The organism is Fictibacillus arsenicus, from assembly GCF_001999465.1.
Lineage (GTDB): Bacteria > Bacillota > Bacilli > Bacillales > Fictibacillaceae > Fictibacillus > Fictibacillus arsenicus.
This window is the reverse complement of record NZ_MQMF01000001.1, coordinates 749,727-807,397: the sequence shown is the minus strand read 5'-3', so window position 1 is coordinate 807,397 and position 57,671 is coordinate 749,727. Positions and strand designations below refer to the sequence as shown.

The window sequence follows — 57,671 nt, the reverse complement described above, 5'->3', positions numbered from 1 at the left end:
GTTACACTTTTAGGTTTTCTTGTTCTAGCCATTGCAGCTGCCGGTCACTTTTATAATCTGCCGCTATTGATTGCCATTGCGATTGCAGCCGGTCTTGCCGGCCGTGAGCTTATTACGCTCATTACCAGTCAGCGAGATGACACAAGACCTTCTCTTTTTGTTCAAAGGGATAATGGGGTTATCATACTTGCTGTCGTGCCTGGAACTCCCGCCGCTAAAATGGGATTAAAGGTCGGAGAAATAATCGTAAAAGTAAACGGCGTAACACTGACACATGAAACCAGCTTGTACAAAGCACTTCAAATTAACGCAGCCTATTGTAAACTTGAAGTACTTGACCTAAATGGAGAAATCCGTTTCGTTCAAGGCTCACTATATCAAAACGAACATCACCAGTTAGGTGTACTTCTTGTTCATGATGTAGTGAAACGAAATGTTGCAGTAGGTAACTAAGTGTAATTTTCATGATTAACCGGAATCTGGTCAAAATTCCCTGAATGATTTTCATAATTTCCCGGAATGAATTACACAAGTTTATTTTGAATTCATCCTTAACTTATATAATTAGGGTTTGCCAAATAGGTAAACTCTTTTTTTGTTATTCAACAAACGGGTCAGATTGTGGAGTAACTCTTAAATTGCGTAATAGACTTCATACTACGCAGCAATTTGGTTAATTGATAAATCTATATTTAATTATTCGCAAGTATGATAAATGTTGACAAAAATCTTCAAGAAAAACGTCGTATAATAAAAATATAAGTCGACAATTCGACATTTATGGTTTATATATTAAAGGTTAATATTGGTTATTATAACAAAAAATCACTATAACATAGGAGGTATTAGCCGTATATGGAAGTGGAGAAGGGGAGGGCTGTAAATAACCAGAAACAGGTATTTCAAAGATATTTGTTCCTTATTACAATTATTTCATCAATGCTAATTTCAGGTTTAATCGGATATACAGCTAGTCAAATAGTTGTCAACAATAGTGTTGGTGACCCAAAAGAGAGCAATTCTACAACAGAATATTCTGGTATGAAAAACCAAGTAAATGAGGCTAGAAATAATTCGTTAAAAGTAATAGATACAGAACTACCTAAAATAATTAGCGATCTTGAAAAATACAATCAGGATATAAATTTATTAGTTGAAAATGTTGATTGGCTAAAGGATAATTTAGCTCTTATAAGGGATTCTATTGGTAAAATTGACTCAGCATTTACCGTCGTTAAAGGAGTCAACACTTTTGTTGATCTTCCTATTGTAGGTAACATAGGTGATAACTTAAGTATTAAAATAAGTACTAATTTAGCTATAACAAAGATTCAACTTGATGAAATTAATAGTATATTACTTGATTTGGAGAACTTAACAGTTATAAAAAAAGAAATGAGTGACTCTCATAAAAAGTTAAATATTTTATATAAAAAATATCAAAAAGAAAAAAACATTGAACAGTTATTTCAAATTGAACAAGAGCTTAACTCTAACTTAATTTATCAGATTGATGAATTAAGGAATTCTACTATAGAGGCTCGTAAAGTTTTTGAACTATCTTCAAGTGTTTTAATTACAGTAGATAAAACTGGATCACTTTTTAATTCCATACAGGAAATGGGGGAAAATACGTTAGATGCAATTCAGTTTTGGAAAGAAAATGAAATTCAAGCAGATACAAACAAAAGTTTAGAAAAAGATTTAGTTGCTACCATGGAAAAGATTCAAGAGTTACCTAATGAATTGGCTACACGATCCAAGAGTAGCATTTCGTCAATAAGCACTTTTCAAAGAGAGCTACAGACTATAAAGATAGCACAAATGATCATTACTGAGTGAAAGGGGGAAACCCCTTTTTTTCGTATATAGACAGGTTACGGTTAACCATATTCATGTAAGGTAATAGAAGTTTCACGCAATCGAGTGTTACTCTGATAAAGTTATTAATTGTTGCGCAGTACAACCATACTGTTCAGTAGGATGTGAAAAAGAACGATAGCCACAAATTGACTATCATCCTTCTTCAACTATAGGGTGCTTTAATTGAACAAGAGCTCTTAAATGTTCATTACAAATACCACTAATAAACTAAAAGATTTATCTGTTTTTTCACCGATCACAATGCAATACTACAAAACATTTCAGCTTAGTTGGTATTATGATGAAAGAGAACCTTAAGCAAGCTTCCAATTAGGAGGCTTACGATAAGGTTCATTATCCGAATAGTTTACTGAGGATGTAAATAATAGTCGTCATTATTATTACTTGAACAACGATAGTATATGTTCTCTTAAGGAAGTTACCCTTGTATTTTTCCCATTCAAAAACAACCAGGAAAAAAAGGATAGCCAATGCTGTAAAAAAACTATTCAGTATAGACATGATTTCACCACTTTATGATTTTTAGTTTACCCACCTTTTTTTTATCGTGATGCTTTTGTCAGGAGAAATTGTGAAACTAACTCTTCTGTGCCAAGTATAATCTTTACCCGTTTTACTAATGTAAACTATTACTTGCTTTGTTCCACTTGAAGGTATATGCGCACTCATGTGACAGTTCAACATACCAAGGTCTTTCTTACGTAATTTATTGTGTCCTGAGGAATGGAAATACAAGGATTAAAATCATTGAAGGTAACTTAACTCTACTCAAAAGATTCGGTATTCTAACTACTATTATCATAGATTCTAAGGCGTTAATTTTTGGGATAAGAATGTATAAGAACTTTTATTTTTTCTACATAACAAAACTCACTGGCATTTTTCCATATAAATTCTTACATATTAAATTTTACCACGAACGGACAGATTGAGTTGTTTGCACATCCAGTTTCAGAGGTAATCTCTCTTACCCATGAAAGGCCATATTAAAAGGTCTTAATACTAATGGAAATGAGCATTTACAAAAAATTTACCCATGATCAATGAGAAGTTCACAATTAACTGTTACTTTTGTTAATGTGTTTAAACATGATTCAAAATATAATTAAAGCGAGGGAGACAACTATGAATAAATATAAGAAAAAGCTGGGAATAGCGCTTACTGCTGTTCTGACTGCAACTACAATATCGACCGCATATGTAACGACAGGATCTTCAGCTGCACCTTCAGAAGATGTAAACGTAATAAAAAATGATGAACCCACGGCAGATCGGATTGATCAATTGAAAGACATCGCCATGCATTTTTACTGGCATGGAGGAGATGTTCAAAAAGCGGAAAAAGAAATATTCAAGGGTATAACACTCAAAGGAAAATTCGATGTTGTCGAGAACGCATTTAAAGAAGCTGCAACTATCGATCCTCTGGATAATAATCTAAAGATTTCACTCGCATCTACACAGGTTATCCAGAAAAAAATTCCAGCTGCTCTTCAAACCTATAAACAAATATTAAACATAGACCCGGACCACTTTGATGCAAACTTGCTCTATGGGACTTATTCAAAAGTTAACGGAGATGAAAAATCCTATAAAACATCTTTAGCTAAAATGATGCAGATCGATCCAGAAAGAACAAAAGAATATATCCAAAAGTTTGAGAAAACTGAAGATATTATGGATACCACTTTTAATACGGAAATTCCAGAGGGAATACCTCAAAAAGACCATGCTATCATAATCCTAGGCTACGCTCTTGCAGAGGATGGTACCATGAAAGAAACTCTTATCGAGCGTTTAAATGCAGGTCTAAAGATTGCAAAAAAATACCCGAATTCAAAAATAATTGTATCAGGCGGAGTACCAAAACAAGGGATAACTGAAGCGGATGCAATGAGTGAATGGTTAATTGAACAGGGAATCGAAAAAGAAAGAATCATCCTTGAAAGTAAGTCCACAGACACTGTAGAAAACGGACTGTTCTCAACGAATATCCTTGAAAAAGAAGGATTAAAGGATGTAACCCTTGTAACAAGTGCAAGCCACATGAGAAGAGCGTTAACTGTATTTAGCGAAGCGAGCGATCTGCAAGATAAAATTAACGGGAAGAACACCGAGAGAGACTTTACAAATATGGTATATCTAGATTACCCATCAATCGAGGAAGCACAGGAAGTCACAAAAGATGAGAGAATGGTTATCTACCGTGATCTTCTTAGAACTTCAGGAATCTGGCAATATCCTGAAATGCAGAGATAACTTTTTGTCTCAAAGCTTACCTTTCTTTGAAAACACGTTTTTAAAGGATTAGTTGAAAAGCATCCTTTTAACCGGAATACTGGATAACCAAGTAAGGAGTAAGCTAAGAAACTTATAAGGGGTACTCTTTTGGCGTACAAAACAGCAAAAAGTAATGCAAATCGCTAGCTAATTCACATATGAATTAGCTAGCTTATTGTTATAGTTTAGCATTTTTATAATAATAGTAATCTCAAGTTACACGATCGGATGCATATCTTTAAGAAGGAAATATGCATCATTTATAAAAAAATAGAACAGGAAAGTTAAGAACATATAATTATATAGTAACTGAGAAACAAAGGAACACAAATCCGATTAGAAGCAACCATGACCGGATAGCCTGAAAGAACATCCATAGAGTCCTTATCTCCTTCCAATCAGTTGGTGGATTATCTGATTTCCAGCGTTTGATTTTCTTGTTGATAGGAACATTAAATATGATAGTAATTATCGTTGCTAATACAAACATTCCAGCACAAGAAACACGAAAGATTAATTCGATACTATCAAGATCATGATTTAATACAACATATAACACAGTAAGTATGACGCAAGCAGGCATTAGTACGGGCATAATAATTCCATAGGTTCTTAGTGAACCTTGTTCAAAGCTAATATGATGTTTTGGGGGTAATTGACGAATAACTGGATGTACCAAGGCGTATGAAGCAAACTCAGCACAAGCAGTAAATCCAGCAATAATCAACGTTAAAAAACCTATAATATCTAAGCTGTAACATCCCCTAAATTAAAATTTTTAACGCATTCTTTATAATAAAAGTATATCCTATAATGCACCACATTTTTTTAGTATTATTGGTAGTTATAAAGATTAATATTTGTACATACTTCTATCTTCAACAATCGGGTGCATTTCTGTAATAAGTTATGTACCCTTCTTTGGAAATCTAGTGCAATTGGCTGGATTAGAGTTAAAAGACCTAGTCAGTAACAAACAATACTTAGTATAAACCTCATATTTTAAAAATTTTCTAGTCAAGAAGAATGAAGATAGGAATGTCTCTTTATGTAGAAAGATTAGGAAATATAGTTCATATAAAAATGACAGAATATTCATTATTATTTATATAATATATCTACCATCTAAAGTCTTTTTAAAAACGTTTAGTCGAGGCAGTATGTTCGTACATAATTGGTTGTTTTAATTATTTGATAGGGGTGAAAAAAATGAAAAGTGAAATTTTAGTAAAAACTGCATTGGTAGGTGCATTAGTATTTTCGGCAGGAGGAACTTCTGTTTTAGCCCATGATGAGATTGGGGGAGGAGAGGAGAAAGGCGATAACCTTGCCGGTGTCGAATTAACTGTTCCATTGCTTGAGGGTAGTAAGAATACTGGCAATCTTAAGGAAGTGGCTGCTGTTCCATTGAAAGAAATCCGAGACGGTGTAAAAAACTCAACAGGAGATGTTTATGCCCATAAAGGGTTTGCCTATTTAGGAACACACCGAGCGAATGGCGGAGGGGGAGGTGTCAGAGTTTTTGATATGAAAGATCCTTCCAACCCAGTTGAAGTTTCAGTATTTGCTCCTATTCAAGGTACCTGGCAAGAAAAGGTAATCGTCAAAACGGTGAACACTAAACATTTTAAAGGTGACCTAGCGGCAGTAAGTGTCCAAAAGATGGATCAGAAAGATCCAAATTCACAGGGTGGTTTTGTATTATATGATGTTACGAATCCTCGTGAACCTAAAAAGCTCGGTTTCTGGGAATCCTCTTCTTCTGGAGCAAGGGGTACACATGAGCTGTATTTGACCGTACAAGGAGATAATGTTTATGTTCTGACTGCGGATTGCTATGCTGACTATTACTCGCATGGCAAAAAAATGGATGTTTCCATTGTGGATGTATCCAACCCTACGAATCCGAACACCATTTATGAGTTTAATCCTCGTGCCTACATACCTGAAGTCAGCGATGAAAATTATGATGGTTACAATTGGATAGATGAGGAAGGCATACAGCGTGCTGCGTTTGCTCATAGTGTAAAAACAGATGGAACAGGAAAAACGGCTTTCCTTTCTTACTGGGATTTAGGGACCATCATGTTAGATATAAGTGATGCGAAAAATCCTGTATATCTCGGAAGAACAGACTTTGCTTCAGATGTCCAAGGAGCGGCACATTCCATGGATCTTGCAAAAGGCGGAACTGTACTGGTTGAGACAAGAGAAGTATTCGGCCCAACAAGAGAGGGATTCGAATCTGCTTATGGCTATACGATGATCTATGATATTAAAGATAAAACTAATCCTGAGCTACTAAGTACATTTAGGACTGAATTTACCGAAACGATCCCTAATGGGGCTACTGTCCATGATCCAAAGGTGCACGGGAATACATTATACCTTTCACATTATTCTGGCGGAGTCAGAACGGTCGATATCACCGACCCATCTTCACCACAACAGACAGGTATGTATATCCCAAGCAAAGCAAACATATGGGGAGTTTTTGTGGACCGGAACTATATCTTGGCATCTGATATCGGATCTGGCTTAAAGGTTTTACAAAAAACCGGTGGTCCCAACATGAACAGAATGGGTGGAGTATAAAAAAATACCAAAATAAGAGTATCGAGCACATTCCTATCATGGAATGTGCTTTTTCTTAAGAAGATGATCATTTAATCAATGGAATGTCTACATTGATGCTGGCTGGTATATAGAGATGACACATGGGGAAGATCAACAGCATATTGAAAAATTAAAAGCCATCAAAAACTAAAGATTCTCTTTCATGAGTCAGTAACGGAGAATAAATGAATAGTTCTTTTTCAGCAATCAGGAGTTTTAGTAGGACAAATAATTTAATTAAAGGGGTAAGGAATGGATAAATTGTATGACGATAAATATCATCTGCATTTAGGTTATTATGAAAATAACTGTGATTATGAGTCTATTGCTTACAAGAGACTATCAGAGGATGTATGGGATATCTTCTTTGATTTTAAACATTATGGGATCAAAAATACTACCCTAGAAAATGAATTAACATTAGTGGGAAATGAAACAAGAATTTTTTCAATCAACGACAAGGAACTTAATTATGATATCGGAGTTAAACCATTTAAGAAGTGGCTAACCTTACATAAAATAATCTAATATCGATTGAACTCCTTATTAAGCAATCGGGTGCGATTCTTGAATAAGAAGGATCACCTTTTATTATTGAGCTAAAGGGCAGTTTACTTAAATAAGAGATATGAAGCCAGGTGGAATTATGAACTTTTTAATGCAATAAAGCATTGATTTCATCAGGAGTGAGTTTTAACTTTTGTCCTGCTGCAATAATAGAAGATGTTATTATTGAAACATCGTTATCGACTGTTTTGTTATAACGTTGAAATTCAAATTGTAAAGACATATCCTTTGGGTTTTCTATGCTTTTTATCGTTGATTCCATTGCTAATCCTCTCATGAGATAAACATCTCTAGCACTAGCTAACGCATTTTCTAAATCCTTTTTCACATCTTTTGGTAAATTGGAAGGTATTTGTAGATCCCATATCAATGAATTTGCTTCACTTGCAGCAGCTCTAGCATAACTCTCTTGGTCATATAGATCTTTACTGTTCCCAGCCCCATCTTTAACTAACTGAACTTGACGTTCAAATTCTTTTACTTCGTTCGTTACATCTTTCTCAAGCGAAGTAATACTTTTCACAAATGATTTAAATGATTCTTGACTCGCTAATTGTTCATCTTTAACCTTTTCTTTTAACCATAACCCAAATACTACACTAATAATTAACAAAATAGCTGCTGTTATCATGTAGCTTTTAACTTTTTCATTTTTCATCAACATTTTCTATCACCTCGTTTTCAATATTATTTAACTGAATATAGTAGCAGATATATATACAATTATATTCGAAGTAAACCAATTAACGTTTTTTTCAATTAAAGGGTGCATATCTCTTATGAAGGAGAAGTGCCTTTTTTATTGAATTTCTTAATGAACCAATGAAAAACCAGATAGTAAGAAAAGGGTGGAAGAATGACTACCTTAGGACTAATTCGTCACGGATTAACTGAATGGAACTCCTTAGGTAAGGCTCAAGGAGTAAGTGATATTCCTTTAAATGAAATTGGCAGAAAACAAGCTACCAACATTGGAGATAGGCTATCTCTTGAAGAACAGTGGGAACTGATTATTACGAGCGACTTATTTAGGGCAATTGAAACTGCGAAAATTATTGGAAGTAAAATAGGTTTGCCCATTAGTCATATTGATGAAAGGATAAGAGAAATAAATTGCGGGGAGATTGAAGGCACTACGGAAGAACTCAGAGTCAGGCATTGGGGTAGTGAATGGCGTAATTTAGATCTTGGTATGGAAAACTTTGAAGAGGTATCTAATAGAGGAATAGGCTTTTTAAAAGATATAGTTTGTACATATAAAGGTAAACGCAATTTAAAATTGGAAGGTGAATTTAATTATGAAAAGATTAGATATTCATGAATGGGATGAGATTTTTTATAATATGGAACACAAGGAAGGTTATTCTAAATGGGATTGGATTAAAGTTGTATGGGTAGATAATTCAAATAAATGGTGTATATGTTATCGTGATGAAATACTTGAAAATGGATACGAAACAGAAATGCAAGCACTTGATAGATGTGAATATTTGGAGAGTATATTATAACTTAGAAGACTATGAATAAAAAGTGTAACTTATGTAAAAGAAGAACAACTAAAACACTGTCCTTTGCTGCGCAGTACAAATAAACTGTTCAATAAATAATATGCAACAATCGGGTGCATTTCTTCAAGAAGGAGAAGTACACTTTTTATTGAATTAAAGATTCGAATCTCTTAGATTAGGAGGAATAATAACCTTGGATATATTTATTCCTCTAAAAAGTATGATTAATTAATTTTATTAATTTCTAATGTATTTACTAATATATGCAAATTTAACAGTACACTAATAAAGTAATAAGGTTTACTTCAGTAAAATAAGGTATATTATACTTGTTGAATAGATTCTCTTTAAAGATAGAAAAGTAGGTGAACAAAGTGGGGAAATATCAATTGGATTACAAAGGTCAGGTAGCTGTGGCAAAGTTTCATGAAAAACAGACGCCTGCCAAATTTGATAAAAAGAAGCATCTTGAAAAAATACGTGCGGATTATTTAAAAAAGAAGCAAAAACAAACAGATAAATAATTTGAATGAAAAACATAGGAAGATAAAATTCTCCCTATGTTTTTCTTATTCAATGTTTTTTAAAATATCTTCGCAATCGGGTGCGTTTACTGAACAAGCGGCCGCCCTTTGTTCAAGTAAAGTAGCAGGATTGTAAAAATTTCAAGTATAAAGGTGAAGCCCTATGAACAAAATCGTCATTCTAGCAGAGAAACCGTCACAAGCTAAGGCTTATTCAGATGCCTTTTCAATAAAAAAGAAAGACAAAACGTTTATTGAGTTAAACCCATGCAGCATCTTTCCAAATGGCGCAATACTTACATGGGGAATCGGTCATTTGGTAGAGCTGAAGCAACCGAAAGAATATAAACCAGAGTGGGGAACCTGGCGTTTAACTTCTTTACCAATCCTGCCTGAACGATATGAATTTAAAGTAGCGTCAGGAAAATATGAACAGTTTAATGCGGTAAAACGGTTGTTTAAGGAAGCTGACATCATCATTAACGGCTGCGATGTTGATCGTGAGGGTTCGAACATCTTTTATTCGATCTACCATATGACAGGTGTAAGGGGCAAGACCATTAAACGACTTTGGATTAATTCTCTAGAAGTGGATGAGGTCCGAAAAGGGTTTTCAACCCTTCATGATAATGAGAAAGATCTATTGCTTTATGCAGAAGCGAAAACACGTCAGATCTCTGATTGGCTCGTTGGAATGAACGGAAGTCGCCTGTATACCTTGCTTTTACAACAAAAAGGTCTTAAAGATAGCTTGAGTATTGGCAGGGTGCAGTCGCCAACAACATACTTGATCTACCAAAGACACCTCGAGATCGAGAATTTTGTGGCTAAACCTTTTTATGAAATAGAAGGGAACTTTACAGCTGCCAACGGAAAATATAAAGGCAAAGCAAAAATAAAAAGTGATAACAAAGAAGAAGTTCAACAGCTGTTAAATCAGCACAGCATAACAGGAAATGATACGGGCATCATAAAATCTGTCTCAAAAAAGGAAATGTGTATTAAATCACCTAAACTGCATGCGCTCTCTACCCTGCAATCAACAGCAAATAAAAGGTGGAAATACAGTCCGAAGAAGGTTCTAGATACGGTTCAAAAATTGTACGATAAGAAAATTCTATCCTACCCAAGAACTGACACGCAATACATAACGGAAAATGAGTTTGCCTATCTATCTGCTAATCTTGAAAGCTATCAAGATCTCATTGAGAACCGTTTTAGTCCAGCTTCTAAAAGGCCAAGTAAAAGATATGTGGATGGATCAAAGGTACAAGAACACTATGCGATTGTTCCTACAAAGATGGTTCCAACGCGTGCAAAAATTCAAGGTTTATCAACAGAAGAGAGAAACATTTACTTTGAAGTATTAAACACAACCTTAGGTATGTTTCATCATGATTGTGTGTATGAAGAAACAAAAGTAACAACGGATGTGAACGGTTTAGCCTTTGAGACGGTAGGAAAAACAGAAATCAGTAAAGGCTGGAGAGAACTGTTTAACTACAGTTCAAATGATAATAAAGGCAAGAAAGATGACCACGCTGCACAACCTCTTCCTAAACTTGAAAAAGGGGAAAACGTGAAGAGCTTGGTCAAAATGAAAGAAGGTATGACCGCTCCACCTAAGCCATACACGGAAGGTCAACTGATTTCCATGATGAAAACGTGCGGAAAATCGGTTGAAAATGAAGAAGAAATGGAAATTTTAAAAGAAGTTGAAGGGTTAGGAACGGAAGCGACACGAAGTGGAATTATCGAAACCATAAAAAAACATCAATACATCGAGATAAAAAAGAACCTTGTATATATTACCGAAAAAGGGAAGATCCTATGTCAATCGATAGAAGGTAACTTGCTTTCCAGTCCTTCCATGACGGCCAAATGGGAAGCCTATCTAAAGAAAATCGGAAACGGAAACGGTACACCTCAAGCGTTTTTGGGAAGTATCGCAAAGTTTCTCAACAAATTGATCGAAGAAGTACCTGGACAATTGAATGCAGATTCTATTCAGCAGAGTATTGATGGTGTTAAGAATTTGAATCAGGTCCCAATCGCTCTGTGTCCCCGATGCAAAAAAGGAAACATCAGCGTGAATCGTTCATACTATAGCTGCTCAGAAAATGCGAATGGTTGCAAACAAACCTTTCCAGGAAAATTACTTAGTAAAAATATTACTGAGAAACAGGTGAAGGATTTGTGCACCAAAGGCAAAACAAATGTCATTAAAGGATTCAAGCCAAAAGCGAAAGAGAAGAGAAAGTTCGATGCTATGCTCATATTAAAGGATGATTTAACGATAGGTTTTGAGTTTCCTAAAAAGCAATTTGCAAAGAAATGAATTGAGTAGGTGGCATTCCGTATTATGGTAATAAATTTTTTATTCTATAAAAGTATCAGAATTGTGGAAGAAAGGGTATTCGAAACTTGGATATTTTGAAAGGTAAGATACAAAGGTGAGGTACGTATTTATTCTAATAACTATTAATATGCTTTTGTTTGGTTGCTCAAGTACAACATCTTTTGAGGGGAAACTTTTGGAGAACAAAAAAGTTCATCTTGTAGTGGATTGTTCTGACGAAGTTAATAAAGGGGAAAATAACGCTAAAGATATAGGATATGGTTGTAAAGTAGTTGTTACTGATAAGACAGCTGTTTTCAACGAAAACGGTGAGAAAATTAATTCAGAACAGCTTCAAAAAGGAGTAAAACTAAAAATAGTTCTTTTCGGTCCCAGTAAAATTAGTAAGGATGTAGAGTCCAGGGAAATTGAAGCCAAGGAAATTCATATGCTTATTGACTAAGTATACTTTCGATGAAGACAATCATTTTTAAACAATCGGGTGCGTTGATCCAAGAAGGATTAACGCTCTTTTTATGGAAGTCATTGAACAAACGAGCAGATTGGTTGAAGAAAGATATTTTCCTGTTAGAGGCGAATTCGAATTTCTAACTAACCATACGTGAATACAAGTATTGAAAATAACAGGAGGTATGAGATATGAAGATAAATAGAATAGATCATGTGAGCATTAACGTAAACGATCTTTCAATGGCTAAAGAGTTTTTTCTTGATTTAGGACTTGAAGTGAAAGCCGAATGGGAAATGGAAGGAGGTCAGTTGGACAGAATAGTTGGGCTTGAAAATGTTAAAACAGCATGTGTAGGATTGGGGATGCCAGAGGGTTCAGCATGGATAGAACTAGTCAAATATTATACGCCGTCAGAGGAGATAGATATTCAGCAACCTTATGCAAACACGCTGGGTATCCGGCATATTTGCTTTGCTGTTGAAGATATTGAAGCTATTATTGCAAAGTTGAAAAAGAAGGGCACGGAAATCTTTAGTGAGATACAGCAATATGAAGAAAGTTATAAGTTATGCTACGTTCGTGGTCCAGAGGGAATTATTTTAGAACTGGCGGAGAAACTCAGATAAATATTGAATGGGACTTTAAATGATTTAGAACTCCAACTTTAAAGATTTCTCATAAACTATTTTCTCATAAACTATCTTATGCATTTCTTTAAGAAGGAGAAATGCTCTTACTGCTTTTCATTATTAATTTAAAATAATCAAGAAAGGGAAAATCAAATGAACCCTTTGTTATTAGATATTCCTTTACAATTAGAAACCAAAAGGCTAATTCTTCGAGCACCACTTCAATGTGGAGACGGAGAAATTGTGAACCAAGCAATTAAAGATTCCTATCATGAATTAAAAGCGTGGTTGTCACTTTTTCAAGAAATTCCTACTGTTGAAGAAACAGAGATCCTGTTAAGGAATGCTCATATAGATTTTTTAAAAAGAGAAAGTTTTCGTTTTCTTATCTTTGATAAAAGTGGCGGCAAGGACTTAATTGGAACGGCAAGCCTTCATAGGATTGACTGGAACATTCCAAAAGGTGAAATGGGATACTGGATTAATACAAAATATAGCGGTAATGGATATATGACGGAAGCAGTAAAGGAGTTAGCTAACTTTGGATTAAATCACCTCGAATTTAAGAGAATTGAAATAAGATGTGATTCAAGAAACTTAAAAAGTCGTTTCATACCGGAAAAACTTGGTTTTACATATGAAGGTACTTTAAGGAATGAGGATCTATCCGCAGATGGCAGCAAGCTGACTGATACTTGTATTTATTCTAAAATAAATTAACAACGCTTAAATTAGGCAGCTAAAAACGAATTATCTCCATGCAAGTCTTCAAGAAAAGGGTGCATTTCTTCGAGAAGGAGAGCAGCACTTTTTTTATGGAGCATTTCTGCTGCAACTAAAAAAATTATCATATTTCAAATGAATTCTAAATTTTCAGAGTGGCTTAACTTAGAGGGTTTGTTATAATGGTCAGCATATTCTACTAAAAGCGAGTGATTGATTTGAATTCTACAGAACGCGAACTATTGCAACTGATTGAAAAAAACGGACGTCTTGAAACAGCAACTATCGCAAGGTTAATGGGTATTACAGTGGATGAATCAAAGCAAATCCTAGAAAAGCTCGAAAAAGAAAAAGTTATACTAGGCTATTCTGCCATAATCGACTGGACGAAAGGAACCGAAGAAGGGGCTGTAACAGCAATGATTGATGTAAAAGTCACACCAAAGCGAGGTGTCGGCTTTGATAAAGTTGCCGAACGGATCTACCGTTTCCCTGAGGTTAAAGCGGTATATCTTATGTCCGGTGTTTACGATTTGTCTGTATCGATAGAAGGAAAAACGATGGCAGAAGTCGGACGTTTTGTATCTGAAAAACTCTCAACAATAGATTCTGTCATATCGACAACTACTCATTTCATTTTAAAAAAATACAAGCATGACGGCCTTGTTTTTAGTGATAATGATGAGGATAAACGAATTGTGGTGTCGCCATGATTACAGAGCCAACTTCAAAATATTTATCAAATACCGTGCAATCCATTCAACCATCTGGTATCCGTCGTTTTTTTGATCTTGCTTCCTCTATGGAAAACGTCATTTCCCTGGGCGTTGGTGAACCGGATTTCGTTACACCTTGGAACGTGATAGAAGCAAGTTATCACTCGTTGGAACAGGGCTATACTGCTTATACAGCCAACGCCGGACTGTTCGAGCTGAGGAAAGAGATTTCTCGATATATGAAAAGGCGATTTGGAGTTACGTACAGTGCGCAAGAAGAAATGGTGGTTACAGTCGGTGCTTCACAGGCGATTGATCTTGCTTTGCGTGCGGTTGTGAACCCCGGAGAAGAAGTCATTGTCGTTGAGCCAAGCTTTGTGTCTTACGCACCAACAGTAACGCTCGCAGGCGGAGTCCCTGTTCCAGTAAATACGTATAGCCGTGATGATTTCAAGCTTCAACCTGAACAAATTGAAGCTGCAGTAACGGAAAAGACAAAAGTTATTATGTTATGCAGTCCGAATAATCCAACAGGTACTGTGTTGTCAAAAGGAGATTTGGAAAGGATTGCGGAGGTAGTGGAGAAGCATGATTTGCTCGTGATTTCAGATGAAATTTACGCGGAACTAACGTACGATGAACCGTATACAAGTTTTCCTGCTGTGAAAAATATGCGGGACCGAACGATCTTAATTTCTGGATTTTCAAAAGCATTTGCCATGACCGGTTGGCGATTAGGCTTTGCCTGCGGTCCTAAAGCTATTTTGCAAGCCATGCTAAAAATACATCAGTATACGATGATGTGCGCTCCTACCATGGCTCAACATGCAGCTTTTGAAGCGCTCGTTAATGGACAGAAGGATGTAGTGAAAATGAAAGAAAGCTATCGGCAGCGCCGCAGTTTGGTCATTCATGCTTTAGAAGAGATGGGTTTATCGTGTCATGTCCCAGGTGGTGCTTTTTATGTATTTCCCTCGATTGAAAAGACTGGACTGTCATCTGAAGAGTTTGCAGAACAGCTCCTGATGAAAGAGCAGGTTGCTGTTGTACCTGGTAGTGTTTTTGGTGAGAGCGGAGAGGGGCATGTCCGCTGTTCCTATGCGACCTCCGTTCAAAAGCTTGAAGAAGCCATGCGCCGAATTGACCGGTTTATAAAAACGTTATAAGGATCTGTTTGAAAAAGATTGCAATTGTTACACCAAGTCGAAAAAAGAGAAAGAGTAATTCACAAACGGTGCATTTCTGGAACAAGGAATGCATCTTTTTTAATGGAATTATTTAAGGAGGTTATTAAGGATGTCTCAAACTAACAAGGATTCTATTTTATTTTAGATGAAAATATCGTGAAGTAAAGACGTTGCTACATTGGCATTGACCTTTCCTTATGATTCCACAAAAAGGATGAGTAATATGAAGCGTGCGAAGTCATAATTAAGGGTATTTATCCTGTATAAAGAGAATGTAAGGATAGGAGAGTGTTAATTTGATAAAAGCTGTATTGTTTGATTTGGATGGAACGCTTTTGGACCGCGACACATCGGTTAAGAAGTTTGTAGAGGATCAGCATACCCGGCTGTCGTCCGTCCTGTCCCATATTCCTAAAAAAATTTTTGCGGAAAAATTTATCGAGCTTGAGCAGAACGGATATGTGTGGAAGGACAAAGTGTACCAAAAGCTATCTGATGAGCTCGCTGTCAGGAGAATGCCCCCAAGCGAACTACTCGATGATTATCTAACACAGTTCAAACACCATTGCACACCGTTTCCGAACCTTGTAAGCATGCTGGATGAACTCAAGAAAAAAGGCCTGCGCCTCGGTTTGGTAACGAACGGATACGGTGTGTTTCAAAATGACACCATTAAAGCACTAGAAATTAAGGAGTACTTTGACGCAATTCTTATATCTGAGATGGAGGGACTGAGGAAGCCCGATCCACTCTTGTTCGAGAGAGCTGCAGAGCGATTGAACGTTAAGACGACAGAGTGCATGTTCGTGGGCGACCACCCGAAAAATGACGTAGAAGCCGCGAAGAACACAGGAATGTTGGCCGTCTGGAAAACAAGCCCCCACTGGGACGAAGCCGAAGCAGCCGATTATACAATTACTGATCTGGCGGAGTTGAAGCTGATTATAGAAAGTAAGGAAAAGGCTGTACAAACTTCTATATAATGAAAAGAGAACAGCCGAATGAACTTTAAAGTTTAATCTAGAGCTGACCACAAAGGTTAGCTCTATTTTTTTTTCGAAATACTAGCCATATGATTGAACAGAGAAGGAATTTCCTATTAAAACGTGAATTTAAAAAGGGTTGTTATTTGGGCTTGAGGACCTTGATTTATTTAATAGATTATAGAAATGGTAAGAATCAGATTAACTTATATTCTGAAAGGGTGTGTGTAAGATATTATCAACTAATGTATTTTCTTTTAAATCTAAAAATTGAAAAACAGTAACTATTAGAGAAGCTAAAGAACAGGATGCAGAAAGAATGCTAAATTCTGCTTCAAACGCTTTAATAAACGCTCCATACATGCTAAGTACAGTTGAGGATGTAAAAAGGATGAATGTTGATGCTATCCAAAAAACGTTAAAAGCTTATCATGAAAATCCAAATTATGTACAGTTTATTGCTGAAGTTGATGGTAAGTTAGTTGGTAAAATAGATTTTAAGAACGGAGATAATGAAAAAATTAGTCATCAAGGAGCTTTTGCAATGATCATACTACCTGAATATCGAAATTATGGTATTGGCAGAGCTCTTCTAGAAACGTTAATCAATTGGGCTAAAAATAACAGTAAGATTGAAAAAGTTTGTCTTGAGGTAATGGAAGATAATTTAGGTGCAATCAAGTTATATAAAAAACTAGGCTTTTTTGAAGAAGGCAGAAAAGCAAAAGGTGTAAAATTAGAAGGCGGCTATCAAGATTTAATATTAATGGCATTATTCGTTTGAAATTGAAAAGTTTTCAACAGAACTAGCTAATAGAAGCTCATGTATTGTTTTGAAGAAGGTGCATTTCTGTAGTAAGAAATGTACTCAAGCTATAAGTAGTTGGTATTCTTTATTATGGTTTAGAACAAAACCCTATCACCAAAATGATAAAAACCCAAACAGACTAATTCATTTTTAATGGGTTAGTCTGTTTGAGTTTATATGAACATCTTTAACGCACAGAGAGCAGATGGTTTGAAGAGTTCCTGCTGCAGTAGCTAAAAATGGAGGCTTCCAATTTAGATGAGTCATATAAAGCGTTCAACATGCTACTTTCGACTTTTTTAGACGATTTATTAATTGAGATAGAAAATGACGGTGGTGCCACAGCGGTTTTCCCGAATAAAAACGATACAATTATTCAAAAGCGTGAAGAAGTAAAAGAAATGATACGTAAATTATAATTAGTTGAATTGTTTTGTTGGAGATGACCGTACTTTTGAGGTTGGATATTAAAGATTACTTAGGGTGATTTTTGACAAACGCTTTCTTTATGAAAGAATCAAGACAGCCAATTGTATCTAACCTCGTAAACAATGAGAACTGCTATTCGCCTAAGAGATACCCCTACTGAAGTTGATCAGGATTTGAACTCGAATGACCATTGATAATTTCATTAAAGATACTCGGTTTTTCAGATTCTTGTACGGGAAACGTGTAACCGTAAGCCTGCATCATTTTCTTGAAATCACCTATGGTTAAAGGTTTAGCATCTTCCGTAAATTCGTAGCCAAGCTGGCCATTCGTTTCGATGGTACCCGTTTTTAGGTCTGTAATGTTTGAGATCCCTGCTTGTCTTAATCGTTTTTCAAGCTGGTCAACGGTTAATCTGAGACGCTTTAGGTTCTTCATATTAAGTTCACCGTTTTCTACTACTACTATTGATTTTCCAGTTAATAAATTCTCAAAAAGGTTAAATTTCAGTTGAACATATTCAAGCGCGATGAGAACACTTACAAAAATGGAAGCAGCAATAATTGTACGAACTACACTCGTTTCGATGATCGGCTGTACAATGATCGTTCCGATAGATATCATGACAACCGTTGTAGCAAGTGTCATTTGAGAGATAGATTTTCTACCTGAGATGCGCAGTAACAAAATACCAACAAAGATTAATAAAAAAGATTGCCATATGAAATCCACTATTTTCACCACCTATTTCTCATTTATTCTCTATGCCTCTATTTTCTTTTGAAAAGCAAAGCTGAAAAGAAAGATTTTAAACCCCACTAAGCTTCCCCTGTATTAACGGGGGATGCGATTATAACTTTGTACTTTTTATATTGTGCCTTCTCAACAACAATATATGTATAAAAACCTTCCTATTGGTGTAGCTTAGTTACTCACTTTTTACCGGCTGAAAATATAACTTATTTTATAAAACACCATCTGACTAATCAATCATTTGGTTTTACTTTTTAGATGCCTTATCAAAGCAGCTTTTTTTTTTGAGGGGGACTATCTCCTTATTTTTATTTACGCTTTTTTAAAGATTCTAATTATTTTCCTTTACATCCACTCTGTATACTTTTTTTGTATTGTATTACTATTTTAAGAGTTTGGGGATGAGGAAATGATCAGAAAAAAAGTGATGTCTTCAACTATAGCTGCACTCATGATGAGTTCAATTATAGTATCTGGACAGGAGGCAACTGCAGCTGAAAAGTCTTTTGGTCCAAAAGGATTCGATCTTCAAGCACACCGAGGAGGCATGGGGCTCATGGTTGAATCTTCTATCGCATCCTTTTCACATGCGCTGGAACTTGGGGTGAGTACACTAGAGCTTGATGTACAGATCACAGAGGACGATCAAGCAGTGGTTACCCATGATCGAAAGATATCAAACGCAGTCTGTAAGGATACAGCCCCTGCCTTTGAAAATGACCCAGAGTATCCTTACGTGGGGAAATACATAAAGGACCTGACCCTTGAGCAGATCCGCACGATGGACTGTGGTTCGTTGAGCAAACCTCAATACCCAGGACAGGTAACTAGTCCTGGAGCAAAAATGCTTTTATTGACTGAAGTTTTTGATCTTGTAAAACAGTATGATGCGAAAAAGGTTTGGATGAACATTGAAACAAAAGTTGAAGCAGGTGCTCCGCATGAGACAGCTCCGCGTGAAGATTTTGTTAACATTGTAGCCCATGAGGTTCGAAAGGCTGGGATGCTCGACCGGGTTTCGATTCAAAGTTTTGACTGGGGATCGCTTATGATGATGCGAGAAGTTGAGCCAAGGCTCCCGATCGTGGCACTTACAAACGGTCCTCAATTCCTGCAGCCAGGACAGCCTGGAGCGTCACCTTGGCTTGGAGGGATCGATATCGATGATTTTGGAGGAAATCTTGTTTCGGCTGCTCAATCGTTCGGAGCTGACGCGATCTCACCAGTACACGGTTTTCCCCAGAACGGAAAGATTACGGATGAGAACTATGAACCTTATGTAACAGCAAAGATGGTAGGAGATGCACATCAAGCTGGTATGAAAGTCATTCCATGGACAGTAGACGATAAAGCTACAATGAATAAACTCGTCGATGATGGTGTAGACGGTATCATCACCGATTATCCAGATCGCCTCAGGGAAGTTATGGCAGACTATGGTTTTAAACTGCCGAAGAAGTATAAGGCTTCAAAGTAATTAGTAGGTACGAAGAATTTAGCAATTATTTGCGATTAAGACTTTCTATTAGAGAAAGTCTTTTTTGTTGCAGGTTATTAAAAGTCTAGCAGCAGAACACAACATCGCTTCAAAGTTTATTTTGTGATTTAACACCCCAATGAGTTATATAGAAGAGAACGAGGGAGATTGCACTCAAGATTTTAATTTTTGCTATAATGACCACAATACAGCATGAATTCAGCATAAATTCTTGATTAATTGGGATGTGTAATAGAATATGGAAAATAACGTATTTGAAGAGATGGCAAAAAGATATGATACAGAAGAAAGAATTGAATTAGCTAAAGTAATTACTAAGGAAGTACGAGCAGAATTAGGGAAGAGTAAATCAAAATCTTTAATTGACTATGGGAGCGGAACTGGTCTAATCAGTTTAGAATTAACAGATTTAGTAGATTCTGTTTTGTTGGTTGATTCATCAAAACGAATGTTGGAGGTTGCGGAGACTAAAATTGCTCGCAAAGGCATTATCAACTCAAAAGTACTGTATTCGGATTTTACACAAGAAACTCCTGAACTTAAAGCAGACATCGTTCTAATGTCACTAGTTCTACTTCATATTCCGGATACTAACAAAATTTTAAAAGAATTGTTCAACATATTAAATAATAATGGGAAACTAATTATTGTTGATTTTGACAAAAACGAAAAAATAAATCATCCGAAAGTACATAACGGATTTTCGCATGTAGAACTGAAACAGCAATTATCCGAAGCTGGATTTAAATCAATTGAGATTCAGACATTCTATCATGGAAATTCTATTTTTATGAATCAAGATGCTTCAATGTTTATCTCCAGCAGTATAAAGTGATCTAACTAAACAAAAAGCGTTGCCAATAGAGACTTTTTAACATCAAATTGGAGAGAAGAGGGATACTTTTTCTCAGAAGAACCTTTTCATGATGTTACTGAGCTGCTGCAGCCGGCACTTTTATCCTTGGTAAACAAGATCATATTTGTGGATATAAAGATTATGATTTTCTCCTCAATACGATTCCACATTCCACATTTGTTATAGTAGATAAAGCAGGACACATGCTTCAAATTGAGAAACGAAAAATCGTACAACAACTAGTAGAAGATTGGTTAGCATGAATAGTCCCGACTGATGTTTGCGTGACACCAATAGAAAGGAGACTGTCTATGTCCTCTTTTTTAGATAACCCGGATGGGATTTTTCCTTCAGTATGTTCACTAGACTGCCCGGATCAATGCGGGCTGCTTCTTCATAAAAAGAACGGAAAAATTATTAAAGTTGAGGGTGACCCCGATCATCCAGTTACGAAGGGGTTTATTTGTAACAAGGTTCGAAATATGACAGAACGAATCTATGATAAAAAACGGCTAAAATATCCCATGAAGCGAATTGGTGCAAAAGGAGAAGGAGAATTTGTCCGAATTAGCTGGGAGGAAGCTATAAATACGATCACCACCCGCTGGAAGGAACTGCTGCAAAGCGACACTCCAGAAAGCATTCTTCCCTACAGCTTTTACGGAAATATGGGAAACCTCAGTGCTGAAGGTATGGACCGCCGTTTTTTCAATCGATTGGGAGCCTCACAGCTTGATAGGAGTATCTGCAACTCTGCTGGTGCAGAAGGTTACAAATATACGATGGGCGGCAGTTATGGAACCGATCCTGAGGAAACCATCCACACGAAGCTGTTTATTTTTTGGGGAGTTAATGCTGTTAGTACGAACATGCATCAAGCCACTCTTGCACAACAAGCACGTAAACAAAATGGCGCTAAGATCGTTGTGATTGATGTCCATAAAAACAAAACGGCTAGATTAGCAGACTGGTTTATTCCCATTTTACCAGGTACAGATACGGCTCTCGCTTTAGGACTGATGCATATTTTGTTTGCTGAAAATATGGTGGATTCCTCATTTTTGGAGCAATTCACAGTCGGTCATGAAGAGTTACGTGAACATGTTTTGCAGTATGATCCTGTTACCGTATCAGGCATTACCGGCATACCAGTAGAAGATATTATAAAACTTGCAAGAAAGTATGGCAAAACTTCGCCTGCTTTTATCCGGATTGGAAACGGTCCGCAGCATCACGACAATGGCGGCATGTTTGTGAGAACGGTCTCCTGCCTTCCTGCTTTAACGGGACAGTGGCTGGTGAAAGGTGGAGGGGCTATCAAAGGGAATTCCGCTTATCTTGCCCACAATACGGCTAAATTGCAGCGGCCTGATTTGTTAAAGAATAAAAAGACGCGAGTAATTAATATGAACTTACTGGGAGAAGCCTTGCTTTCTTTAGATCCCCCAGTAAAATCGCTCTATGTATATGGCACTAATCCTGCCGTCGTTGCACCAGCTGCCAATAAAATTCGGCGGGGATTGGAACGGGAAGATCTGTTTACTGTCGTCCATGATTTATTTTTAACAGAAACGGCAAAATACGCAGACATTGTGTTACCGGCTACATCTTCCTTTGAAAACACAGATTTTTATACTTCGTATTGGCATCACTACATTCAGCTTCAGCAACCTGTAATCGAACCATACGAGGAATCAAAATCAAACACGGACGTGTTCAGGCTTCTGGCTAAAGTGATAGGATTCACCGAAAAGGCTTTTGATGAGACGGACGCAGAATTAATTGAGCAATCACTAGAAAATCCCATGAATTCCTATACGGAAGAGATAAATTACGAAGCCTTAACGAAACATCATTACATTAAGGCAAAGGCGAAATTTCCTGACAGCCTTCCCACGCCAAGCGGAAAAATAGAACTATATTCCGAAAGGATGAAACAGGACGGTTATCCTCCATTACCAACATATGTGCCTTTAATTAAGGATTCTGATCATCCTTTTCAATTTATTGCGGCGCCCAACCATAATTTTTTGAATTCAACTTTTGCGAACCAGACAAAACATGTTGAGCTTGAAAAAGAACCTATAGTGGTTTTGAATCGTGAAGATGCTGAAAAGTTGAACGTAGATGATGGAGAGCAGGTCCGAGTTTGGAACGAGCGAGGAGAATGTATTTTAAAAGCGAGTGTTGGTGACAGCGTTCTTCCCGGTGTGGCTGTTACTCAAGGCCTCTGGGGTTCAGTAGAAGGAACAAAACATCTGGTAAACGCGCTTACGCCTGATCGCATTGCAGACATGGGCGGCGGAGCTACCTTTTTTTCAGGAAGAGTATCTATCGAAAAGTTAAGTTGATAACAGAAAAGAAAAAAGCGTGCATTTCTTCAAGAAGGAAAATTGACTTTTTTCTTGAAGTAAACGGTAGGTAAATTAGGAAGAGAGGAGGATAAATCATAAAGCAAACTGAATAATTAACTTAATAGACACCAAGGAGCATTAGACCGTTATTCTATAGCAATCTAGTAAAAATAATCATATTATTGAGAGGTGGACATTCACATGGAAACAAGTAATAAAGTAACCATAACCGTAGAAACCACAGTTCAAAAACCAGTTGCTGAAGTATGGAAATATTGGACAGAACCGCAGCATATTACAAATTGGAGTTTTGCTTCTGATGATTGGCATGCGCCAAATGCAGAGAATGATTTAAGGGCTGGCGGAAGATTTCTTACTAGAATGGAAGCTAAGGATGGCAGTTTTGGGTTTGACTTTGGTGGCGCGTATGATGAAGTAAAACCAAACGAGTTTATTGCTTACACGCTTGATGATAGCAGAAAAGTGACGATAACATTTAATAGCCAAGATAACGAAACAAAAATCATTGAGACTTTCGAAGCGGAAGCTACCAATCCTGTTGAAATGCAAGAAGCAGGATGGCAGGCCTTTCTGGACAATTTTAAAAAATACAGCGAAAGCCTCTAAATCTATTTAATTCAATCTAGCATTCATGTGCATTTCTTCAAGTAGGAGAAATGCATTTTTTTTCATGAATCTTATAGGGACTAATGAACAGAAGAAGGAAGTGGTGCAAGGTGAATTTACAAATGGTTATGCAAGAGCTTGAAGCTCTCGGCAAAGAACGCACCAAGAAAATGTACATATCAAATGGTGCACACGAGCCGCTTTTTGGTGTGGCTACAGGGCAGATGAAGCCAATCGCTAAGAAAATTAAAAAAGATCAATCTCTGGCTGAGGAACTTTATGCTACAGGCAATTACGACGCCATGTACTTTGCAGGGATAATTGCGGATCCGCTAGTTATGACTGAGTCAGATTTTGATCGTTGGATAGACGCAGCTTATTTTTATATGTTATCCGATTATGTGGTTGCAGTAACTTTAGCTGAAACAGATATTGCACAGACAGTTGCGGATAAATGGATCGCAAGCGGCGAAGAGCTGAGAATGTCAGCAGGCTGGAGCTGCTACTGCTGGCTTTTGGGTAATCGATCGGATGCTGAATTTGACGGAAGCAAGCTTGCTAGTATGCTTGATCAGGTGAAAAATACGATTCACGATTCACCTGAGCGCACAAAATCTGCTATGAACAATTTTATTTACACAGTAGGAGTTTCATTTTTGCCGCTCCACGATAAAGCTGTCGAGACTGCTAAAGCAGTTGGTACTGTAGAAGTTAAACGGAACGAGATCAAAAGCAGTTTTCTTATTGCATCTGAAAGTATTCAAAAGGAAATAGATAGAGGGAAAATAGGTTTCAAACGCAAATATGTAAGATGTTAAAACCTCTGAATATTTTTGAAATACTCATCATCTTCACGATCTTTTATGCTATCAGATATTTTATGGAGCAGGAGTATAAGAAACGGAAAAAGAAATGGATAATCATTGATATCATTTTAACCACAATATTAGCTTTTATAGTTGAATATATCGTTAATTTTTTCTTTAACTAACAGGTGCGTCACGGGACGTGCCTTTACTTATTTATAGACCTAAAATGCCAGCAATAATTATGAACGACAAACTTCCACAACCTTTAGATATAAATACCTTGAATTTAGTTTTTATATACAAGGAAATCCCTATATTTTGTCGAAAATCAAAAAGACAGGTAAAACGAGGAAGTAGGGAACAGTATGTGGGAGTCAATTCAAGGCATGTGCTTGCACGTGGTCTTCATTCTTTTTACAATCCTTATCTATCAAGTCTTTTTTAACGAAAGAGAAGAGAAGCGGAAAAAGATTCGTTCCAAATTCTTTCTATTCATGCTGATTATACTCACCTTTACAATGAGCCAGCCTGTCTATCATTTCGAAATCTATAAGTATGATTTTAAAGCAGTCGTAATCATCTTATCTTTTTTATACGGAGGCAAAAGGGCAGGGTTTGCAGCCTTTTTAGCCCTGCTTATAATCGGTTCTTTTACAGATCAGAAACTCTTGATCCTATTAGGCAATTATACAGTGTTTAGTTTATTGTTACTCCCTGTATCCAATTGGTTTCACAGGTATCGAATAAAAGGCAAAGTCATCCTGATCAGTTTGTTTTATATGACGATCCCGATTACAAGAGCGATTTTTCTTCAGTTAAAGGGAGACAACCGGGAAACCTTTTTTGAATTAAGCTCTTCTCTTATCATTTTGGCAACTCTGATTGCTATCATTTATTTAATTGAAAACATGAATGAGCAAATTAAAATGAAACAAGAGCTGATCCGAACAGAAAAAATGAATGTCGTCAGCCAGCTCGCTGCATCGGTTGCACACGAAATCCGCAATCCGATGACATCTGTCCGAGGATTTATGCAGTTGATGCAAAAAGAAGATCTTACGAAGGAACAGCAATTGTACATCAGCATCTCGATTGAGGAATTAGACCGGGCACAGGAAATCATCAATCAATATTTGGCACTGGCGAAGCCGCAAACGGATCAATATGAAACCATTGATTTGACCTCGGTTATTCAACAATCGATCGACGTCATGCATTCGTACGCTATTCTGAACAGTATACATATTACACAGGAAGTTGAACCATCTCTCAAAATCGAGGGACTTAAATTAGAAATTCAGCAGGTTTTGATCAATATTATAAAAAATGCAATCGAAGCCATTAGGAGCGAAGGGAAGATCTGGATATCCGCTGCAAAGAATTCAAATGGTTTCATAACCATTCAAATTAAAGATAACGGTGTGGGATTAACCGAAGAACAAATAAGAAAACTAGGCAGCCCCTATTACTCAACAAAGGAAAAAGGGACTGGTCTGGGGTTAACCGTATGCCATCAAATCGTGAAGCAGATGGGCGGAACTATTATGATCAAGAGCGAGTTAGAAAAAGGAACATGCTTTACAATCAATTTGCCATCTAAAAAGTAAGTGAGAAGATGGAATTAGTAAAGCTTAAATGATTCAGACGAGATATATAGAAAAGGGTACAAAATCGCAGAAGAGTTCGCTGCGATTTTTCTTTTGTAAGTAGATTAATGTCCATTTCGAATCTATTAGGTAATTCATAACCTGATAGTGACAGGAGGGGATAAATTTATGAAGATGAATGAAGAATTAATTTGTGAAGAGTTTGCAAGAATTATGGACAAGCCGGATTCGCTGGTGGAAAATGTGTGGCAACGATAACTCGAGATGAGATAAAAGCTACGATCATGGGAAAGCGTTTTAGAGTCACCACTTCTTTCTCATACGAATCAAAAGATAAATGTGGACAAGCTTTGTGTTTAGGAAGGGTAGCACTTCTGCAAAAAGAAGTGAGTGGATTTGTTGCTGCGATTCTTAATCAAGGTATAGAAGTTTCGTCAATTCACAATGAGTGGCTGTTCGATGATCCGAAATTGATTTATGTTAATATTCAAGATGTTGATGATCCACTGGATTTTGCAAGGAAAGTCAGAAGAGCGTTAAGGTGTGTTTAGTCGGATAACTGAAAGATGAAGCTAAAGAAGGTGCTGGTAAATCAGCGTCTTTTTTGTTTGTTTTTTTACAGCAAATCGTTCAAACTGTGCCTAGATTTACTATATAGATCAGTAGAGTTTATTATTGTGCAGGTGTATAGACAATAAAGGGTCTGTAAAAGGATACAAATCTCATGTAAAAATCGATACAGTTATGACAGGGGAGGATAATTCGATGCTGTTAGATGAACGAAGTACAATTCTTTTAAAATTACTACAAAGATCATCCCATCTTAAAATGAACGAACTAATAGCACAGACTGGTCTGACACGAAGACAGCTGCAATATGGGATAGGAAAAACAAACGATTGGCTTGAATCTCAAGGCTACCTCCCAATCGGCTATGATCAAAATGCCGGTTATTACTTGCCAGATAAAGTTCGAGTTGAGTCCTTAGACATAAAGCTCACGAAACGGACTTATGTTTTTTCAGAAGAAGACAGGCAGACCGTTTTTTATCTTATCCTTCTACTCAGTCAGGAGCTCTTATCCGTCTATCACTTTCAATCCATTTCAGGTGTTTCTCGTAACACTGTCTTAAAAGATCTGCAGCGCCTTAAGGAAGTGGCTCAAAAGAGTCGGTTAAAAATCAAATACTCTAAGCAAAATGGTTATTTGATAGAAGGAGACAGCAATCAAAAAAGGTATGTCGTTGAGCAGCTTATTCGCGATGTATTGAATAGTGGAAATGTTCCTCTTATCACACAGTGTGTATGGGGTGAGCATGAGGAAAGGATACAGCAAATTCACAAGCAGCTGATAGCGTTAGAGAGTAAATTAGGAATCACATTCAGCGATGAGCGATTACAGGAACTTGTCTATTTGTTTTTATCCACGGACCAGCTAATCGATAAAGGAGAAGCCATTCATTCCATAAATCATTGGGAACAGCTAGCTTCTACGAAAGAATACCGATTTGTGGAAGAAATGACTCAATCTAATACGTTTAGATCGGTATGGAGTCAATGGGAGAAGTTATACGCTACTGTACATTTAATGAGTATGAATCGAACAAAAGATGCATCTCCTTTGCAAGAAAATAATGAAAACCTTCAAGATCTACTCCAAAAGATAGTTCAAGAATTTGAAAGGTTAGCATTTGTGCACTTGCATGACAAAGAACAATTATACGATCAATTATTGGTACATTTTAAACCTGCTTATTATCGGATGCAGTATCGTGTAACCCTTATTAATACGATGACAAAGCGGATTCAAAGAGTTTATCCAGAACTGTATCATGTTACAAAAAAGTCGTTAGCACCGATCGAAAATGTGATAGGCTACCCGATTCCTGAAGATGAAATCGCCTATTTTACGATTCATTTCGGTGGATGGCTTCGCAAACAAGGGACAACACTTGATGAAAGAAAGCGGGCTATCGTTGTATGTCCAAATGGGATTGGGATAAGTAATATCTTGGTATATACCTTGAGAGAATTGTTCCCAGACCTGCTGTTTTTAGATGTCTTGTCTGTCAGGGATGCAGCAGATTATCCATTGTCCTATGATCTAGTATTTTCGACGGTACACTTGAGGACGGAAGCACTTCTTTTTGTTGTACCTCCGATTCTAGAGGTGCAGGACAAGCATAAACTGCGTCAACAAGTGATGCAGAGGCTGTATGGATATACCCTGCAGAACTTGGATGTGGATTCCTTGATAAATATAATTGCTCAATATACAACGATCCATCATCAAAGTGATTTAGAAAAAGCTCTACAAACACATATGTATACGTACGCACAGAAAAATAAGAAACTTCAGTTTGGGGAGGAAGAGAAACCGGTGCTAGAGGAGTTACTAACAACACAAACGATACAACTAACAGCGAAGGTTACCGATTGGAAAGAAGGAATCCGTACTGCCTCAAAACCATTATTAGAATTAGGAACGATTGAAGAAGGTTATGTCGAGGCAATGATTGAATCGATCGAAGTAAACGGACCATATGTAGTTATTACACCAGGAGTTGCTATTCCACATGCACGACCAGAGGAAGGTGTTCGTTCCTTATCCATGAGTTTATTAAAACTAGATGAAGCGGTAGATTTTGCACCGGATAAGCCAGTCCGGCTCATTATTGTTTTAGCTGCCGCCGATAGTGAGTCTCACCTGCGTGCACTTGTTCAGTTAACGACACTTTTGGGTGAGCCTGCGAACATTGAAGATATTTTACAAAGTACAGATAAATCCGTTCTATTAAATTACGTTCAAAAGTACTCGAAGGAGGAAACAAAATGAAGATTATGGTTGTTTGCGGTAATGGATTAGGGAGCAGTTTCATCATGGAGCTGAATGTGAAGAAAGCCTTAACGGAAATGGGGAAAACAGCAGAGGTAGAACATACGGATCTCGCTTCAGCAAAAACAGTGCCAGCAGATATTTATATAGGAGCAGCCGATATTGTTGGGCAGCTTGACGATGGAAATCGAACAATCGTTACATTAGAAAATATGATGAACATTTCAGAAATTAAGTCAAAGTTAGAAAAACATATTTAAAGATGACGTAGTGAAGGGAGCAGGAAAAGATGCTGGATTTAATCATGAAAGATATTTTAGGTACACCCTCAATTCTAGTTGGGCTCTTTGCTCTCCTTGGATTACTGTTGCAGCGTAAATCCGCTGCAGATGTGGTATCGGGTACCTTGAAAACAGTGATGGGCTTCATCATTATCGGTGCAGGAGCTACAGTGTTAATCGAAGCGCTCAATGTATTTAGCCAGATGTTTGATCATGCCTTCCATGTACAAGGGGTGATTCCGAATAATGAGGCTATAGTAGCTGCAGCACAAAGTAAATTTGGTACTTCAACTGCTTTAATCATGGTTTTTGGTATGATTGTTAATATCATACTCGCTCGTTTTACTCCATTGAAATACATCTTTTTAACAGGGCATCATACATTGTTCATGGCATGCTTGATAGCCGTTTCTCTCTCTGTAGGAGGAATGAATGGTATTCCGCTCGTTGTTATTGGCTCCATTATATTAGGATTTTGTATGGTTGTTTTTCCAGCCTTACTTCAGCCATATGTAAGAAAAATAACGGGAAGCGATGATTTCGCAATCGGTCATTTCGGAACAGTTGGATATTATATTTCTGCAAAAGTTGGAGGATGGTTTGGTAATAAAGAGAAAACGACTGAAGAGATAAAAGTTCCTAAATCACTTGGCTTTTTACGTGACACATCTGTAGCAGTCTCACTTACAATGACAATATTCTTCGTTGTTGTAGCCTTATTTGCGGGGCAGAGCTTTATTGAAACGAAATTATCCGGTGGTTCTAATTTTATTGTATTTTCCTTCATGCAAGCCATTACTTTTGCGGCCGGGGTATATATTATTTTAACCGGAGTACGCATGCTGATCGCGGAAATAGTGCCAGCCTTTAAGGGTATTGCTGACAAAGTAGCTCCGAATACAAAACCAGCTCTTGATTGCCCAACAGTGTTTCCTTTCGCGCCAAACGCAGTAATCATCGGTTTTCTCTTTAGTTTTATCGCCGGGATGATCTCAATGTTTGTTCTTCCGCTTGTTGGATTGAAAGTAATTGTCCCAGGGCTAGTACCACATTTCTTTACTGGTGCAGCTGCTGGTGTTTTCGGTAACGCCACAGGCGGTATAAGAGGTGCGATGTTAGGATCATTTGCTAATGGCCTAATCATCAGTTTCTTGCCTGCTATTCTTTTGGTGTTACTAGGGGATGTCGGTTTTGAAGGAACGACATTTGGTGATTCAGATTTCGGCATAATTGGGGTATTGATTTTAAGTATTATGAAACTATTAGGATTAGCCTAAAACACTAGTTAAACAATTAATATTATTAAAAAAAGCAGCCGTTTTAATCAAACGGATGCTTTTTCCTCTTATTTAGATTTTATGAACTGCGCTTTACAAATGGAATCTATGTGATTTTACTGCAACTCTTGCAGCTCCCTCCATAGAACAGCATCAGCTTGTTAATCTTTATCTTTTTTATATTCTTTGTATTTATATTCGTGATCCGTATAAGCAACCCCGCAAGAACAGCGGCAATCGCCAAACAATAAATGATAGCCAGCCGGGAACTCCTGATTGACTCGCTGTACTTCTCTTGCAAATTCTTTGCTATCAGCAGGTACCTTTGAGAGAGCATCTGCTTTTTTTTGAGAATCGATGTAAGCGCCAGGGGGGATGAACCGATTCTTAGCAACATGAACCCCATTGGTGACGACGGCATTGTACGAAATAAATGATCCGCTCCCTATAATAGCGTCATAAACAATCGCTTTGAATCCAACAAATACTTTTTTGCCTATATAACAAGGTCCATGAACAAGAGCTCCATGTGCGATGGAGACTTCTTTGTTTATGAAAATCGAATAATCCTTTCCGTCTACACTAATGAATTTATCTTTCAAACCATGCAAGATTACCCCATCCTGAATGTTTGTGTTGGATCCTAAGTAAAAAGGAGTACCTTCATCCGCTCGTATGCTCACAAGAGGAGCTACGTACACATTTTTTCTTATGGTGACATCACCGATCACACTGGTAAAAGGACTAATAAACGCACTTTTGTCAATTGTTGGACAGACCTGAACAGGGTTAAATGAAGTTATGGGATTAGGACTGATAAACGGCTGGAAACAAGCATCGGAATCAATGCTTCTCATACGAACCACCTCTGATAAATTTATCTAATCATGATATGCAGTGGTGTAGTAGAGGTAACTAATTAATCGGTACAATAAAATGAAACGTTTACGGTTCTTATGAATGAAGTTTGAGGGTGAAATGTATTCTGGCAGGGGGTTAACTTAGCTTTCTATTTAACAGAGCTAATTATAACATCTGCATTAACGGTATGTTACGATAAATGAAGTAAAAATTGAAGTGAAAAAGGAAGAAGGTTTATACATGTTAGAACTGCTGAGTATCGTCTTGCCGGTTTTTGCTATATTTTCTATCGGGTTTATCGGGCAAAAGGTAATTGGCTTTGATACACAATCGCTTTCCACCATGGCGCTCTATCTTATGTCTCCCTTTCTTGTTTTCCGTACCTTCTATGAAACTACATTGACGAAGACATATGGGTACATGCTCATTTATACGCTGGTACTTTGTTTTACGCTTATTGCGTTCGTGTACGCGGTCAGTTTTATAAAAAAATACAACATGCGTGAAACGTGCGGAATAATCCTCGCGTCAGCTTTTATGAATAATGGAAACTATGGAACACCTGTCGCTCTTTTTGCTTTTGGTGCTGCAGGACTTGATTATGCGGTTGTTCTAATGGTCATCCAGCAACTGGTAATGTGCACGGTGGGCATATATTACGCCGCAAAGGGAAGTCCTGAAAACGATGGGATCTCTTCTGCGCTAAGAGCCGTAGTGAGAATGCCGATCCTATATGGTGCGATAGCTGGTGTTCTTTTTCAACAGCTGGATATCAAAATAGGAGGTTCCATTGCAGAAGCTCTCGATCTAGTCGCAGACTCTGCTATACCGACCATCATGATTATTTTGGGTATGCAGCTAGCGAAAATTTCATTGCGAAATGTTCAAGTCGAAAAGTTGACATACTCGCTATTATTAAAATTATTCGTTTCACCAGCGATCGCGTATGGCATCACTCTCTTTTTGCCGATAGACCCAATGCTTAAAGCAATCATGGTCTTAATGGCGGCCATGCCATCGGCGGCGAACACAACCATGTACGCCCTTCAATTTGGGACAGAACCAGATTTTGTATCCAGCGCTACTTTAGTCAGCACTCTTCTTTCATTGATTACATTGCCTGTTTTGCTAGCCATCCTATTATAAATATGTAAATGAAAGAGCTAACCATCAGGTCAGCTCTTTATTATTGGGGTTAGCCAATTCTTTTTTTGTTTTTCTTGCTCTTAGCTCTTTTCTTATTATTTAAGAAATTATCTAGAATTCTGATTAGACTCAAAATAGACACCCCCCTATTTTGAAACTTGGAAAGAGAATATACGAATACATCCTCCTTCTGCTATATCTTACGCAGGCTTGTCTAAATTGATTGGACAAATAAATGATTATTTACGTGGAATTTTTTAAGATGCCACTTTATGTAAATGAGTATCTTTAAAGTGACTAGGGTATTTGAGGCCATATCCAATTGATCGATCCATGGCTTTTTTCATTAAGTTCAGCAATACTGAAAGACTATTAAAAAACATTAAATTTACATAATTTGGGGTAAGTTCTATTCTTATATTATAAACAGAAAATGGAATAAACTAGTGTGCTAGAAAGGGATTGCTTTAATGGATTACGAGATGCAATTATTATTGCAAGAAATCAAAAGATGCCGTCAAAAAATGTATGACCTGAGACCAAGCTCAAATGATTTTTCGAACCATGACCTTGTAAAACAAAGTCAAGTGCTGGATAAGTTAATCTTGTATTATCAAAAGAGCATGTTAAAAAAAGAACAGAATGCTAACTAACTGCTTGTTATTGATCTAGCAAATACCTAACAATTCTATCGAATTCTTTTGCTTCTGCCGTGATACCTTTTGTAAGAGGATAAAGCGTCCAAAAATCTTGAGAAATCAGATCTGGATTTTTAAATGGAATGAGGGCTAAATTACCATTAAGTACATCTGCGTTCTTTTTAAAAGTAAAGTTCAAAACAAAAGAAAACGCATGTCCGTCTAGAATAGCTGATCGCAGCACTTCAACATTGTTTGATGAAAACAGAATCTGATTATTATTAAAATACGTATCATTAAAGGTTGTTCCGCCTTTTGAATTGTAAATGACGATCTTTTGATCGGCCAGTTCATCAGGCGTTAGAAATTCCTTATAATATAGAGGAGATTTCTTTCCTGCACAAACACAAACATAACCCGTATACAGCGGTTCGTAGCTAATTCCTTTCTCATGCTTCATAGAAGATAAATCAAACTCTGTAAAGGAACTTAGACCGATATCAATACTTCCATTCTTAATTTCTTCTAAAATATGTTCCTGGTCGATTTCTTTGATCATAACGTTGACCTCAGGAAACTGCTCATGAAACAGGATAAAAGCATCATACACCATATAAGTGAGTGCCGGTGCACAGCCTACTTTTAATGATAGTTTTTTAGCTTTTTGGTTAATAGAAAGCTCTTTTTGCAGTTCATCCATCTTATGCAGAATTTCATACGCTTTAGAGACGATAAATTTTCCTTCTGCTGTCGGGAGTGTACCGTGTCGTGAACGCGTAAATATAGAGATGCCAAACTCTTTTTCCAACTGAGTGATGGATTGACTAATCGCAGATGGGGAGAGATGTAGCTTGTCAGCAGCTTTTGTAATCGAACTTTCTTTTGCGACTTCTACAATGTATTTTATCTGTTCCAAATTCATAAAATTTCTCCTCTTAGTTAAGCAGATTTTAATGAAAAAGATTGTATTTTCATTTTAACTTAAATCACATTTTAATTGGAAATGGAAATTGCGACCAAATGCTTTTATTTATCATCTAATCTAATAAATGGATTATTTGAGGAGGTAAAATGAAGATTTTAAGTTTAGTTGCTATGATTACGGCGGGTATTTGGTTAAACGGTTTATATGAACATGGAGATGGACGGGAAACAGCAGCTCTTCTCCCTATTAACGAACCCTCTTCAGAAGCTTATAACTTGAATGAGGCAAAAAAGAGAGGAGATGTTATATGGGGATATGAAGATTACAATATTGAACGGTTTCGGGATTTTTTAGCAAATACGAATGCTAAAAAGAAAGATGAAATTCGAATCACGAGTTATACAATGGAAGGAGACCCCATCTTTAAGGATCTTGTTTTTGACGGAGAAAAATTTTATTACACCTATGATAATTCCCATGATGGTTATGCAGGACAAGACAAAGGCATTTACAAAGATATCTGTTCTGAAATACTAATGGAAGAACCTGCTGAGCCTGCTTTTATTTTAAACGGTTGTTCAAAACAAATAGATGCCGTTGAATATTATTTAATGCAATTAGAACCAGAAGAAATAATAAAGAAGGACTAAAGCTTCTCGCGGGAACCCCTTCCTGCGAGCTCTTGAAAGTTGTTGATTTCCGCTCCAGGGTTCGCTTTCCACGAGGGGTAAGGTGAGCTTGCTAAATACGCCATTAGGAGTCTCCACCTGACCGCTTCATGGAAGTATCTCTTGCTCCTGCATCTCAAAGTAAATGCTACCGATGTGAGTTTCCTCGCCGTATGCCTAGCAAGAAGATTCTCAGGTGGTAGGCACGCACCTTGCTCTTCAATCAACTTGTCTCAGAAGAGGAGGAAACAATTACTCAAAACAACAATCTTTTAGAGAAGAGCCATTTATTTAAACCAAGCTCTAGCCAGGAGCTCAACAGCATCCTTTATTTCTTCCACAGACAGCACAGCGAAACCTATCAAAACGGTTTGATGATCACATCTGCCGTATGCAGAAACGGGATAGACCTTAATGCTGCAGGCAGCAGCTTTTTCAACCAGCTCTTTTTCTGTCATTCCATTGTTTGGCCGTACTAGAATATGGAGTCCTGAATCCTGGCCGATTATTTCAACAGAATCAGGAAAACACCTCGAAATTTCAACAACCAGCGCATCTCTTTTTTTCTGATAAACACCCCTCATGCGGTTTATATGCTTTTCCCAATGTCTTTCTTTTATGAAACGCTTTAAAATCTCCTGATCGATGCGAGAAACAGTTTGTGTGTAAAAGAAATAGTCACTTTGATAGATTGTTAAAAGCAGCTTTGGAAGAATCATATAACTTATGCGTAAAGAAGGGATAAGAGCTTTTGAAAAAGTACTCATATAAATGACGTTTTCGGCTGTATCTAGTCCTTGAAGGCCAGGAATAGGCTTTCCTTCGTATCGAAACTCACTGTCGTAATCATCCTCGATGATAAAGCGACCGGCCTTTTCTTCCGCCCATTTCAACAGCTGCAGCCGCCTGGTAATGGGCATGACCATCCCGCAGGGAAACTGATGAGAAGGGGTGACAAAAACGGCATTCGCGCCGCTTTTTTCGAGTTCAGAAACGATTAATCCTCCCTCATCCAGCGGAATCATCTTCACTTTTTCATGCTGATTTTCAAATAAGACTAACTTTCGGTGATAGCCAGGATCTTCAACAGCAAACGTACTGCCATCCAACAGCTGAAAGAGGACTTTTATTAGATAGGGTGTTCCTCCCCCAATAATGATTTGGCTTGGTGAACAGCGAACACCTCGGGATTCGTATAGGTATTTCGAGATTTCTTCCCGTAGACCGTACTCCCCTTGCGGGTGGCCTAACAATAATACCTCTTTATTCGCAGGTCTGATCACTTCACCTGCTAATTTCCGATAGACCGAAAAGGGAAAAGCATTTCCTTCAATACCTGTATTGGTAAAATCATAGCGATATGGAGTAGCTCTGTATTTTTTCTCTTTTACAGAAGGGATATTGCTATTTACTTCTAAATGGTTTTGATCGACTTCACAAACAAAATAGCCTTTGCGCGGAATGGATTCGATATAGCCTTCGGCGACAAGCTGGCTGTAGGCAGATTCTATCGTGTTCTGACTGATGTTCAGATGCTTGGCCGGCTTTCGTTTAGAAGGAAGTTTCGTTTTCTGAGCCAGATTGCCATTTTGTACTTCTTGTTTAATAAAATGATAGAGTTGAATATAAAGAGGCTTGCTGCTGTGTGTAACGAGGCTTGGTGTGATTTCAACCATAAACTGACCCCCTTGCATATTAAAAATCTGACACTTTTTATAGAGTCAGAACTTCATTATAATACCTCTATGCTTATCATTTTATAAAGGTAAAAGCAAGTTGCAGCTTAGGAGGTATGCTTCATGAAACGCTCTCGTCAAATCGGTTTAATGATGATTATTAGTGGTGCCACGTTATGGGGGATTTCTGGCCCCATGATTCAGTGGCTTTTTCAAAAAACTGAACTAACATCTGCTGATTATCTAGTTGTTCGTTTAATAGCAGCAGGTGTCATTCTTTTAAATTTTTTATTTTTTTCAAAGCAAGATATCTTTGCGATTTGGAAACATCCCGGTCAATGGATTCAGCTTATCATCTTTTCGGTTCTTGGCATGCTTGGTGCCCAATATGCCTTTATCGAAACAGTGTACATAAGTAATGCCGTAACTGCTACATTGTTTCAGTTTCTTGGTCCTGTTCTTATTATGGTGTGGGTTGCTTTTCTTAACAAAAAGCTGCCTTCTTCCATGCAGTTCATCGCATTATTTGCTGCATTAGCTGGTGTTTTCTATTTGATCACAAACGGGTCTGTCCAGGATATTGTATTATCAAAGAAAGCCATCATCTTTGGGGGATTAACCGCGCTTGGTTTTACGTTTTACACGTTACACCCTGCTTCACTCATTAAGCAATGGGGGACTTCCGTTATTGTGGGGTGGGGGATGCTGATTGGTGGAATCGTCCTATATTTGGCGAATCCGGGATTAAGTCTTTCAGAGATGTCCGGTTCATTAACGGTAAGCACATTCTCCATGCTTATCTTGATCATAATAAGCGGAACGGTTTCTTTCGTTCTTTATATCGGCAGTTTAAAATACTTATCTGCCGTGGAGACAAGCCTGCTATCAAGTATTGAACCATTAGTGGCCGCGATTCTATCCATTACATGGCTGAATGAATCGTTCGGAGCGTACCAGCTATTAGGCGGGGCATTCATAGTGATTGCAGTGATATTCCTGGCGATTCCTGAAAAAGAAACGTCTATCATTTCTGAGAACATAACGTGAAGCAAAGAAAGTACATTGAAATAGATAAATATGGGAATAGTAAGAGTAACTCTGAAAAATACACAGAGTTGCTCTTTTTGTTATGAAGAAAAAAATACATATGTGCTCACTAGCCATTTTTTTACTGCACCACAAAATTTCGAAAAATTACGAATTATAGAAAAGAGAGAGGCTTACAAAATATAAATAGTTTATTTAATGGAGGATTTCTATGGGTATTTTCAGAAAGAAAAGTATTTCTGACCTAGTTGCTGCTTCTAAAACAGGGACAACGCTTAATAAAGAACTGGGTACTTGGGATTTAACGATGCTCGGTATCGGAGCGATCATCGGAACAGGGATTTTCGTCCTTACAGGTGCCGGTGCTCTAACGGCTGGGCCAGCTCTTATCATCTCATTTGTGATTGCCGGACTGGCTTGTTTATTCGCAGCACTTTCCTATGCAGAATTCGCTTCTACTGTGCCAGTTTCAGGATCAGTATATACGTATACGTATGCAACGCTAGGGGAATTCCTGGCATGGATTATCGGATGGGACTTAATCTTGGAATACCTCTTGGCAGTTAGTGCCGTTTCAGTGGGGTGGTCTGGTTACTTCCAATCACTATTAAAAGGGTTTGGCATCCATATTCCAGCAACACTAAGTGCAGCACCAGGAGCGGTCCCAGGTCTTACATCTTATTTTAATCTTCCTGCGTTTCTAATCGTTATGTTGATCACGTTTTTGCTGTCCGTAGGTGTTAAGCAGTCGAAACGCGTCAACAACATCATGGTTGTCATTAAAGTGGCCGTTGTTATCCTGTTTATCGTTGTTGCTTTCGGATATGTGAAGCCGGCGAACTGGACACCGTTTACGCCTTTTGGCATGGAAGGAATCTTTGCGGCTGCAGCTTTAGTGTTCTTTGCTTTCATCGGGTTTGATGCGATCGCGTCGGCAGCTGAGGAAACGAAGAATCCAAACAAAGATCTTCCGAAAGGGATCATCTATTCACTGCTTATCTGTACGTTCCTCTATGTGATTGTTACCGGCATCATGACAGGAGTTGTTCCGTACCCTGACTTTAAAGGAAACGAAGACCATCCTATTTCACTTGTTCTTCAAGTGGCAGGTCAGAATTGGGTAGCGGGTATAGTTGACGTAGGTGCGATCCTAGGGATGACAACCGTAATGCTAGTTATGCTCTATGGACAAACACGTGTATCCTACGCGATGTCACGTGATGGACTGTTGCCGGAGTTTTTCAGAACGGTTCATAAAAAATACCGTACTCCATATGGCTCAACATGGTTCTTTGGAATCGTTGCTGCACTAATGGGAGCGCTGATTCCGCTTGACGAGCTTGCAAAGCTTGTTAATATCGGGACGTTGTCTGCCTTTGTACTGGTTTCCATAGCAGTACTTGTGCTGAGAAGAACTCAGCCTGATCTGCCTCGTGCTTTCAGATGTCCGGGTGTACCGTGGATACCATTACTTGCGATTATATTCTGCGGTTTCTTAATGGCACAGCTGGATGGAGACACATGGATTCGATTCATCATCTGGCTTGGTATAGGTGCAGCTGTATATTTCTTATATTCAAAGAGACACTCAAAGCTTGAACAAGAAATGGAATAAGCAACTTATGAAAAGAGACTTTTTATGGAAGTCTCTTTTTTGTGGAAAAATCAGTTAAAATAAATGTTATAAACATGAATGGGGAATTATTATGATTGAAACACAGCGTCTTCTTATTGTTCCATATACTTATGAGTTAGTAGAAGCTACATTAAAAGGAAAAAGTGAACTAGAATTGGCTTTAGGCTGCAAAGTTTCTGACGAATGGCCGAGCCCGACATATGCAAAACGAATTCCGCCAAAAAAAGAAAAGCTGAAACAACACCCTGAAACATCAATTTGGAGCATGATCGTAATAGAAAAAGAGAGTAATACACTAATCGGTGAGATTGGCTGTAAAGGAGGCCCAGACGAAAAGGGAATCGTAGAGATTGGGTATGGATTAGTAAGACAAGCAAGAAATAAAGGATATGCAACAGAAATGGTTTCAAAATTAACAGAATGGCTACTTGATCGTCCGGACGTTAATAAGGTAACAGCTGAGTGCTTGGATACGAACATTCCATCAGCAAAAGTCTTAGAAAAATCAGGATTTCATTTAAGCGATCATAAAGATGGTATGTACTTTTGGAAAAAATAAGTAATTTAATTAGATTGTTATGTATTTTAAGGTTTCAAATTCTTTTTAACGGGTATCTAAAGAGTGTTGTCCATATCTTACCAATCAAACTAGAACAGCAGAATTATAAAGAAAGGGTAGATGTGTTATGCGCCTTTCAAAAGGTGAATTAAATGGACACACTTTTTTAGCAAAACTTATTACTCAATATGCCTTAATTCATAAAAAAACAATCGGTCCTGCTGCAGATAAGTATATTGAACAGCTTGGACTGAGAACAGGTGAATGGATCGAAAGTTTTTATGATGATCCACTGCACTGGACTGTTGACCAATATGTTCATGTAATAGTGGATTTGAAAAATGCAATCGGCGGGCATTTTGAAATTGTCAGTGTGGATCCTGACCATGTAGTAATTCGTGCAAAAGAGTGTCCTTTCGGAGAGTTTGTTAAGGATGCCCCACACCTATGCAAGATGACATCGAGTGTGCTAGGTGGCATTGCAGCACGGAAATTCGGTTATGGAAAAGTCACGTTGCGTCAACGAATTGCTCTAAATGATCCTATTTGTGAAGTAGCTATATATTTTGACCGAGATGATAGAGAAGAGGGGGATATCTATGAAAATATCCCGACTACACCAGAACAAGGAGATCCGTTTGCTTGGGAGGAAGAGACCATTACTATGCTTAATTATGAGCTGAAAAAAAGTGATGAAATGGTTATCAGTCTCTTAAAGGAGCTAGAAGATCTTAAACGTAAACAACTTTAAAACTCAAAAGAACAGACCCTGAAGGATCTGTTCTTTTTTATTTATTTAGTTTGCCGTATCCAAAATCAGCTAATGCTTGGAGCAGATTACCTTTTAAAGTTATTTCGTTAAAATTCAAGTTTAAGCTCACAGAAGTTTGAGCAATTTCAGGACTTAAACCCGTTAAAGTGGTTTTGACGCCAAGAAGTTTTAGCGATGACACAAGTTGGAAAATGCGATGAGCAACCATTGTATCAATGTAGCTTACTCCTGATAAGTCAATAACAAGTGAATTAATCTCGTTTTCTACACATTGCTGCAAAGTGGAGTCTAATAGTATTTTCGCTCGATTTGTATCGATTTCTCCCACAACAGGAAGAACAGCTACGCCAGGGAAAAGCGGAACGACTGGGACTGAAAGCTCTTGCAGGGATAAGTGAAACCTTTCTGCCATATCCCGATAGTTGTTTACGTAGGACTTGCTGAACGCTTGTACGGCATAATCAATCATCGGATTGATCGTGGTTGAAATGTGTAAGACAGATTCTGCTGACATGGATTGCAATGAGCCTTCTTCTTTTATAAACTCCCAAATGGCATTACGATAATAAGAAGTGCTCTCCAATGATTCATTAAGCGGTTGTCCTGAATGTACAGCAGCCATCCCAACCTTTTCACCCCACTCAGAAATCGTCTTTTTTGGATTATCGATTTTGCCGGAAATTGCGTCTCCCACTAATCGAATAAAAGTGATAGAAGCTTCGAGCCTTTCTTGTGTTTGATCTCTATGTTGAAGCGAAACATATGTTTCATTATCTGTAATGTTTGTGATGATCTTCTGTGCGATTTGTCCTGCATTTTCGTTAATCTTATTACCGATTTCGATTTGATCTGACTTTTGCTTCATTTGAAGATCCATTTACAACTCCTAATATTTTTAGACGTTAATTTTATTGTAGCAAAAACAATTTATATATGTTTGAAATTACAGAAAAATTTTTATAAGTATGAAATAATTAAAAAAGGTGTCGATATATTAATTAAGAGGCAAAAAAAAAACAGGCCTCTATGAAAGAGTCCTGTTTATCTATTTAGGCTATTACGCCTTGCGTACGTTAGTAGCTTGAGGTCCGCGTTGACCTTGTTCAACTTCAAAAGTTACGTCTTGACCTTCATCTAATGACTTGAAACCTTCTGATTGGATAGCTGAGAAATGTACGAATACGTCGTCTCCACCTTCGCGCTCGATGAATCCGAAACCTTTTTCTGCGTTAAACCATTTAACTTTACCTTGTTCCATGTTTGTTGCCTCCTGTCGTGCCAATCCGCACAATAATACTATCCTTGCTCAAAAATATCAAGATAATCGTTTACCTGTTACAATCGAACAAAAATAATTCTTCCTAATCGTAACACTTTCATCTTCAATACACAAGGGTAAGTGGCAAACGATTATTTTCCTTTAGCGCATCAGGGTCTAAAAACACCGGCGCATCAAGGGAATTGATAATAAAATTTATAAAAATTTGGTAAAATCGATGCATATAAATTGCCAAACATTAGGTAATTAGTAATTAATAACTATAATTACATTCCTTAATATAGATGCCTTTGAAAATACCTTCTGGTTTTAACTTCCTTTTATTCGTGGTACATTTAGAAAAAGACTAAAATAATGGCGTGATGTTATGGATAAAAAGAAAGTTGTTGACCAATGGCAGCGTCCTCTTCGTGATTTGCGGATATCAGTAACCGACCAATGTAACTTTCGCTGTACGTACTGTATGCCTAAAGAAATTTTTGGATCGGATTATCCATTCTTAACGAATGAGGAGTTATTATCTTTTGATGAGATCGTACGAATAGCTGCTCAGTTTGCTTCTTCAGGCGTTGAGAAAATTCGTATTACAGGCGGTGAACCTTTATTGCGTAAAGGGCTGCCTGATCTTTTAAAAAGGCTTCGTTCTATTGAAGGAATAAAAGATATAGCATTAACAACAAATGGTGTGCTGCTGCCTAAACTTGCAGCAGAGATAAAAGAAGCAGGAATGAACCGCGTTACCGTAAGCCTTGATACGCTTGATGATCAGCTTTTCGGAAGTATTAACGGACGGGGAGTAGGGGTTCAGTCTATTTTAAAAGGAATAGAAGCTGCCCATCAAGCTGGTCTTCAAGTGAAAATTAATATGATGGTTAAAAAAGGAATCAATGATCAGGAGATTCTGCCGATGGCTCGTTACTTTAAGAATACTCCTTATGTGCTTCGTTTCATTGAATATATGGATGTTGGAACATCGAACGGATGGAACTGGGATGATGTTGTTTCTAAGGATCAGATTTTAAAGGTAATCGGAGATGAACTTCCTCTTGAACCGGTTTCAGGTCATTATTATGGCGAAGTTGCAAAAAGGTATCAATATAAAGATGGAAAAGGTGAGATCGGTATCATTTCTTCTATTAGTGATACTTTTTGTTCTACATGCACCAGAGCTCGGCTTTCTGCAGATGGTAAAGTGTATACTTGCCTGTTTGCTTCTAGCGGTACTGATTTTAAACACTTTATACGCAATGGTGCTTCCGATCAGGAGATTCTTGAGCGAATAGAAAACACATGGAGCAATAGAAAAGATCGTTATTCAGATGAAAGAAGAGAAAAGAATGCTGAAGAACGAAAAAAAATAGAAATGTCATATATCGGGGGCTGATAAAAATCAGCTTCTTTTTTTACGCTTGAAGTTTGTTAATAACTATTTTATAATAACTTACATAAAGTAATTAAAATATTTGAAAGAAGGTTATATAAATGAAACCTATTCATAAAGATACGCATATCGGCAATGTCACACTTAAGGTAAGAGACCTCGAGAAACTTATTCAGTTTTATACAGAGACTATTGGATTAAAAATACTGACTAGATCAGATTCTGCTGCACAGTTATCAGCTGACGGAATTCAGCCGCTTCTGACATTAGAAAGTAATCCTAAGCTTGAACAGCGTCCCGTTCGCAGTGCGGGCTTATACCATTTAGCATTGCTTGTACCTACAAGAAAAGATCTTGCGAATGTTCTTCAGCATTTTATACAATCAGAGACTCGCCTTGCTGGGGCATCTAACCATAAATTCAGTGAAGCGATTTACCTGCAAGATCCAGAAAACAACGGGATAGAAGTTTATCGAGATGTTGATCGAAAAGATTGGGTCCGCGATGAAAAAGGAAAATTGCCTGCAGTGAGCGAACCATTAGATGTACAGGGTTTATTAGATGAGGCTGATAACAATAAGTGGAATGGTCTGCCGGAAAAAACGGTAATGGGACATGTGCATTTAAACGTGACCAACATTCCTGAAGCAGAAGAGTTCTATATGAATATACTTGGTTTTGAAGAACAAACAAGAATGGCTCATCATGCCTTATTCATCTCAGCAGGTGGATATCATCACCATATTGCTCTAAATATTTGGAACGGCCCGAATGCTATTCCTTCGCCAATAGATGCAACGGGTCTCCTGCATTATGAAATCGTTGTGCCAAGTGCTGAGGTTTTAGATGATTTAATTAATTCCCTTGAGCAGCATAATATATCGTTCATAGCTGAATCTAACAGCATATTTGTGAAGGATCCAGCTGGAAATGGCATTGTTATTAAAAATAGTTAGGAAAGTTTGTTATATAAAGTAAATATAAGGGAATAGTTCATAAACTGATCTTTTTTAAAATTTGTCAGTAAAGAAGGGGTCTTTATGAAGAAAAAAACTTGGGTGAAGTTAACAGTCCTATTTGCTGCTGTTATTCTTTTATTCGCACTCAACCATTTTGTTTTCAAACTTACCCCTTTGTCTTTACGCGATTGGGTGCTGTCCTTTGGTATGGTTGCACCTATTATATATATCTTGATTAATGTAGTTCGTCCCTTTACGCTCTTTCCGATTTCCGTTCTATCACTAGCTGGCGGACTTGCATTTGGTGCTGTCTGGGGAACCGTGTATACGGTTTTCAGCGCGACACTTGGTGCAGTTATTTCTTTTTATCTCGCCAAACATTTGGGTGCCCGATGGCTGAAAAAAACAACAGATGCTCCATCCAAGATTGAAAAATGGCAGAAACAATTAAAAGAAAAAGGATTCATTTATATTTTTCTCCTCAGGGTCATTCCGGTTTTGAATTTTGATCTTGTAAGTTATGTAGCAGGAATCTCCCGATTAAAGTTCCGTTCTTATGTTTTTGCAACCATGCTTGGGGTGCTGCCAGGAACACTGGCGTATAACCTGTTGGGGGATAGTTTTATAAAAGGAAACGGAACAGCCATTGCAATTGCCGTTTGTCTCGTTATTTTAGCAGCCTGCATACCAATTCTTATGAAAAATAAAAGCCTCATATCAGGACAGATACAAACTCAAAAAGAAGATAACGTGTAAACCTTGCTTAAAAAAAGCAAGGTTTTTTTGTGGTTTTTATAGAGTGCTCTTGATTGGGGAGCTTTGTCGACTCGAGTATTTATTGTTGTTTTTCTTGGGATTATTTCAATTAAGCCAGGGATTATTTACGCTAATCCAGGAATTAATCCTTTAAACGTGGGATTATCGATGAAAGAATGTTTTTATTAATAACTAGGATAGTTTTGAGCACAATACTTGTTCCTTATTAATAATAATTATAAATTAGTATTGACTTCAAACAAGAAATCAGTATAATTAAGATTGTTGATGGAAACATGATAATGATATTCATTATCATTTATAGATAAGAGGAGTGAAAATAATTATGGCAGAAAGAATGGTAGGCAAACAGGCACCTCGCTTTGAGATGGGGGCAATCATGCCGAACAAAGAGACGAATAAAGTAAGTTTAGAAGAGAACATGAAAAATGGAAAATGGACAGTTCTCTTCTTTTATCCAATGGATTTTACCTTTGTATGTCCGACAGAGATCACGGCATTGTCTGATAGATACGATGAATTCCAAGACTTGGATGCTGAAGTGATCGGAGTTTCAACGGATACGGTTCATACGCATCTGGCATGGATTAACACTAAACGTGAAGATAACGGACTTGGTGAGCTGAACTATCCGCTTGCTGCAGATACAAACCACCAAGTATCTCGTGACTACGGTGTCTTAATTGAAGAAGAGGGAGTCGCATTGCGTGGGTTGTTCATTATTAATCCTGAAGGTGAAATGATGTATCAGGTTGTTTTCCATAACAACATCGGACGAGATACCGACGAAACCTTGCGTGTTTTACAAGCATTGCAAACAGGCGGTCTTTGCCCGGCTAACTGGAAGCCAGGTCAAAAAACACTATAAAAACAGAAAAAAATCAAGAAAATTAAACGATTGTTTAAAATATGGAGGTTATAAGAGATGAAGTTACGTGAACAGATGCCTGAATTAGATGGTGCAACAACATGGTTGAACGATGAAGTGAAAAAAGAAGATCTTGTGGGAGAAAAAGCAACGCTGATCCATTTCTGGTCAGTAAGCTGCGGGCTTTGTAAAGAAGCAATGCCTGATGTGAACGAGCTGCGTGACGAGTATGAAGATGACTTAAACGTGGTAGCCGTTCATATGCCTCGTTCTGAAAATGATCTTGATATGAGCGTGATCGAACAGATGGCAATGGGGCATGATATCTCACAGCCGATCTATGTGGATAGTGAACATAAGCTGACAGATGCTTTTGAAAACAAATATGTTCCTGCTTATTATGTGTTTGATAAAGAAGGTAAACTGCGTCATTTCCAAGCAGGCGGAAGCGGAATGGACATGCTTCGCAAACGCTTGAACCGTGTTTTAAACGAAGAAACAAAATAGGAGGGTATTTTATGGATTCCATTCAAGATGTATTGAACAAACAGGTTGCAAACTGGAACGTACTTTTTGTGAAACTGCATAACTATCATTGGTATGTAAAGGGTCCTCACTTCTTTACCCTACATGAAAAATTCGAGGAATTATACAACGAAGCTGCAATGAATATTGATGAGCTTGCTGAGCGTCTTTTAGTTTTAAAAGGTACACCTGTCGCAACGATGAAAGAATATTTAGAGATGGCTACTGTTGAAGAAGCAAAAGGCGGAGACACAGCGGAAGAGATGGTTCATAACGTAATCAATGATTTCGAGCTATTGATCTCAGAAATTAAAGAAGGCATGGAAGTAACGGATCGCGAAGGCGATGAAGTTACTCATGACATGCTGCTTTCCGTTCGTGAAAGCCTGGCGAAACATAACTGGATGCTTCGTGCTTTCGTGAGTTAAAACCAAAAGGGTGACTTCGGTCGCCCTTTTTTTTTCTAAATTTATCAAAAAATTATAATTATTCTGCAATTTCATTTAACGTTATGCTAAACTATAAAAAAGTAATTAAATTCCATTAAGGAGGAAAAACATGAAAAAGGGGATCGCGTTATTCTTCGTACTGCTTCTTGCTTTCTCATTGGCCGCTTGCGGACAAAAGATTGAAACACCATCTGAAAAAGAAGAATCAGGAGAAAGCCCTGCTTTAAATCTTGATCGACTCAGTATTGTCACAGGTGGAACGGGCGGTACATACTATCCACTCGGTGGAGAAATGGCAAAAATTATCGGTGGTGAGTTAGACGTAGAAGCGAACTCACAAGCATCGGGTGCTTCAGTTGAAAACATGCAGCTTATACAAGATGGAGATGCTGATATAGCATTTACACAGACAGATATTGCTAGTTACGCAGCTGAAGGTAAGGAGATGTTTAAGGAGAAAGTAGATCAAATCGCAGGTATTGGTACTCTCTATCCTGAGACCATTCAAATTGTTACGCTTAAAGACAGCGGCATTAAAAGTGTTGAAGATTTAAAAGGGAAAAAGGTTTCAGTTGGGGCGCCAGGAAGCGGAACATTCGCTAACGCAGAACAAATCTTAAAAATTCATGGCATGACAATGGAAGATATTACAGCTCAGCATCTTTCATTTGATGAGTCTGCTGAAGGGATTCAGGATGGTAACATTCAAGCTGCATTTATTACAGCAGGTACACCAACAGGGGCTGTTGATGCATTATCGGCTACAAAACCAGTAACTATCGTACCGATCGCTGATGATAAGATTAAAGAGCTTATTGATGCATATCCTTACTATATTGAGGATACTGTGAAAAGCGGTACATATAAATTAGAGGCAGATGTGAAAACTGTAGCTGTTCTATCCATGCTGACTGTTCGTAAAGACATGGAAGAAGACGCAGTGTATCAGATCACAAAAGCTATCTTTGAAAACACAGATAAGATCAGTCACGCAAAAGGAGAGCTCATCTCTGCTGAAAAAGCTGTAGAGGGAATGGGGATTGACTTCCACCCAGGAGCTAAAAAGTACTTTGAAGAAAAAGGAATCTTAAAATAAGAGGGTGTAATCATGGACTAAGGAATTATCTTTAGTCCATGTATTCTTATGAAGCGCATAATAGGAGTTTTTTTGATCGTAAGTGTCCTCGCTGCCGCAAGTCTGTATCCTGCCTTTTTAGGTTTGATTATAGAAGATGGTGAGACAGGAGAATGGTTAGCTTTTATGGATATAAAGCCTGGTGAAGAATTTAGTATCAAATACATACATTCGATTCATCGAACGCCGGTACTGGAAACTTATCTTACGAATGAGGAAGGAATAATTATTCAGACTGAAATGCGTTTTGAGGAATTTGGAGTAGGGATGCCTTCTGGGGCGACCGGAACTGAGGTCTTCACACAAAAAAATGGGACTTATATCTTGTCCAACATGAACCGGACTTTTCCTTTACTAGATATTCGAACCGGACAAATCATCGCCAATCACACGCTTCTGTATGATGGACATGAGTATCCCTTCTCTAGCTTTAGTGAAAAAGGATCTTGGGTTCGAATAAAGACAGAGAAGATAAGTGTATGGCAATGGTTTATTGGAGGGAAAAAACTTGGATAACAAAAATCAAATACAGCGTGAACAAATTTCTGATCAAGCTGTACAGGAACTGATGGAAAAGTATGATCCTGAAGCAGGTTTCAGGAAATTAAAAGGTGCACTTTATTGGATTACACTGATTGGTCTTATTGCTTTTTCTTTATTCCAGCTATATACAGCAATTTTCGGCGTATTGCCTGCACAGTTGCAACGGACAATTCACTTAGGTTTTGCACTTACTCTGATCTTTTTATTATTTCCAGCATCTAAAAAGAAAAAAGAGAAAAAGCCATTATTTCAGGTCGCTTGGTATGACATAATCCTCGCTGTTTTATCGATAGCAGTAGGGTCTTATTGGTACATATTTATGGACGATCTCGTTATGAGGATTGGAAGACTCACCACGCAAGATTTTATCATTGGTCTTATCGCTATTCTTCTTGTTTTAGAAGCAACAAGACGTGTAGTAGGGCTTCCAATTACAATCATTGCAGCCATGTTCTTGCTATACGCGTATCTGGGGCCTTTTATGCCGGGGTTCTTAGAGCATAAAGGATTAAGCATTGAGCGTATTGTGAGGACGATGTTTTTTACAACAGAAGGTATTCTAGGTACTCCTCTCGCTGTTTCGTCAACTTATATCTTCTTGTTCCTCTTGTTCGGAGCGTTTCTCGTTAAAACAGGAGTCGGGGAGTATTTTAATGATTTATCAATCGTGATTGCAGGAAGGCGTGTAGGTGGACCTGCTAAGGTAGCCATTTTCTCTAGTGCTCTTCAAGGTACAATAAGCGGAAGCTCAGTTGCTAACGTTGTAACATCGGGTGCTTTTACGATCCCGATGATGAAACGTTTAGGTTATGATAAAAACTTTGCTGGCGCTGTTGAAGCTGCTTCTTCTACAGGTGGCCAGATCATGCCCCCGGTTATGGGTGCGGCAGCGTTCCTTATGGTGGAATTTATTGGGGGAGGCATCACGTATTGGGATATCGCCAAAGCTGCTGCTATCCCTGCGATTCTTTATTTCGCGGGAATCTGGATCATGACCCACTTTGAAGCGAAACGAATTGGTCTTAGAGGACTTTCGCGAGAAGAGATGCCTGAGACAAAAAGAGTCATCAAACAAATTTACTTATTGATACCGATTTTTGTGGTTATTTTTCTATTAATGAGCGGGATGAGTGTAACGAAAGCGGCTCTATGGTCGATCGTTAGTGCGATTGCCGTTGGTATGTTCAATAAGCAAACTCGTATGGGACCGAAGCTTTTTGTTGAAGCATTAGCCGATGGTGCCAGAACGGCTCTTGGCGTTGCTGCAGCTACTGCAGCTGCGGGTATGATCGTCGGTGTTGTAACAGTGACTGGTGTCGGTCTCAAAATGGCGAACGGTTTGCTTGAACTTTCAGGCGGTTATTTAATTCCAACATTGATTTTAACGATGATCGCGTCCCTTGTACTAGGAATGGGATCCCCAACAACAGCAAACTATGTAATCACATCTACTATTGCAGCACCAGCCATTCTATTATTTGGTGTTCCTGATCTTTCGGCGCATATGTTCGTGTTCTATTTTGGGATAATCGCTGATATTACACCTCCAGTAGCACTGGCAGCTTTTGCTGCAGCTGGTGTATCAGGAGGGGAACCGATACGAACCGGAATCATTTCATCTAAACTTGCCATTGCAGCGTTTATTATTCCGTACATCTTCGTTATCTCACCTCAGCTTATGCTGATTGATACGACGTGGACTGAGGCGGTTTGGGTTATTTCAACTGCTTTTATAGGAATGATCGCAATTGGTGCGGGTATGATCGGTTATTGGATGCGTCCTCTTCATTTACTGGAAAGAGCAGCAGCTGTCATTATTGGCTTTCTGCTGATTTATCCAGAGGGTATATACAGTGCAATTGGACTTGCGGCATTTGCTCTTATGCTAGGCAGCCAATACTGGATGTTGAAAAAAGACAACTCGCAAGCACCATCTTCGCCAGCGGTATAGCGGTTTACAAGCTCAAAGGCATAGAGCCAAATAGAAAGAAGCCCCGATTTGCAATTTGCAATTTCGGGGCTTTGTTTTTGTTTATTTATTAACAAGTTCATAGTCAAGTTCTGCTTCTTTAATATAAGCAATCGGCATTAAAATTTCTTGAGGCTGAAACGGTTTTAATGGTTCACCTTTTTCCAATAAAAGAGGAAGATCAGGATTGGCGAGAGCTCCTGTTCCAATGCTAATTAGATCTGCTTGCCCATTTTTTATAATTGTTTCGGCTTTTTCAACGTCATGCAGCATTCCGTTTGTTATAACAGTCTTTCCATTTCCAAAAGCTTTTGCTGCTTCAGCTAATGATTTTGTTCCTTCCCCAAAGCTTGGTACAGATCCGTCTTTATCAGTTACGTGAATATAATCAATGTCTGTTTTGCCAAGTGTTGAAAAAATCAAAGCGGCATCATTTTCACCATTTGGCCATTTATATGTCTGATCGGATACCTTCCCTTGTGAGATACGGACTCCAACTGTGAAGTCTGGCCCTGTTGTTTTTCTTACCGCCTCAATTACTCTCACAAATAGATTCAATCCTTTTTCTATTGAAGGACCATAATCGTCATTTCGGTTATTCAAGTAATCCGTCAAAAATTCATCGAGTAAATATCCGTTTGCTCCGTGAATCTCAACACCATCGAAACCAGCTTTCTTAGCATTAACTGCTGCTGCTGCAAATGCATGGATGACTTGCTCGATATCCTTCGCGTCCATCGCTTTTGGTGTTTTAAAAGGTCCAGAACCATGGTAAAAGCCTAGTTGTTCTCCTTTAGGTGCAGTGCTGGAAGGACCGACCGTTATTTCGGTATAGGCATTTGCTTGACTTTGACCACCGGCATGCATCAACTGGGCAATCATTTTTGCTCCGTTGTTTTTCACGGCACTTACAACGTCTTTCCACGCCTCAACGTGCTCCTCTGAAGCAAGCCCTGGCTGGTTTCTGTATCCCTGACTGTATAATCTATCAATGTAAATTCCCTCAGAGATAATAGCCGCAAAACCGCCTTTAGCGAAACGTTCATAGTAGCGAGTCATCGTATCGTTTGCAGCGCCATTTTCCTCCGCGCTGATTCGTGTCATTGGAGCGACCAAATATCTGTTTTTTAATGAAAGAGGACCAAATGTGTAAGAAGAAAATACATGTTTAGACATGTTGCTTAATACCTCCTAAAAGTAAGTTGATAATTTTTGTTTTGTAAAAGGTAACATAGGGTCTATTTAAATCTCAAATATTTTGCATTTTGCTACAGCTGTCTTTTATTTTCCTCTTATTTGTATGAAATATTTACAGAGTGTACAAGATTGTAAAGTTGAAGAGGATTCATTTATGATACAATCATTGGGAATGTGTTTTTATAAAGGAGAGAACTAAATGATTACTGTTACTAACGTAGGTCTTCGCTACGGCGACCGCAAGCTGTTTGAAGACGTTAATATAAAGTTCACACCAGGAAACTGCTATGGTCTAATTGGTGCGAACGGTGCGGGGAAATCTACTTTCCTGAAAATTTTATCAGGTGAGATCGAAGCGCAAACTGGTGACGTACACATGACTCCAGGTGAGCGTCTAGCGGTTTTGAAGCAGAACCACTTTGAGTATGAAGATCAAGAGGTTATGCAGACAGTTATTATGGGGCATGCACGTCTTTATGAAGTGATGCAGGAGAAAGATGCGATCTACATGAAAGCTGATTTCTCTGACGAGGATGGCATCCGTGCTGCTGAACTTGAAGGTGAGTTTGCTGAGCTTAACGGTTGGGAAGCTGAATCCGAAGCGGCGATCCTCTTAAAAGGACTTGGAATTAAAGAAGATCTTCACACGAAGAAATTAGCGGAACTGACTGGTTCTGAAAAAGTGAAAGTTTTATTAGCGCAAGCTCTTTTCGGAAAACCAGACGTACTATTGCTCGATGAGCCTACGAACAACTTGGACCTTCAGGCGATTCAATGGCTGGAAGAGTTCTTGATCAACTTCGAAAATACCGTTATCGTTGTATCCCATGACCGTCACTTCTTAAACAAAGTTTGTACGCACATGGCTGACCTTGATTTCGGTAAAATTACAATCTATGTCGGAAACTATGATTTCTGGTACGAGTCTTCACAACTGGCTCTTAGAATGGCACAAGACCAAAACAAGAAAAAAGAAGAGAAGATTAAAGAACTTCAAGCGTTCGTTGCACGTTTTAGTGCGAATGCATCTAAATCAAAGCAGGCGACTTCGCGTAAGAAGCTTCTTGATAAAATCTCACTTGATGATATCAGACCTTCTTCCCGTAAGTATCCTTACGTACACTTTGGGATCAACCGTGAGATCGGAAATGACCTTCTTCGTGTTGAAGGGTTAACGAAAACGATTGATGGCGTTAAAGTTCTTGATAACGTGAGCTTTACAATGAACAAAGACGACAAGATTGCGTTTGTTGGTAAAGAAGAGATCGCGATTTCAACATTGTTCAAAATTTTAATGGGTGAGATGGAGGCGGACAGCGGCACATACAAGTGGGGTGTAACGACTTCACAAGCTTTCTTCCCGCGCGATAACTCCAAGTATTTTGAAGGCAGCGAGCCAACACTTGTTGAGTGGTTGCGTCAATATTCTCCAGAAGACCAAACGGAAAGCTTCCTTCGCGGATTCCTTGGCCGTATGCTGTTCTCTGGTGAAGAAGTTATGAAGAAGCCAGCTGTATTGTCAGGTGGAGAGAAAGTTCGCTGTATGCTTTCTAAGATGATGCTTAGTGGTTCAAACGTATTGATTCTTGATGATCCGACAAACCACTTAGATCTTGAATCGATCACTGCACTAAACAATGGTTTGATCAGTTATAAAGGTTCATTGATGTTTACATCACATGACCATCAGTTCGTTCAAACGATCGCAAACCGTATCATCGAAATCACACCAAAAGGAATCATCGATAAGGAAATGCCTTATGATGAGTACTTGGCAAACGACGATTTGAAAAAACAGCGTCAATTGATGTATCAATAATTTTATGTGAAAGGAGTGTTAAGTCTGTAAAAGATTTAGCACTCTTTTTTGTTAGCAAACATTGTTGCTCTTGAGAGTAGTTGATTTCCGTTACAGGATGCTCGCTTTCCGCGGGGCGTGCGGTGAGTCTCCTGGGCTTTGCATTATTAGGAGTCTCAATGAAGAATCCCGCAGGAGTCTCGCACCTTGCACTCCAATCAACTTTTCAATGATGAAATTACCAAAAGCAACAATCTGTTTGAGAAGAGCCTTTTGTTAAAGGAGAGAAATATATGGAGCGTTTTACTGAAGCGGTGATTCATGTGATAAAAAATATTCCGCCTGGCAAAGTTATGTCTTATGGGCAGATTGCAAAGGTCGCTGGAAGTCCGAGAGGCGCACGGCAAGTCGTTCGTATCCTGCATTCGATGAGCGGAAAATACAACTTGCCATGGCACCGTGTGATCAATTCGAAAGGTGAAATCGGGATTCAGGATGAGGAACTGTTTTTTACTCAAAAATCGCTGCTGGAAGATGAAGGTGTGCAGTTTAAAGGAAAAAGCACGATAGATATGGAAAAATACAGATACCAGCCAATTGAAGATGAATATTTGGGATAGGAAAAAGGGAGCTATCGATCGATGAAAACCATACAGAATCCAGTAATTAAACCAGCAAAGTTGAAAGATAAACAAACGATTAAAAATCTGATGCAATTTTATTTTTACGATTTCTCAGAGTTTGTTGAAGCGTACGTTGGGAATGACGGATTGTTTGATGAGTATAAGTATTTGAACGCCTATTGGGAAGAAAAAGAGAGATTTCCTTATCTCATCGAGTGAGAGGGGAAAATAGCAGGATTTATTTTAGTAAGAGAAGTGCAAGAAGAGGGTAAGCATTTCTGGTCGATAGCAGAATTCTTTATTATGAAAAAGTTCCGGCTTAACGGGTTAGGTAAACATGCAGCACATCAAGTTTTCGAGAAACACAAAGGAAATTGGGAAGTTTTCCAGATCGAGAAGAACAAACCCGCCCAAGCTTTTTGGCGAAAAGTGATTTCTGAATATACCCAGGGAGAATTTGTGGAGAGGACAGAAGAAGGATGTGTAATCCAATCGTTCTGTAGTTAAAATGTATCTATTTTTTAGAGTGATCCCTTAGGAGGATAGCTTTTTATTTTTGCAGTAAAACGATAGCAGAAGTTTTACTTTTTGTGATTAGGGCAAAATAGGAGAGGAGCTATTGTTTCTATTATTTATTCTTATTGGGGAATCATGAGAGGACGAAAATATGTTTAGAATGAATTTGCTCGATAATTACTTGAAAAAATATACTAAGATGTCTGAGAGGGAACTATCTCATACTGTTCAATCGAATATGTGGTTTACTCCTGTGCTTTATGTTATTTTTTCTTCTTTATTAGCGAGTGTTACGCTGACGACGGATCTAAAGTATGATTTAGGGAATCAGATGCGGCCATTTTTTGCGGTAGACTATGATCTTACAAGAAATTTGGTAGGGACACTTACCGCTGCTATCTTAACGCTGACCACTTTTACCTTTAACTTGATTCTGGTTGTTTTTACGACATTTTCAGGACAGTTTTCACCCCGGATGCTCAAGAACTTTATTGCTAGTAAATCAACTCAGCGCGTGCTCGGCATATTTACATCGAGTTTTATTTATATGTTATTGAGTTTTCTATTTTTGAATAAAAGAATGACTGAATATTATTTTGCTGTTCCTTTGCTCGCAGCGATCATTGCTGCATTTTCGATGGGAACGTTTATCTTTTTTATTAATCATGCAGTCGCTTGGCTTCAAGTAAATCAGATGACGTACGATATGAAAAATGAAGCGTTATCCATTGTGAAAAATACGTTGGAGGATGAAGTAGATCCTTATAAGGTAAATGATTTGAGCACGGTAAACAATGATATTTGCGAGAATAAAGGAACTAAGATAACGGCAAGGAAATCAGGCTTTATTCAGTTGGTAGATTTTATTTCTATTATAAAAGAGGCTGAAAAAGATGATATTGTGATTCAGCTGGAATATACGATCGGAAGTTACGTGTTCGCTTCAACACCATTCATTACGTATTGGAAGAATGGCGAAAATGAAGTAGATGAACAAAAATATATGTCACTTATCAGCATCGGAAGAAGACAGACAGAAGTTCAAGATATAGAGTTCAGTATTAATAAACTGGTTGAAGTGGCAATCAGGTCTCTCGGGAATTATGATCCGAAAACCGCGACTACTGCTATCTATCAGCTTGGAGAAGTGCTTGCTTCCATTTCAAGAAATTCGATATTCTCAAAGTATTTAGTGGATAAAAATAATAATCTGCGTGTGGTTTTGCAAGAAAGAGACTTTAGTCATTATCTTTATAATGCTTTTGGGTATATCAGGCACTATGCGAAAGATAATGTCATCATCTGCACAGAAATCCTCAAAGTGCTTGATCTGATGGCGAAATCTCTTAATAAACGTGATTATAACGCGGTATGGGAATTTGGAGTATTCACAGCAAGCGGTTTCGAAGATCTTTTTTTATTCACGTTAGATTATCAGCAATTCCATCGTGCTTTGCACAACTTAGCTGTTACGACAAAACATGAAAAAGAGTTTGAGGAGTTCTTGGAAAAAGAAAAACAAAATAAATATAAGTCCACATGAAAAAAGCCCGGAAGTTTATCCAGGCTTTTAAATTTGGTTTAATTGGGATCGAGCTTCCGAAACAGAATGGAAAGGGTCGTCCAGCTGCAGCATTTTGCGAAGAATAGCTTTCAATGAAATCGAGATATTCAGTTCGTCTTCCCAGCTTTTTTCCTTCTTGGATTGAGGTTCATAAGCGGAATAAAGGAGGAACAAGGCAAAATGACCAAGTGCAAAAAGATCACTTTCAACGGTAATCGCACGCATCCGCAGTTTTTCGGGATGATCATATGGATCTGCAGCTTCTTGATCTGATAAAAAACAAGCAAGTCCAAAATCAATGATGTGCAGTTTTTCGTTACGCTGAATGATATTCGGTATGCGAAGATCACGGTGAATGATTCTTTTTTTGTGAAAAGACTCTACTATATTCAACAGCTCTAGCAAAATAGTGATCGTTTCTTTTTCGCTGTATGTGTGATGATCGCGAAAAATCAGATCCTCAAAAGTGTCTCCCTGTATCCATTCCATCGTGATAAATAAACCTTTATCAGTTTGGAATTCATCTAGCAGTTTGGGTACTTGTGGATGCTGTACAGCTTTAAGTATTTCAGATTCTCTTTGGAAAGAACGGAGTCCGCTTTCAGTTTTCGCTTTTGTTGTCCTGAGCTGTTTAAGAACGACGGTAGTTTCTGTTAAGCGGTCATGTGCTAAATAAGTAATTCCGTAACTCCCCATTCCCAGCACTTCGTTAATGTAATAGCGCCCTTGGAGGAGGAGACCCGATTTAAGAGGTCGATCAAATAAAGTTCTTTGAAGACCTTTTATGATTTCAGTGATCATCAGTTAGCGTCAACCTGGGAAGGTCAGCTGCTGAAAAAGCTGCTTCTCTTTTTCTTCTTGTAATGCTTATGACCGTATCCTCCATAATGCTTCTTTCCAAAGTCACTGCTGCTGTACTTTTTATAGCTTTTCTTGTGCTTGTATCCAGAGCTGCTGTATTTATTATAGCTTTTGTGGCCCAATAACGATTTTAGTAATTTCTTTAACATATCAAATCATCTCCTTAAAGATACATTGTTAATCATATTCGAACTTTGTATACATTATCCTACTGTACGTCCAACTAAACAAAAAGTTTCGCTGGGAAATGGGGTCTGACCCCAAACAATTTATTTCCCTTAACAATTTCCTTGTTTTTGTATAGGGAGTTTGGTTAAATTTAGAGAGGTAAAGATGAACGTTTACTAAAGTTGGGTTTTTGAGCGTTCAGATGAGAGGGGTCAATTGTTTCATGTTGGAGTATGTTTTTGCGGCTCTATTTCCAATATTTTTGCTGCTGTTATTTAACAGAGTGTTATTTTCAAAGTTTCTGCCGTTAGGAATCACCATTTTAATATTAATTTTCGGATTGGATGGTCTGCATCAGCCGCTGCCGCTCCAAATCATAGCTGGAATTTCTACAATCATAGGCTTTTTACTAGGGTTGAAAATTTATGAAAAACAAAAGAGAAAAGTAAAATAGAAAAAGACGTCACCTTTATGAGGTAGACGTCTTTCTTTTTGTGTGTGTGATCGTTTCTTTTAAGAAGAGAATGAGAAATGTCAAAACATAAATCGTGATTACTCCCAGCCCCGCTT

At 38.0% G+C, this 57,671-nt stretch carries 61 protein-coding genes and 2 pseudogenes (2 of these 63 cut by a window edge); 50 read left to right on the top strand and 13 right to left on the bottom strand.

The annotated features are described in order from the left end of the window. The 3 genes from UN64_RS04020 to UN64_RS04010 all read left to right on the top strand — a co-directional run. Positions 1–453, top strand: partial view of a PDZ domain-containing protein gene (locus UN64_RS04020; RefSeq protein WP_077359936.1) — the 3' portion only. Its footprint begins 747 nt before the window's first position; the window shows 453 of its 1,200 coding nt (coding positions 748–1,200); its start codon lies off the left edge, out of view; it ends in the stop codon at positions 451–453. Positions 454–855: 402 nt separating this feature from the next. Next, positions 856–1,842, top strand: coding sequence for a hypothetical protein (locus UN64_RS04015; RefSeq protein ID WP_077359934.1), 987 nt, complete (start codon positions 856–858; stop codon positions 1,840–1,842). A 1,167-nt stretch (positions 1,843–3,009) separates the two neighbouring features. Then, the gene (locus tag UN64_RS04010) at positions 3,010–4,143 is read left to right on the top strand and encodes a YdcF family protein (protein ID WP_077359932.1); all 1,134 of its coding nucleotides are present in this window, start codon (positions 3,010–3,012) and stop codon (positions 4,141–4,143) included. Positions 4,144–4,462: 319 nt separating this feature from the next. On the opposite strand, the gene UN64_RS04005 is transcribed toward UN64_RS04010, so the two are convergent. Then, positions 4,463–4,891 carry an anthrone oxygenase family protein gene (locus tag UN64_RS04005; RefSeq protein WP_171978787.1) on the bottom strand — a complete coding sequence of 143 codons (429 nt, stop codon included), beginning with the start codon at positions 4,889–4,891 and terminating at the stop codon, positions 4,463–4,465. 482 nt (positions 4,892–5,373) lie between these two features. Here UN64_RS04005 and UN64_RS04000 point away from each other — a divergent pair, with 482 nt between their 5' ends. Both UN64_RS04000 and UN64_RS03995 read left to right on the top strand, forming a co-directional pair. Further along, positions 5,374–6,759: an LVIVD repeat-containing protein gene (locus UN64_RS04000; protein ID WP_077359928.1), complete on the top strand. Its 1,386-nt coding sequence runs from the start codon at positions 5,374–5,376 to the stop codon at positions 6,757–6,759. A gap of 273 nt (positions 6,760–7,032) precedes the next feature. Beyond that, positions 7,033–7,308, top strand: coding sequence for a DUF3986 family protein (locus UN64_RS03995; protein WP_077359926.1), 276 nt, complete (start codon positions 7,033–7,035; stop codon positions 7,306–7,308). 127 nt (positions 7,309–7,435) lie between these two features. Here UN64_RS03995 and UN64_RS03990 read toward each other — a convergent pair whose 3' ends face one another. Then, the gene (locus UN64_RS03990) at positions 7,436–8,011 is read right to left on the bottom strand and encodes a hypothetical protein (protein WP_077359924.1); all 576 of its coding nucleotides are present in this window, start codon (positions 8,009–8,011) and stop codon (positions 7,436–7,438) included. 192 nt (positions 8,012–8,203) lie between these two features. On the opposite strand from UN64_RS03990, the gene UN64_RS03985 reads away from it, so the two are divergent. The 12 genes from UN64_RS03985 to UN64_RS03935 all read left to right on the top strand — a co-directional run bounded on the left by UN64_RS03985 (position 8,204) and on the right by UN64_RS03935 (position 17,654). Next, positions 8,204–8,668 carry a histidine phosphatase family protein gene (locus UN64_RS03985; protein ID WP_077359922.1) on the top strand — a complete coding sequence of 155 codons (465 nt, stop codon included), beginning with the start codon at positions 8,204–8,206 and terminating at the stop codon, positions 8,666–8,668. Beyond that, positions 8,646–8,855 carry a hypothetical protein gene (locus UN64_RS03980; RefSeq protein WP_077359920.1) on the top strand — a complete coding sequence of 70 codons (210 nt, stop codon included), beginning with the start codon at positions 8,646–8,648 and terminating at the stop codon, positions 8,853–8,855. Before UN64_RS03985 ends, UN64_RS03980 begins: the two co-directional genes overlap by 23 nt. Before the next feature lie 374 nt (positions 8,856–9,229). After that, positions 9,230–9,379: a hypothetical protein gene (locus tag UN64_RS20770; protein ID WP_171978786.1), complete on the top strand. Its 150-nt coding sequence runs from the start codon at positions 9,230–9,232 to the stop codon at positions 9,377–9,379. 163 nt (positions 9,380–9,542) lie between these two features. Further along, on the top strand, positions 9,543–11,717 hold the full coding sequence (locus tag UN64_RS03975; protein WP_077359918.1) for a type IA DNA topoisomerase: 2,175 nt from the start codon (positions 9,543–9,545) through the stop codon (positions 11,715–11,717). A 196-nt stretch (positions 11,718–11,913) separates the two neighbouring features. Beyond that, entirely contained in the window at positions 11,914–12,180 is a 267-nt protein-coding gene (locus UN64_RS03970; RefSeq protein ID WP_077359916.1) for a hypothetical protein, read from the top strand. Positions 12,181–12,377: 197 nt separating this feature from the next. Beyond that, on the top strand, positions 12,378–12,815 hold the full coding sequence (locus UN64_RS03965; RefSeq protein ID WP_077359914.1) for a VOC family protein: 438 nt from the start codon (positions 12,378–12,380) through the stop codon (positions 12,813–12,815). 156 nt (positions 12,816–12,971) lie between these two features. Next, on the top strand, positions 12,972–13,538 hold the full coding sequence (locus UN64_RS03960; protein WP_077359913.1) for a GNAT family N-acetyltransferase: 567 nt from the start codon (positions 12,972–12,974) through the stop codon (positions 13,536–13,538). A 221-nt stretch (positions 13,539–13,759) separates the two neighbouring features. Next, positions 13,760–14,254 (top strand): Lrp/AsnC family transcriptional regulator, encoded by a 495-nt coding sequence (locus UN64_RS03955; RefSeq protein WP_077359911.1) that lies wholly within the window; start codon positions 13,760–13,762, stop codon positions 14,252–14,254. Further along, on the top strand, positions 14,251–15,423 hold the full coding sequence (locus tag UN64_RS03950) for an aminotransferase (protein ID WP_077359909.1): 1,173 nt from the start codon (positions 14,251–14,253) through the stop codon (positions 15,421–15,423). Before UN64_RS03955 ends, UN64_RS03950 begins: the two co-directional genes overlap by 4 nt. A 317-nt stretch (positions 15,424–15,740) precedes the next feature. After that, complete coding sequence (locus tag UN64_RS03945) at positions 15,741–16,427, top strand: HAD family hydrolase (protein ID WP_077359907.1); 687 nt, start codon at positions 15,741–15,743, stop codon at positions 16,425–16,427. Between the two features lie 319 nt (positions 16,428–16,746). Continuing rightward, on the top strand, positions 16,747–17,211 hold the full coding sequence (locus UN64_RS03940; RefSeq protein ID WP_077359905.1) for a GNAT family N-acetyltransferase: 465 nt from the start codon (positions 16,747–16,749) through the stop codon (positions 17,209–17,211). A gap of 263 nt (positions 17,212–17,474) precedes the next feature. Further along, on the top strand, positions 17,475–17,654 hold the full coding sequence (locus UN64_RS03935) for a hypothetical protein (protein WP_077359903.1): 180 nt from the start codon (positions 17,475–17,477) through the stop codon (positions 17,652–17,654). Positions 17,655–17,817: 163 nt separating this feature from the next. Here the strand turns inward: UN64_RS03935 and UN64_RS03930 are convergent, their stop codons facing one another. Continuing rightward, entirely contained in the window at positions 17,818–18,396 is a 579-nt protein-coding gene (locus tag UN64_RS03930; RefSeq protein ID WP_077359901.1) for a DUF421 domain-containing protein, read from the bottom strand. A 430-nt stretch (positions 18,397–18,826) separates the two neighbouring features. Here UN64_RS03930 and UN64_RS03925 point away from each other — a divergent pair, with 430 nt between their 5' ends. The 11 genes and pseudogenes from UN64_RS03925 (at position 18,827) to ulaA (ending at position 30,561) form a co-directional block, all read left to right on the top strand. Next, on the top strand, positions 18,827–19,894 hold the full coding sequence (locus tag UN64_RS03925; protein ID WP_077359899.1) for a glycerophosphodiester phosphodiesterase: 1,068 nt from the start codon (positions 18,827–18,829) through the stop codon (positions 19,892–19,894). 259 nt (positions 19,895–20,153) lie between these two features. Further along, a complete protein-coding gene (locus tag UN64_RS03920; RefSeq protein WP_077359897.1) occupies positions 20,154–20,750 on the top strand; it encodes a class I SAM-dependent methyltransferase in 597 nt (198 codons plus the stop codon). A gap of 18 nt (positions 20,751–20,768) precedes the next feature. Then, positions 20,769–21,034: pseudogene (locus UN64_RS21235) on the top strand (alpha/beta fold hydrolase); the annotation flags it as partial. Between the two features lie 48 nt (positions 21,035–21,082). Next, on the top strand, positions 21,083–23,122 hold the full coding sequence (locus UN64_RS03915) for a molybdopterin-containing oxidoreductase family protein (RefSeq protein ID WP_077359895.1): 2,040 nt from the start codon (positions 21,083–21,085) through the stop codon (positions 23,120–23,122). Positions 23,123–23,326: 204 nt separating this feature from the next. Next, entirely contained in the window at positions 23,327–23,752 is a 426-nt protein-coding gene (locus tag UN64_RS03910; protein ID WP_077359893.1) for an SRPBCC family protein, read from the top strand. Between the two features lie 110 nt (positions 23,753–23,862). Then, positions 23,863–24,570 carry a DNA alkylation repair protein gene (locus tag UN64_RS03905; protein WP_077359891.1) on the top strand — a complete coding sequence of 236 codons (708 nt, stop codon included), beginning with the start codon at positions 23,863–23,865 and terminating at the stop codon, positions 24,568–24,570. Positions 24,571–24,926: 356 nt separating this feature from the next. Beyond that, a complete protein-coding gene (locus tag UN64_RS03895; RefSeq protein ID WP_077359887.1) occupies positions 24,927–26,168 on the top strand; it encodes an ATP-binding protein in 1,242 nt (413 codons plus the stop codon). Between the two features lie 168 nt (positions 26,169–26,336). Next, positions 26,337–26,719 (top strand): annotated as a pseudogene (locus UN64_RS03890) (DUF1259 domain-containing protein). 214 nt (positions 26,720–26,933) lie between these two features. Then, positions 26,934–29,003 carry a BglG family transcription antiterminator gene (locus UN64_RS03885; RefSeq protein WP_077359885.1) on the top strand — a complete coding sequence of 690 codons (2,070 nt, stop codon included), beginning with the start codon at positions 26,934–26,936 and terminating at the stop codon, positions 29,001–29,003. Beyond that, a complete protein-coding gene (locus UN64_RS03880; RefSeq protein ID WP_077359883.1) occupies positions 29,000–29,263 on the top strand; it encodes a PTS sugar transporter subunit IIB in 264 nt (87 codons plus the stop codon). Before UN64_RS03885 ends, UN64_RS03880 begins: the two co-directional genes overlap by 4 nt. A gap of 29 nt (positions 29,264–29,292) precedes the next feature. After that, positions 29,293–30,561, top strand: a complete 1,269-nt coding sequence (gene ulaA, locus UN64_RS03875) for a PTS ascorbate transporter subunit IIC (protein WP_077359881.1) — start codon at positions 29,293–29,295, stop codon at positions 30,559–30,561. Positions 30,562–30,722: 161 nt separating this feature from the next. Here the strand turns inward: ulaA and UN64_RS03870 are convergent, their stop codons facing one another. After that, positions 30,723–31,418, bottom strand: coding sequence for an LbetaH domain-containing protein (locus UN64_RS03870; RefSeq protein WP_077359879.1), 696 nt, complete (start codon positions 31,416–31,418; stop codon positions 30,723–30,725). 244 nt (positions 31,419–31,662) lie between these two features. Between UN64_RS03870 and UN64_RS03865 the strand changes: the two genes are divergently transcribed. After that, entirely contained in the window at positions 31,663–32,568 is a 906-nt protein-coding gene (locus UN64_RS03865; RefSeq protein WP_077359877.1) for an AEC family transporter, read from the top strand. 257 nt (positions 32,569–32,825) lie between these two features. Here the strand turns inward: UN64_RS03865 and UN64_RS21470 are convergent, their stop codons facing one another. Then, on the bottom strand, positions 32,826–32,915 hold the full coding sequence (locus UN64_RS21470; protein WP_369073169.1) for a DUF4260 family protein: 90 nt from the start codon (positions 32,913–32,915) through the stop codon (positions 32,826–32,828). A gap of 123 nt (positions 32,916–33,038) precedes the next feature. Between UN64_RS21470 and UN64_RS03855 the strand changes: the two genes are divergently transcribed. Beyond that, positions 33,039–33,221, top strand: a complete 183-nt coding sequence (locus UN64_RS03855) for an aspartyl-phosphate phosphatase Spo0E family protein (RefSeq protein WP_077359873.1) — start codon at positions 33,039–33,041, stop codon at positions 33,219–33,221. Positions 33,222–33,228: 7 nt separating this feature from the next. Here the strand turns inward: UN64_RS03855 and UN64_RS03850 are convergent, their stop codons facing one another. Beyond that, positions 33,229–34,128: a LysR family transcriptional regulator gene (locus tag UN64_RS03850; RefSeq protein WP_077359871.1), complete on the bottom strand. Its 900-nt coding sequence runs from the start codon at positions 34,126–34,128 to the stop codon at positions 33,229–33,231. A gap of 149 nt (positions 34,129–34,277) precedes the next feature. Here UN64_RS03850 and UN64_RS03845 point away from each other — a divergent pair, with 149 nt between their 5' ends. Further along, entirely contained in the window at positions 34,278–34,781 is a 504-nt protein-coding gene (locus tag UN64_RS03845; RefSeq protein ID WP_077359869.1) for a DUF4362 domain-containing protein, read from the top strand. A 305-nt stretch (positions 34,782–35,086) separates the two neighbouring features. Here the strand turns inward: UN64_RS03845 and pdxR are convergent, their stop codons facing one another. Then, on the bottom strand, positions 35,087–36,475 hold the full coding sequence (pdxR, locus tag UN64_RS03840; protein WP_077359867.1) for a MocR-like pyridoxine biosynthesis transcription factor PdxR: 1,389 nt from the start codon (positions 36,473–36,475) through the stop codon (positions 35,087–35,089). A 123-nt stretch (positions 36,476–36,598) separates the two neighbouring features. Between pdxR and UN64_RS03835 the strand changes: the two genes are divergently transcribed. The 4 genes from UN64_RS03835 to UN64_RS03820 all read left to right on the top strand — a co-directional run bounded on the left by UN64_RS03835 (position 36,599) and on the right by UN64_RS03820 (position 40,468). Further along, positions 36,599–37,522, top strand: coding sequence for a DMT family transporter (locus UN64_RS03835; RefSeq protein WP_077359865.1), 924 nt, complete (start codon positions 36,599–36,601; stop codon positions 37,520–37,522). Positions 37,523–37,733: 211 nt separating this feature from the next. Then, a complete protein-coding gene (gene bcaP / locus UN64_RS03830) occupies positions 37,734–39,137 on the top strand; it encodes a branched-chain amino acid transporter BcaP (RefSeq protein WP_077359863.1) in 1,404 nt (467 codons plus the stop codon). 91 nt (positions 39,138–39,228) lie between these two features. After that, a complete protein-coding gene (locus UN64_RS03825) occupies positions 39,229–39,717 on the top strand; it encodes a GNAT family N-acetyltransferase (protein WP_077359861.1) in 489 nt (162 codons plus the stop codon). A gap of 127 nt (positions 39,718–39,844) precedes the next feature. After that, a complete protein-coding gene (locus UN64_RS03820; protein WP_077359859.1) occupies positions 39,845–40,468 on the top strand; it encodes a methanogen output domain 1-containing protein in 624 nt (207 codons plus the stop codon). Positions 40,469–40,505: 37 nt separating this feature from the next. Here UN64_RS03820 and UN64_RS03815 read toward each other — a convergent pair whose 3' ends face one another. Next, positions 40,506–41,366, bottom strand: coding sequence for an STAS domain-containing protein (locus UN64_RS03815; RefSeq protein ID WP_077359857.1), 861 nt, complete (start codon positions 41,364–41,366; stop codon positions 40,506–40,508). A gap of 180 nt (positions 41,367–41,546) precedes the next feature. Next, positions 41,547–41,747 (bottom strand): cold-shock protein, encoded by a 201-nt coding sequence (locus UN64_RS03810; protein WP_066292711.1) that lies wholly within the window; start codon positions 41,745–41,747, stop codon positions 41,547–41,549. Between the two features lie 388 nt (positions 41,748–42,135). Between UN64_RS03810 and moaA the strand changes: the two genes are divergently transcribed. The 9 genes from moaA (at position 42,136) to UN64_RS03765 (ending at position 50,356) form a co-directional block, all read left to right on the top strand. Next, positions 42,136–43,152, top strand: a complete 1,017-nt coding sequence (moaA, locus tag UN64_RS03805) for a GTP 3',8-cyclase MoaA (protein ID WP_077359855.1) — start codon at positions 42,136–42,138, stop codon at positions 43,150–43,152. Positions 43,153–43,250: 98 nt separating this feature from the next. Then, a complete protein-coding gene (locus tag UN64_RS03800; RefSeq protein WP_077359853.1) occupies positions 43,251–44,105 on the top strand; it encodes a VOC family protein in 855 nt (284 codons plus the stop codon). A gap of 84 nt (positions 44,106–44,189) precedes the next feature. Next, positions 44,190–44,864, top strand: a complete 675-nt coding sequence (locus tag UN64_RS03795) for a TVP38/TMEM64 family protein (RefSeq protein WP_077359851.1) — start codon at positions 44,190–44,192, stop codon at positions 44,862–44,864. 346 nt (positions 44,865–45,210) lie between these two features. Further along, the gene (locus UN64_RS03790) at positions 45,211–45,753 is read left to right on the top strand and encodes a peroxiredoxin (RefSeq protein WP_077359849.1); all 543 of its coding nucleotides are present in this window, start codon (positions 45,211–45,213) and stop codon (positions 45,751–45,753) included. 57 nt (positions 45,754–45,810) lie between these two features. Further along, positions 45,811–46,260, top strand: a complete 450-nt coding sequence (locus tag UN64_RS03785) for a TlpA family protein disulfide reductase (protein ID WP_077359847.1) — start codon at positions 45,811–45,813, stop codon at positions 46,258–46,260. An 11-nt stretch (positions 46,261–46,271) separates the two neighbouring features. Then, entirely contained in the window at positions 46,272–46,706 is a 435-nt protein-coding gene (locus UN64_RS03780) for a Dps family protein (protein WP_077359845.1), read from the top strand. Positions 46,707–46,836: 130 nt separating this feature from the next. Beyond that, the gene (locus UN64_RS03775) at positions 46,837–47,823 is read left to right on the top strand and encodes a TAXI family TRAP transporter solute-binding subunit (RefSeq protein WP_077359843.1); all 987 of its coding nucleotides are present in this window, start codon (positions 46,837–46,839) and stop codon (positions 47,821–47,823) included. Between the two features lie 72 nt (positions 47,824–47,895). Continuing rightward, positions 47,896–48,378, top strand: a complete 483-nt coding sequence (locus UN64_RS03770) for a DUF1850 domain-containing protein (protein ID WP_171978785.1) — start codon at positions 47,896–47,898, stop codon at positions 48,376–48,378. A 52-nt stretch (positions 48,379–48,430) separates the two neighbouring features. Beyond that, positions 48,431–50,356 carry a TRAP transporter permease gene (locus tag UN64_RS03765; protein WP_077361126.1) on the top strand — a complete coding sequence of 642 codons (1,926 nt, stop codon included), beginning with the start codon at positions 48,431–48,433 and terminating at the stop codon, positions 50,354–50,356. An 81-nt stretch (positions 50,357–50,437) separates the two neighbouring features. On the opposite strand, the gene UN64_RS03760 is transcribed toward UN64_RS03765, so the two are convergent. Continuing rightward, complete coding sequence (locus UN64_RS03760) at positions 50,438–51,550, bottom strand: oxidoreductase (protein ID WP_077359839.1); 1,113 nt, start codon at positions 51,548–51,550, stop codon at positions 50,438–50,440. Between the two features lie 220 nt (positions 51,551–51,770). Here UN64_RS03760 and UN64_RS03755 point away from each other — a divergent pair, with 220 nt between their 5' ends. The 5 genes from UN64_RS03755 (at position 51,771) to UN64_RS03740 (ending at position 56,051) form a co-directional block, all read left to right on the top strand. Beyond that, positions 51,771–53,390 carry an ABC-F family ATP-binding cassette domain-containing protein gene (locus UN64_RS03755; RefSeq protein WP_077359837.1) on the top strand — a complete coding sequence of 540 codons (1,620 nt, stop codon included), beginning with the start codon at positions 51,771–51,773 and terminating at the stop codon, positions 53,388–53,390. 272 nt (positions 53,391–53,662) lie between these two features. After that, positions 53,663–53,989 carry an MGMT family protein gene (locus UN64_RS03750; RefSeq protein WP_077359835.1) on the top strand — a complete coding sequence of 109 codons (327 nt, stop codon included), beginning with the start codon at positions 53,663–53,665 and terminating at the stop codon, positions 53,987–53,989. A gap of 21 nt (positions 53,990–54,010) precedes the next feature. Further along, entirely contained in the window at positions 54,011–54,211 is a 201-nt protein-coding gene (locus UN64_RS21230) for a hypothetical protein (RefSeq protein WP_245801952.1), read from the top strand. A gap of 9 nt (positions 54,212–54,220) precedes the next feature. Then, positions 54,221–54,499 (top strand): GNAT family N-acetyltransferase, encoded by a 279-nt coding sequence (locus UN64_RS21225; RefSeq protein ID WP_281249331.1) that lies wholly within the window; start codon positions 54,221–54,223, stop codon positions 54,497–54,499. Positions 54,500–54,659: 160 nt separating this feature from the next. Next, complete coding sequence (locus tag UN64_RS03740) at positions 54,660–56,051, top strand: DUF2254 domain-containing protein (protein WP_245801950.1); 1,392 nt, start codon at positions 54,660–54,662, stop codon at positions 56,049–56,051. A gap of 27 nt (positions 56,052–56,078) precedes the next feature. On the opposite strand, the gene UN64_RS03735 is transcribed toward UN64_RS03740, so the two are convergent. Both UN64_RS03735 and UN64_RS03730 read right to left on the bottom strand, forming a co-directional pair. Continuing rightward, positions 56,079–56,873 carry a serine/threonine protein kinase gene (locus UN64_RS03735; protein WP_077359833.1) on the bottom strand — a complete coding sequence of 265 codons (795 nt, stop codon included), beginning with the start codon at positions 56,871–56,873 and terminating at the stop codon, positions 56,079–56,081. 23 nt (positions 56,874–56,896) lie between these two features. Next, positions 56,897–57,082: a hypothetical protein gene (locus UN64_RS03730; protein ID WP_077359831.1), complete on the bottom strand. Its 186-nt coding sequence runs from the start codon at positions 57,080–57,082 to the stop codon at positions 56,897–56,899. A gap of 242 nt (positions 57,083–57,324) precedes the next feature. On the opposite strand from UN64_RS03730, the gene UN64_RS03725 reads away from it, so the two are divergent. Further along, positions 57,325–57,555 carry a DUF2198 family protein gene (locus UN64_RS03725; protein WP_165389344.1) on the top strand — a complete coding sequence of 77 codons (231 nt, stop codon included), beginning with the start codon at positions 57,325–57,327 and terminating at the stop codon, positions 57,553–57,555. Between the two features lie 15 nt (positions 57,556–57,570). On the opposite strand, the gene UN64_RS03720 is transcribed toward UN64_RS03725, so the two are convergent. Then, a protein-coding gene (locus UN64_RS03720; protein ID WP_077359827.1) for a sulfite exporter TauE/SafE family protein crosses the window boundary here: on the bottom strand, positions 57,571–57,671 show its 3' end. The gene runs 775 nt beyond the window's last position; 101 of the gene's 876 nt are visible here — the last part of the coding sequence; its start codon lies off the right edge, out of view; its stop codon occupies positions 57,571–57,573.

Excerpts from the sequence above, each read along its gene's own strand:
- UN64_RS04015 (WP_077359934.1), top strand. The coding sequence starts at position 856 with ATGGAAGTGGAGAAGGGGAGGGCTGTAAATAACCAGAAACAGGTATTT.
- UN64_RS04010 (WP_077359932.1), top strand. The coding sequence starts at position 3,010 with ATGAATAAATATAAGAAAAAGCTGGGAATAGCGCTTACTGCTGTTCTG.
- UN64_RS04000 (WP_077359928.1), top strand. The coding sequence starts at position 5,374 with ATGAAAAGTGAAATTTTAGTAAAAACTGCATTGGTAGGTGCATTAGTA.
- UN64_RS03995 (WP_077359926.1), top strand. The coding sequence starts at position 7,033 with ATGGATAAATTGTATGACGATAAATATCATCTGCATTTAGGTTATTAT.
- UN64_RS03990 (WP_077359924.1), bottom strand. The coding sequence starts at position 8,011 with ATGTTGATGAAAAATGAAAAAGTTAAAAGCTACATGATAACAGCAGCT.
- UN64_RS03985 (WP_077359922.1), top strand. The coding sequence starts at position 8,204 with ATGACTACCTTAGGACTAATTCGTCACGGATTAACTGAATGGAACTCC.
- UN64_RS03980 (WP_077359920.1), top strand. The coding sequence starts at position 8,646 with ATGAAAAGATTAGATATTCATGAATGGGATGAGATTTTTTATAATATG.
- UN64_RS03975 (WP_077359918.1), top strand. The coding sequence starts at position 9,543 with ATGAACAAAATCGTCATTCTAGCAGAGAAACCGTCACAAGCTAAGGCT.
- UN64_RS03965 (WP_077359914.1), top strand. The coding sequence starts at position 12,378 with ATGAAGATAAATAGAATAGATCATGTGAGCATTAACGTAAACGATCTT.
- UN64_RS03960 (WP_077359913.1), top strand. The coding sequence starts at position 12,972 with ATGAACCCTTTGTTATTAGATATTCCTTTACAATTAGAAACCAAAAGG.
- UN64_RS03950 (WP_077359909.1), top strand. The coding sequence starts at position 14,251 with ATGATTACAGAGCCAACTTCAAAATATTTATCAAATACCGTGCAATCC.
- UN64_RS03940 (WP_077359905.1), top strand. The coding sequence starts at position 16,747 with ATGCTAAATTCTGCTTCAAACGCTTTAATAAACGCTCCATACATGCTA.
- UN64_RS03935 (WP_077359903.1), top strand. The coding sequence starts at position 17,475 with ATGGAGGCTTCCAATTTAGATGAGTCATATAAAGCGTTCAACATGCTA.
- UN64_RS03925 (WP_077359899.1), top strand. The coding sequence starts at position 18,827 with ATGATCAGAAAAAAAGTGATGTCTTCAACTATAGCTGCACTCATGATG.
- UN64_RS03920 (WP_077359897.1), top strand. The coding sequence starts at position 20,154 with ATGGAAAATAACGTATTTGAAGAGATGGCAAAAAGATATGATACAGAA.
- UN64_RS03915 (WP_077359895.1), top strand. The coding sequence starts at position 21,083 with ATGTCCTCTTTTTTAGATAACCCGGATGGGATTTTTCCTTCAGTATGT.
- UN64_RS03910 (WP_077359893.1), top strand. The coding sequence starts at position 23,327 with ATGGAAACAAGTAATAAAGTAACCATAACCGTAGAAACCACAGTTCAA.
- UN64_RS03895 (WP_077359887.1), top strand. The coding sequence starts at position 24,927 with ATGTGGGAGTCAATTCAAGGCATGTGCTTGCACGTGGTCTTCATTCTT.
- UN64_RS03885 (WP_077359885.1), top strand. The coding sequence starts at position 26,934 with ATGCTGTTAGATGAACGAAGTACAATTCTTTTAAAATTACTACAAAGA.
- UN64_RS03880 (WP_077359883.1), top strand. The coding sequence starts at position 29,000 with ATGAAGATTATGGTTGTTTGCGGTAATGGATTAGGGAGCAGTTTCATC.
- ulaA (WP_077359881.1), top strand. The coding sequence starts at position 29,293 with ATGCTGGATTTAATCATGAAAGATATTTTAGGTACACCCTCAATTCTA.
- UN64_RS03870 (WP_077359879.1), bottom strand. The coding sequence starts at position 31,418 with ATGAGAAGCATTGATTCCGATGCTTGTTTCCAGCCGTTTATCAGTCCT.
- UN64_RS03865 (WP_077359877.1), top strand. The coding sequence starts at position 31,663 with ATGTTAGAACTGCTGAGTATCGTCTTGCCGGTTTTTGCTATATTTTCT.
- UN64_RS21470 (WP_369073169.1), bottom strand. The coding sequence starts at position 32,915 with ATGAAAAAAGCCATGGATCGATCAATTGGATATGGCCTCAAATACCCT.
- UN64_RS03855 (WP_077359873.1), top strand. The coding sequence starts at position 33,039 with ATGGATTACGAGATGCAATTATTATTGCAAGAAATCAAAAGATGCCGT.
- UN64_RS03850 (WP_077359871.1), bottom strand. The coding sequence starts at position 34,128 with ATGAATTTGGAACAGATAAAATACATTGTAGAAGTCGCAAAAGAAAGT.
- UN64_RS03845 (WP_077359869.1), top strand. The coding sequence starts at position 34,278 with ATGAAGATTTTAAGTTTAGTTGCTATGATTACGGCGGGTATTTGGTTA.
- pdxR (WP_077359867.1), bottom strand. The coding sequence starts at position 36,475 with ATGGTTGAAATCACACCAAGCCTCGTTACACACAGCAGCAAGCCTCTT.
- UN64_RS03835 (WP_077359865.1), top strand. The coding sequence starts at position 36,599 with ATGAAACGCTCTCGTCAAATCGGTTTAATGATGATTATTAGTGGTGCC.
- bcaP (WP_077359863.1), top strand. The coding sequence starts at position 37,734 with ATGGGTATTTTCAGAAAGAAAAGTATTTCTGACCTAGTTGCTGCTTCT.
- UN64_RS03825 (WP_077359861.1), top strand. The coding sequence starts at position 39,229 with ATGATTGAAACACAGCGTCTTCTTATTGTTCCATATACTTATGAGTTA.
- UN64_RS03820 (WP_077359859.1), top strand. The coding sequence starts at position 39,845 with ATGCGCCTTTCAAAAGGTGAATTAAATGGACACACTTTTTTAGCAAAA.
- UN64_RS03815 (WP_077359857.1), bottom strand. The coding sequence starts at position 41,366 with ATGGATCTTCAAATGAAGCAAAAGTCAGATCAAATCGAAATCGGTAAT.
- UN64_RS03810 (WP_066292711.1), bottom strand. The coding sequence starts at position 41,747 with ATGGAACAAGGTAAAGTTAAATGGTTTAACGCAGAAAAAGGTTTCGGA.
- moaA (WP_077359855.1), top strand. The coding sequence starts at position 42,136 with ATGGATAAAAAGAAAGTTGTTGACCAATGGCAGCGTCCTCTTCGTGAT.
- UN64_RS03800 (WP_077359853.1), top strand. The coding sequence starts at position 43,251 with ATGAAACCTATTCATAAAGATACGCATATCGGCAATGTCACACTTAAG.
- UN64_RS03795 (WP_077359851.1), top strand. The coding sequence starts at position 44,190 with ATGAAGAAAAAAACTTGGGTGAAGTTAACAGTCCTATTTGCTGCTGTT.
- UN64_RS03790 (WP_077359849.1), top strand. The coding sequence starts at position 45,211 with ATGGCAGAAAGAATGGTAGGCAAACAGGCACCTCGCTTTGAGATGGGG.
- UN64_RS03785 (WP_077359847.1), top strand. The coding sequence starts at position 45,811 with ATGAAGTTACGTGAACAGATGCCTGAATTAGATGGTGCAACAACATGG.
- UN64_RS03780 (WP_077359845.1), top strand. The coding sequence starts at position 46,272 with ATGGATTCCATTCAAGATGTATTGAACAAACAGGTTGCAAACTGGAAC.
- UN64_RS03775 (WP_077359843.1), top strand. The coding sequence starts at position 46,837 with ATGAAAAAGGGGATCGCGTTATTCTTCGTACTGCTTCTTGCTTTCTCA.
- UN64_RS03765 (WP_077361126.1), top strand. The coding sequence starts at position 48,431 with ATGGAAAAGTATGATCCTGAAGCAGGTTTCAGGAAATTAAAAGGTGCA.
- UN64_RS03760 (WP_077359839.1), bottom strand. The coding sequence starts at position 51,550 with ATGTCTAAACATGTATTTTCTTCTTACACATTTGGTCCTCTTTCATTA.
- UN64_RS03755 (WP_077359837.1), top strand. The coding sequence starts at position 51,771 with ATGATTACTGTTACTAACGTAGGTCTTCGCTACGGCGACCGCAAGCTG.
- UN64_RS03750 (WP_077359835.1), top strand. The coding sequence starts at position 53,663 with ATGGAGCGTTTTACTGAAGCGGTGATTCATGTGATAAAAAATATTCCG.
- UN64_RS21230 (WP_245801952.1), top strand. The coding sequence starts at position 54,011 with ATGAAAACCATACAGAATCCAGTAATTAAACCAGCAAAGTTGAAAGAT.
- UN64_RS03740 (WP_245801950.1), top strand. The coding sequence starts at position 54,660 with ATGTTTAGAATGAATTTGCTCGATAATTACTTGAAAAAATATACTAAG.
- UN64_RS03735 (WP_077359833.1), bottom strand. The coding sequence starts at position 56,873 with ATGATCACTGAAATCATAAAAGGTCTTCAAAGAACTTTATTTGATCGA.
- UN64_RS03730 (WP_077359831.1), bottom strand. The coding sequence starts at position 57,082 with ATGTTAAAGAAATTACTAAAATCGTTATTGGGCCACAAAAGCTATAAT.
- UN64_RS03725 (WP_165389344.1), top strand. The coding sequence starts at position 57,325 with ATGTTGGAGTATGTTTTTGCGGCTCTATTTCCAATATTTTTGCTGCTG.